The following is a 44246-nucleotide window of genomic DNA, read 5'->3' as shown; positions in this document are numbered from 1 at the left end:
CCACACCACGCCACCGCCACGATCGCGATCGCGAGCGCGCCCGCTCTTGATCTTCGACCCGAAGCAGGAAAACGCCACGGCCCGTCCCGCGCACAGGGGGTGTGCGGAGAGCCGGCCATGGATGGCCGGCGCCCGGCCGCTGGGAGCAGGACGCGGAGACGGCCGGCGCAGCACACCCCCTGTGCGCGGGACGGGCAGCGCGGACTACAACGGAGAAACGCACGGAACGGGCAGCGCGGACCACAACGGAGCTCCCGCGCAACAACGTGCTCCAACTGTCACGTCAGCACCCGGAGCCGCGAGAAGAACCAGCCACCACGCCGGGTCGGCCGTACGTCTTTCCCGCAATCGGGAAAAAAACCCAAAAAAGGGCCGCATCGCTGCGGCCCTGCGTACCTGCGTGCTGGATCCGGGGATCAGCCCTGCAGCGGCACCACGCGGATCTCGACGCGGCGGTTCTGCGCGCGACCCTGCTCGGTCGAGTTGTCGGCGATCGGCATGGTCTTGCCGAAGCCCACGATCTCGAAGCGCTCGCGCTGCAGGCCCTGCCCGATCAGATAGTTGCCCACCGAGTTCGCACGCTGCTCGGAGATGCGCTGGTTGACCGCGTCACCGCCGACGTTGTCGGTATGCCCGGCGACCTCGACGATGGTCTGGTTGTAGTCGGCAAGCGTCGCGGCGACGTTGTTGAGCGCCGGATAGAACTGCGGCTTGAGCTCGGTCTTGTTGAAGTCGAAGGTCACGCCGTCGGGAAGGTTGAGCTTGATCACGTCGCCCTCGCGGTCGACGACGATGCCGGTGCCCGCGGTCTGGCGACGCAGCTCGGCTTCCTGGCGGTCCTGGTAGACGCCGACGGCGCCGCCGGCCAGTCCACCGACGCCGGCCCCGACCAGGGCGCGCTGGCGGCGTTCGGTTGCGTCGGAACCGCTGAGCAGGCCGGCAACCGCACCGATGCCGGCGCCGACGAGGGCACCCGTGCGGGTCCGGTTCGGATCGTTCGGATCGCTGGTCTGGCCCGTGTAGGTCGCGCAGCTGGTGAGCATGACTGCGCTGGTGGCAAGGCTGACAAGCAGGATTCGGGGCGAAGTGCGCATGGGAGGCTCCTGTAAGGGGCGCTCGGCGCCCGGATAAGTGAACGCGGCCAAGCTAACCGCGTTCGCGTCCCTGCAGAGTGATGGCCGGAAGCCTATTCAGTTTGTGTATAGCCGGCGCCGCGATACACGCGCGGAATGCGGTCGTTGAGTCCCACCAGGATTTCGTAGGGAATCATCCCGGCAGCTTCGGCCACGCCCTCCACGCGCAGTTCCGCATCGCCCTGGCGCCCGAGCAGGACCACCTCGTCCTCGTTCCACGCGCTGTGCCGGCCGATGTCGACCATGAACTGGTCCATGCACACCCGGCCGACGATCGGATGGGGCCGGCCGCCTATCAGCACCCGGCCGCGCGACGAAAGCGCCCGCGGGAAGCCATCGCCGTAGCCGATGGGCACCGTCACCACGCGCGTGTCGCCGGGGGGCGCCCAGGTGCCGCCATAGCTGACCGTGTGTCCGGCCTGCACCACCTTGAAGTACACCACCCGCGAGACCAGGGACATCGCCGGCTCCACCGGCACGGTTGGCCGCGCGCCGGCGCCCGGCAGCACGCCGTACAGCAGGATGCCGGGGCGCACCATGTCGAGCCGCGCGGTCGGGAAATGGAGGATGCCGCCGGAGTTGGCGATATGCCGCGGCGGCATCGGCGCGCCGATGCGCGCAAAGTGCGCGCAGGCCGCGTCGAAGCGCTCGAGCTGCAGCGCGGTCATCGGCGAATCGGGTTCATCCGAGCTCGCGAGATGCGAATAGATCCCGGCCAGTTCGATCCACCGCGAGGCCACCGCGGCCTCGATGAAGGGCCCGGCGCTCCCGGCGTGCACCCCGATGCGCTCCATGCCGGTATCGACCTTGAGGTGCACGCTGGCGCGACGCCCAAGCGCCTCGGCCGCGGCCTCGACCTGGCGCAGCTTGTCCAGCGACGACACCGTGATCGCCAGCTCGTTGGCGATGTACTGCGCGACCTGGGGGCCGAAGATCCCGCCCAGCACCAGGATCGGCACGGTGATGCCCGCGCGTCGCAGCGCGATGCCCTCTTCCGGGAACGCCACGCCGAGCTGCTCCACGCCCTGGTCCTGCAGGCGGCGCGCCACCGGAACCAGGCCGTGGCCGTAGGCGTTGGCCTTGACGATGGCCATCACCGGCACCCCGGCGTGGGCGCGGATCGCCTGCAGGTTGCCGGCGATGCGGTCGAGGTCGACCAGGATCCGCGTCGGGCGCTCGGCGGCGTGCAGGCTCACGCGCGGCTACTCGAAGCTTCCCACCGAGTCGTGGGCGAGGTTGTCGAAGCGCGTGTACTCGCCGAAGAACTTCAGCTTCACCGACCCCGTGGGGCCGTTTCGCTGCTTGCCGATGATCACTTCGGCCAGGCCCTTGTCCGGCGAATTTTCCTTGTTGTAGTAGTCGTCGCGGTAGATGAAGACGATCACGTCGGCGTCCTGCTCGATGGCGCCGGACTCGCGCAGGTCGGCCATCACCGGGCGCTTGTCGGTCCGCGTTTCCAGCGATCGGTTGAGCTGCGACAGCGCCAGCACCGGAACGTTGAGCTCCTTGGCCAGCCCCTTGAGCGAGCGCGAGATTTCCGAGATCTCGGTGGCGCGGTTCTCCTTGTTGCCGGGCACGGCCATCAGCTGCAGGTAGTCGATCACGATCAGGCCCAGGCCGTGCTCGCGCTTCAAGCGCCGCGCCTTGGCGCGCAGCACGTCGGGCGAAAGCGCCGGGGTGTCGTCGATGAAGATCCTGGTTTCCTTCAGCAGCCGGATCGCGCTGGAAATGCGGCTCCAGTCCTCGTCCTCGAGCTGGCCGGTGCGCAGGCGGGTGGCGTTGACCCGGCCCACCGACGAGATCAGGCGCAGCGCAAGCTGGCTGGCCGACATTTCCATCGAGAACACCGCGACCGGCTTCTTGGTCTTCATCGCCGCGTACTCGGCGATGTTGAGCGCCAGCGTGGTCTTGCCCATGGCCGGGCGCGCGGCGAGGATCAGCAGGTCGGTCGGCTGCAGGCCGGCGGTCATCTCGTCGAACTCGACGTAGCCGGTTGGCAGGCCGGTGATGCCGCCGCCGTTGGCATAGCGCGTCTGCAGGACGTCGAAGGCCTCGGCCATGGCCGCGTTGACCGCGGTGAAGTCGCTGCGGCCGCGGCTGCCGGCTTCGGCGATGGCGAACACTTCCTGCTCGGCCTTGGCCAGCAGCTCCGCGCTCTCGCGACCTTCGGGCTGGAAACCGTCGTTGACGATCCCGGTGCCGACCTCGATCAGCTGCCGCAGCACGGCCTTGTCGCGCACGATTTCGGCATAGGCGACGATGTTGGCGGCGGACGGCGTGGTGGTGGCGAGCTCGACCAGGTAGGCGCCGCCGGCGACGAGCTCGGAATGGCCCTGGGACTCGAACCACTCGCCCAGCGTGACCGCATCGAAGGGCCGGCTGCGATCGGCGAGCTCCTTGATGGCGCGGAAGATCAGCTGGTGGTCGCGACGGTAGAAGTCGTCCTCGACGAGCTGGTCGCCGACGCGGTCGTAGGCCTCGGGTGACAGCATCAGGCCACCGAGCACCGCCTGCTCGGCCTCGACCGACTGCGGCGGCACGCGCAACTGCTCGATCCGGGCTTCGCCGCGACCCTGGAAGTCCCGGTCCTTCGGCTGGAAGCCGGCTCGTGCGCTCATCGGTATCGGGACTCCCCTGCGGGGGCCGTCGCTGCGGCCCCTTGTTCTGTATCGGACTGACATCGTAGTCGCCTCCGCGCCCGAAGCGTTGCAGACAACCCTGTGGATAACCGGTGGGCATCGCAGCAGGCGAGACCGCGGGCATCCTGAAACGACGACGGGCGCCCTTGGGCGCCCGTCGCGTGACTCCGGCGGTGAGGCCGTATCAGTTGGCTTCGGGCTCGACCACCACCTTGACGGTGGTCTCGACGTCCGCGTGCAGGTGCACGATGACCTCGAACTCGCCGATGGTGCGGAACGCGCCCTCGCCCATCACCACCTCGGACTTGTTGACCGGCGTACCGGCCTTGGTCAGCGCCTCGGCGATATCGCGCGGGCCGACCGAACCGTACAGCTTGCCCTCGGTGGAGGCGTTGGCGTAGATCGTGACGCTGGCGTCCTCGAGCGCGGCCAGGCGCTTGTTGGCGTCGTCCAGCTGGCCCGCGGCCTTGGCCTCGTACTCGGCGCGGCGCGCCTCGAACCCGGCCATGTTGGCGGCGGTGGCCGGCACGGCCTTGCCCTGCGGCATCAGGAAGTTGCGGCCGTAGCCCGGCTTGACGCTGACCTTGTCGCCAAGGTTGCCGAGATTGATGACCTTCTCGAGAAGGATCAGATCCATGGGGTATCTCCGTATTCGTTAGCGGCGCGCAGGCGCGCCGCAACTGGTGCTGTCCGAACGGACGGTGGCCGGGCCGCCCATGGAGGGCGGCCTGGGATCAGATGTTGTGGTTGTCGGTGTACGGGATCAGGGCCAGGAAGCGCGCGCGCTTGACGGCGGTCGCGAGCTGGCGCTGGTACTTCGCCTTGGTGCCGGTGATGCGGCTGGGGACGATCTTGCCGTTCTCGGTCACGTTCTGGCGCAGGGTGTTGAGATCCTTGTAATCGATCTCCTTGACGCCCTCGGCGGTGAACTTGCAGAACTTGCGGCGGCGGAAGAATTTGGACATGTGCGTGATCCTCAGTCGGCTTCGGAGTTGTCGGCAGTCTCGGCGGCGGGCTTTTCCTTCTCGCCCTCGCCCTCGCTCTCGCCCTCGTCGTCACGACGACGGCGTTCGCCGCGCTCCGGACGGTCGGTCTTCTCCGGCTTCTCGTCCTTGTTCTTCATGATCAGGGACTGCTCGGTCTCGGCCTCTTCGCGGCGGACCACGAGGTGGCGCAGGACGGCGTCATTGAAGCGGAAGCCTTCGATCAGCTCGTCGAGCACGGACTGGCCGACCTCGATGTTGAGCATCACGTAATGGGCCTTGACCAGGTTGTCGATCGGATACGCCAGCTGGCGGCGGCCCCAGTCCTCGAGGCGATGGATCTTGCCTTCGGCACCTTCGATCAGGGTCTTGTAGCGCTCGACCATGGCCGGCACCTGTTCGCTCTGGTCCGGATGGACCAGGAACACGATTTCGTAATGACGCATGTGTTGTTCCTTGTGGATATCGGCCGCGCGGCATGCCGCGGGCCCGGATAGCCCCCGGGACGATCCGTATGGACGCCGTGGGGCAAGGGTCTCCCGCAAAACGGGAGCCGAACAGTATCGCACCGCCCGGAGCTCCCGGCAACTCTGCAGGAGCAGCTACAGCCGCGACCCGCCATCCTACCCGGCCAATCCATCCCCAGGTGACCTTGGACGGGCTCCCGCAGGCGCGCGGTACGGCGACTGGTGGGTACTCCGTGGGCTGTCCCGCTGCGCGGGCCTTTATGCCCACTCCGCACCCCCCAGCCGCCTCGCAGCGCTTGGCCGCGAGCCGCTAAAAGAGCAAAAGCGGGGCGCTTTCCCGCTGTCTACCCGCCGCGGAAACGTCCAAAAAGCGACGCGCTCCTGCACTCCCTACCAGTTCACCTCAGCGCTGGCAGCAGAGGGTGGGCGGGTATTCCGCCGGCAATAAGGAGCAGCTCCACCGCGACGCCGGCGGAGTACCCGCCCACCCTCTGCCCCGGCGAATCCGCAACGAGCACTCAGCGATCAGCGATCAAGGAATCCAGGCCCCGCCCCGAAACTCCCTCAGGCCGCCTTGTCAGCGTCCGTCGTAAAGCTCTCGCCACAGCCACACTCGGCCGCCGCCTTCGGATTGCTGAACGTGAACTGCTCGTTCAGACCCTGCTTCAGGAAGTCCATCTCGGTCCCGTCGACCAGCTCCAGGCTGTCGGCATCGACAAAGATGCGCACCCCGTCCTGCTCGAACACCGTGTCCCCGGCCTGCTCATCGCGCGCAAGGTCAACCGCATAGCCCCAGCCCGAACAGCCGGTGCGGCGCACGCCAAAGCGCAGACCCAGGGCATCGGGTGCCGAAGCGAGATAGCCCTTCACGCGTTCAAGGGCGGCAGGAGCAAGAGTGATGGCCATGGCGTCGATTGTACTCCGAAGGACGGATACGCCCGGTGACAGGTCCGGTAAACTGCCCCACAAGTATCGGTCCCCTCCCCAAGGATTCAAGGCATGACGGTGGTCAGCGTCGAACATGCGCTCTCGGGCAAGCTGCCCGCCGGCGGCGAAGTCACGGTCCGCGGCTGGGTGCGCACCCGCCGCGACTCCAAGGCGGGCCTGAGCTTCGTCAACGTCAGCGACGGCTCCTGCTTCGCGCCCGTCCAGGTGGTTGCGCCCAGCACCCTGCCCAACTACGAAGACGAAGTGAAGCGCCTGAGCGCCGGCTGCTCGGTGATCGCGACCGGCACCCTGGTGGCGTCACAGGGCCAGGGCCAGGGCTTCGAAATCCAGGCCACCGCGATCGAAGTCGTCGGCTGGGTGGACGACCCCGAAACCTATCCGATCCAGCCCAAGGCGCATTCGCTGGAGTTCCTGCGCGAAGTCGCCCACCTGCGCCCGCGCACCAACCTGTTCGGCGCCGTCACCCGCATCCGCCACTGCCTGGCGCAGGCCGCGCACCGCTATTTCCACGAGAACGGCTACTTCTGGGTCAACACCCCGATCATCACCACCTCCGACGCCGAAGGCGCCGGACAGATGTTCCGCGTGTCCACGCTGGACATGGCCAACCTGCCGCGCGGCAAGGACGGCGCGGTCGACTTCAGCCGCGACTTCTTCGGCAAGGAGACCTTCCTGACGGTTTCCGGACAGCTCAACGTCGAAGCCTTCGCGCTCGCGATGAGCAAGGTCTACACCTTCGGCCCGACCTTCCGCGCCGAGAACAGCCATACCACGCGCCACCTGGCCGAGTTCTGGATGATCGAACCGGAGATCGCCTTCGCCGACCTCGACGACACCGCGCGCATCTCCGAAGAGTTCCTGAAGTACCTGTTCCGCGCCGTGCTCGACGAGCGCGGCGACGACATGGCCTTCATCGCCGAACGCGTGCAGAAGGACGCGATCACGCGCCTGGAGGGCTTCGTCAACGCGCCGTTCGAACGCATCGAATACAGCGACGCGATCACCCTGCTGCAGAAGTCCGGGCACAGGTTCGACTTCCCCGTCGAATGGGGCCTGGACCTGCAGACCGAGCACGAACGCTGGCTGACCGAACAGCACGTCGGCCGCCCGGTGGTGGTGACCAACTACCCCGAGCACATCAAGGCCTTCTACATGCGCCTCAACGACGACGGGAAAACCGTCGCTGCGCTGGACGTGCTGGCGCCCGGCATCGGCGAGATCATCGGCGGTTCGCAGCGCGAGGAGCGCCTGGACGTGCTCGACGCGCGCATGGACCAGTTCGGACTCGATCGCGAGCTGTACGACTGGTACCGCGACTTCCGCCGCTACGGCACCGTGCCGCATGCCGGCTTCGGCCTCGGCTTCGAGCGCCTGGTGGTCTATGTCTGCGGCCTGTCCAATATCCGCGACGCAATCCCCTACCCGCGCGCGCCCGGCACCGCGGAGTACTGAGGCCGTGCTTCTTTTCTTCGCCCTGTGCTTCGTCGGCGTCGCCATCGCCGGCGCCTGCGCCTACATTATCTTCTGGCCGCTGTCGCTGGTGCACCTGCGCGACCGCCACCCCGCGGTGCGCGAACGCCTGGGCGACGGCGCCTTCCTGAAGCCCGCGACGATGTGGTGGCTGCTCGGCGGCGAGTACCGCGAAACGCGCGACCCGACCTTCACCGGCCTGGCCACGCCCGCGCGCATCGCACTGTCGACGGTGATCTTCGGCCTGAGCGGCGCGGGGATCATGATGCTGTGGTCGGTGGCGCTGTCATGACCGGCCCCATCGATGCGGTACAGCGCGACGAGTGGTGGCTGGCAAGCCTTGGCCGGATCGTGATCTGGGCGCGGCTGCGCGTGCGCGAAGCAGGCACCGCCGAAGTCCTCGACAGCGATGGCAATACCCTGGTCTACGACAGCGAGGACACCGCGCGCGCCATGCTGATGGACGCCGAGTTCATCGCCCTCGATGGCCTCGACGCCGGGGACGCGGCCGAACGCGGCTTCCTGCTCGACGAACTGACGCCGCCGCAGGGCGACGACGACGGCGTGCTTCAGGCCGGCATGGTGCAGACGCTGCGCGGCGGCAACGCCTGACCGGCACACCCCCACGGCTTCAACGGAGAACAGCATGGATCTCGATCTCAAGGGGCGTCATGCCCTGGTCTGCGGCGCTTCGGAAGGCATCGGCCGCGCCACCGCGGTGGAACTCGCCGCGCTTGGCGCCAGCGTCACCGTGCTGTCCCGCCGCGAAGATGCGCTGCGCGAGGTGATCGACGGGCTCGCCACCGGCGACGGCCGCGAACATCGCCTGGTCGTGGCCGACAGCGCCGACACCGATGGCCTGCAAAAGGCCGTGGCCTCAGTGGTCGCCCGGCGTCCCGTGCACATCCTGGTCAACAACACCGGCGGCCCGCCGGGCGGCCCGGTCGCCGACGCGCCGCTGGCGGCCTTCGAGGAGGCCTTCCGCCGCCACCTGCTCGCCAACCAGGTGCTGCTGCAGGCGGTGCTGCCAGGCATGCGCGAGGCGCGCTGGGGCCGCATCGTCAACGTCGTCTCGACCTCGGTGCGCGAACCGATCGCGGGCCTGGGCGTGTCGAACACGATCCGCGGCGCGGTCGCGTCCTGGGCCAAGACCCTGTCGCGCGAGCTGGCGGCCGAGGGCATCACGGTCAACAACGTGCTGCCGGGCTTCACCGAAACCGGGCGCATCCGCCAGATCATCAGCGACCGCGCGGGCAAGGAAGGCCGCAGCGAGGACGACATCCGCCGCGACATGGAGGCCGCGATCCCGGCGCGCCGCTTCGCCACCGCCGATGAGACCGGCGGCGTCATCGCCTTCCTGTGTTCGCCGGCCGCGGCCTACGTCAACGGCGTCAGCCTCGCGGTGGACGGCGGACGCATGGCCTCGATCTGAGGCCGTGCCTGAAGGCCCGGAGATCCGCCGCGCCGCTGACCGCCTTGCCGCGGCGGTGGTCGGCGAGCCGCTGGTCCGCGTGGCGTTCGCGTTTCCGGAGCTGAAGCGTTTCGAGCGCGAACTGGTCGGGCATCGCATCGAATCGATCACCGCGCGCGGCAAGGCCATGCTGACCCGCTTCGACCATGGCTGGACGATGTACAGCCACAACCAGCTGTACGGCGTATGGAAGGTCGCGCTCGCGGGCGAACGCCCGGCCACGAAGCGCTCGCTGCGCGTGGCGCTGGAAACGGCCGGGTGCGCGATCCTGCTGTATTCGGCGTCGGACGTATCGATGTGGCGCAGCGACGAAGTCGAATCGCACCCCTTCCTGCAGGGATTGGGCCCCGACGTGCTCGATCCGGCGCTGGATGCCGATATCGTGGCCGCACGCCTGCAGTCGCCGGCCTTCCGCGGCCGCGCGCTCGGCGGACTGCTGCTCGACCAGGGCTTTCTTGCCGGCATGGGCAACTACCTGCGCTCGGAGGTGCTGTTCGCGACCGGCCTGCGCGCCGGGCGACGCCCGAAAGACCTCGACGCCTCCGCCATCGCGCGCCTGGCGGCCGCCCTGCTCGACATCCCCCGGCTGAGTTACGCCACCCGCGGCATCGCGGCGGCCGAGCGCATGCGCGACGACTACCTGACAGACACCGCCGAAGGCTTCCGCTTCCTGGTCTTCGGCCGCGAAGGTGAGCCCTGCCCCGTCTGCGGCGCCGCCATCGAGCGGGAGATGGTCGGCTCGCGCCGCCTGTACCTCTGCCCGCGCTGCCAGTCCTGACGGTTTCGGCCGGCGCGGGTAAGCTTGCGGGATGCGACGCTATACGCACGTCATCGGCAGCGGCACCCGCGACGCCGCCCCCAGCGGGCGCTGGCGCGAAGTATTCGACCCGGCCACCGCCCGGGCGTATGCCGAAGTCGCAGACGGCGATCCGGCCGATGTCGACGCGGCCGTCGGTGCGGCGTCCGACGCATTTCCCGCCTGGTCCGGGCTGCGCAACAGCGAACGTTCGCAGCATCTGGAACGGCTGGCCGCGGCCCTTGAGGCGCGCCTGGACGATTTCGCCCACGCCGAGGCCCAGGACGGCGGCAAGCCTTACTCGCTCGCGCGCGACGTCGAGATCCCGCGCGCCGTCTCCAACCTGCGCTCCTTCGCCCACGCGGCCACGCAGTTCTCCAGCGAATCGCACCACGGCGAAGCCGGGCTGAACTACACCCTGCGCCAGCCGCTGGGCGTGGTCGGCACGATCTCGCCGTGGAACCTGCCGCTGTACCTGTTCACCTGGAAGATCGCGCCGGCGCTGGCCGCGGGCAATACCGTGGTCGCCAAACCTTCCGAGGTCACGCCCGCGACCGCGACCATGCTCGCGGAACTTGCGCTTGAATCCGGGCTGCCGCCGGGCGTCCTCAACGTGGTCCACGGCGGCGGCCCCGAGGTCGGCGAGGCGATCGTCCGCCATGCCGCGGTCAAGGCGATCTCGTTCACCGGCAGCACCGCGGTCGGCAAGCGCATCGCCGGGATCGCCGGGCCGCTGCTGAAGAAGGTGTCGCTGGAACTCGGCGGCAAGAACCCGACCCTGGTCTTCGCCGACAGCGACTGGCGCGACCATATCGACACCATCGTCCGCTCCGCGTTCCAGAACAGCGGCCAGGTCTGCCTGTGCGGCTCGCGCATACTGGTCGAGCGGACCGTGTACGCCGAGTTCCGCGAGGCTTTCGTGGCGCGCGCGCTGGCGCTACGTCCGGGTGATCCCATGGACAGCGACGCCAACTTCGGGCCGCTGGTCTCGCAGGTGCACTTCGACAAGGTGGTGACCGCGATCGCGCGCGCCCGCGACGAGGGCGGGCAGCTGCTGTGCGGCGGCGTGGCGCTGGATCGCCCGGGCTGGTTCGTGGCACCCACGGTGATCGAGGGCCTCGGCCCCGACTGCGCCAGCAACCGGGAAGAGATCTTCGGACCCGTCGCCACCCTGCAGCCCTTCGACGACGACGACCACGCGCTGGCGCTGGCCAATGCCGGCGACTACGGGCTCGCGGCCTCGGTCTGGACCCGCGACCTGGCGCGCGCGCACCGCTTCGGCGCGCAGCTGCACACCGGCATCGTCTGGATCAACGCCTGGCTGATGCGCGACCTGCGCACGCCCTTCGGCGGCATGGGCCAGTCCGGCCTGGGCCGCGAAGGCGGCCTCGAGGCCATGCGCTTCTTCACCGAGCCGCGCAACGTCTGCATCGCGACCTGAGCGCCGCCCTTCTTTCGCACCACTTCCCCGCACCACGGATTCCCATGCACAGACTGCACGACCTCCTCGAACGCAACCGGATCTGGGCCGAACGCGTCGAGGCCGAAGACCCCGGCTTCTTCACCCGGCTGTCGAAGATCCAGAAGCCGAAGTACCTGTGGATCGGGTGCTCGGATTCGCGCGTGCCGGCCAACCAGATCATCGACATGAGCCCGGGCGAGGTCTTCGTGCACCGCAACGTCGCCAACGTCGTGGTGCACACCGACCTCAACTGCCTGTCGGTGATCCAGTACGCGATCGACGTGCTCGAGGTCGAGCACATCCTGATCGTCGGCCACTACGGCTGCGCCGGCGTCGGCGCCGCGCTCACCGGCCAGCGCGTGGGCCTGGCCGACAACTGGATCCGCCACGTCAAGGACGTCAAGCACAAGCACCGCGCGATCATCGAGGCGATCGACGACGACGGCATCCGCCACGACCGCCTGTGCGAGCTCAACGCGCTCGAGCAGATGATCAACGTCTGCGAATCGACCGTGGTCCGCGAGGCCTGGGCACGCGGGCAGAAGCTTGCCGTGCACGCCTGGGTGTATTCGCTGCGCGACGGCCGCGTGCACGACCTCGGCCTGTCGATCGATTCGGCCGCCGCGCTGCCGGAACAGTACGAACCGGCGCTGGAGCGCATCCGCGACGACCGGGAGGACCGCTGAGATGCCCGGCGACGCGGTCCACACCAATGCCGCGCCCAGGCCCGTCGGCGCCTATCCGCATGCGCGCCGCGTCGGCGACCTGCTGTTCCTTTCGGGCATCGGCCCGCGCGACCCGGCCACCGACGCGATTCCCGGCAACGACTACTCCGCCGACGGTCGCGTGCGCGATCACGACATCAGCGCACAGGCCCACGCCGTGTTCGCCAACGTCCGCGCCGTGCTCGAGGCCAGCGGTGCGCGCTGGGAGGACCTGGTCGACGTGACCGTCTACCTCACCGACATGGCACGCGACTTCAAGGCCTACAACGCGGTCTGGGCCGAACACTTCCCGGACATCGCCACCGCGCCCTGCCGCACCACGCTCGGCATCACCGCGCTGCCGACGCCGATCGCGATCGAGTTGAAGTGCGTGGCGGCCCTGTCGCCGGCGCGCGACTGAAGCTTCCACGGGAGACCGACATGATCCCCGCACCTTTGAATTTCCAGAAATGGATCGACGACAACCGCCACCTGCTCAAGCCGCCGGTGGGCAACAAATGCATCTACGACGGCGACTTCATCGTGATGGTGGTCGGCGGGCCGAATGCGCGCACCGACTACCACTGGGAAGAGGGCCCGGAGTGGTTCCACCAGCTCGAAGGCGAGATGGTGCTGCGTATCCAGGAGGACGGAAAGGTGCGCGACGTGCCGATCCGTGCCGGCGAGACCTTCCTGCTGCCGCCACGCGTGCCGCACTCCCCGCAGCGCGCCGAAGGCTCGATCGGGCTGGTGATCGAGCGCCGGCGCCTGGCGCACGAGGACGACGGCCTGATGTGGTTCTGCGAGGCCTGCAACGAGAAGGTGTACGAGGAATTCTTCCACCTCGAAGACATCGAGCAGGACTTCTTCCGCGTGTTCGAGAATTTCTACCGCTCCGACGAACTGCGCACGTGCAGAGCCTGTGGGCACCTCAATCCGCGCCCGACGCGCTACGAAATGCAGGCCGACTCCCAGGCCGACATCACCTGATCCGCCCAGCCCACCGTGGGAGCGGCCATGGCCGCGATCGCCCGAGGACAGCCGCTTGCTCAAGATCGACATCCACGCCCATTACCTTCCCCGCGACTGGCCCGACCTCGCGCGCAAGTACGGTGACGAGCGCTTCCCCGTCATCCACCACACCGAGGACGGCCGCCACCGCATCTACAAGGACGGGCGCTTCTTCCGCGAGATCTGGTCCAAGACCTGGGACGCGCAGGAGCGCATCGACGACTACGCGCGCTTCGGGGTCCAGGTGCAGGTGATCAGCACGGTGCCGGTGATGTTCAGCTACTGGGCCAGGCCCAACCAGGCGCTGGAGCTGCACCAGGCGCTCAACGACCACATGGCCGAGACCTGCCGCGCGCATCCGCGCCACTACGCGGGCATCGGCACGGTGCCGCTGCAGTCGCCGCGGCTGGCGGTGCAGGAGCTCGAGCGCTGCATCGACGAACTCGGCCTGCAGGGCGTGCAGGTCGGCTCGCATGTCCAGGTCTCGGCCGACACGCACTGGAACCTGGACGCGCCGGAACTGTTTCCGTTCTTCGAGGCCGCCGCCGACCTTGGCGCCGCGATCCTGGTGCACCCCTGGGACATGATGGGCACCGACACCATGCCCAAATACTGGCTGCCGTGGCTGGTGGGCATGCCGGCGGAGCAGTCGCGCGCGGCCTGTTCGCTGGTGTTCGGCGGCGTGCTCGAACGCCTGCCGAAGCTGAAGATCTGCATGGCGCACGGTGGCGGCAGCTTCCCGTACACCATCGGCCGCATCGAGCACGGCTTCAACATGCGCCCGGACCTGGTGGCCACCGACAACCCGCGCAACCCGCGCGAGTACCTGTCGCGCCTGTACTTCGACTCCTGGGTCGCCGACTCGAAGGCCCTGGAATACCTGATCGACACCTGCGGCATCGAGCGCGTGATGCTGGGCACCGACTATCCGTTCCCGCTGGGCGAACAGCACCCCGGCGCCGGCATCGACGCGCTCGAACTGGACCCTGCCGGCCAGGCCCGCCTCTACCACGGCACCGCCCTGGAATGGCTGGGGCTGCCGGCGTCGAGGTTTGCTTGAACTGAAGTTCGCCCTTCCAACCCGCTGCTTTCGCCCCATGCGCGTGCATCCGCGCGGATCCGGGGCAACAAAGGCTTTCAAATGACCGACCAGTACACCGACCAACATGCCGAGGCGCTCGACGCCGCCGATCCGCTGCGCGGGCTGCGCCGGGAGTTCCACGTGCCGCGGCACGGGAATGGCGAGCAGGCCTACTTCGTGGGCAATTCACTGGGCCTGCAGCCGAAGTCGGCGCGGGCGCACGTGGAGGACGTGCTCGACAAATGGGCCGCCGAGGCGGTGGAGGCGCACTTCACCGGCACCACGCAGTGGATGCCCTACCACGCGCTGCTGCGCGAGCCGCTGGCACGGGTAGTCGGCGCGGAGCCTGAAGAAGTGGTGGCGATGAATTCGCTCACCGCCAACCTGCACTTCATGCTGGTCAGCTTCTACCGCCCCACGAAGCAACGGCCCGCGATCCTGATGGAGGCAGGCGCGTTTCCGTCGGACCGCTATGCGCTGGAGTCCCAGCTGCGCTTCCACGGTTTCGATCCGGCCACGGACCTGATCGAGTTGGAGCCGGACCAGCCGGAGGGTCGCTTCTCGATGGAGGCGATCGCGGGCGCCATCGAGCAGCACGGGCCGCGCCTGGCGCTGGTGCTGTGGCCGGGCGTGCAGTACCGCAGCGGGCAGGCCTTCGACGTCGCGGAGATCACGCGCCTGGGGCACGCCGCCGGCGCGGTGGTGGGCTTCGACCACGCGCATGCCGCCGGCAACCTCGCGCTGCGCCTGCATGACGACGGCCCGGATTTCGCGGTCTGGTGCCACTACAAATACATGAACGCGGGGCCAGGTGCGGTGGCCGGCTGCTTCGTGCATGCGCGCCACGCGCGTACCGACCGCCCGCGCTTCGCCGGCTGGTGGGGACACGAGGAGGCGACGCGCTTCCGCATGGAGCCGCAGTTCGAGCCGACGCCGGGGGCCGATGGCTGGCAGCTCAGCAATCCGCCGATCCTTGGCCTGGCACCGTTGCGCGCGTCGCTGGAGCTCTTCGATCGCATCGGCATCGACGCGCTGCGCAAGAAATCGCGCTCGCTGACCGGCTACCTGGAAACGTTGATCGAACAGCGGCTGTCGGGATCGCTGGACATCGTCACGCCGCGGGATCCGGCGCAGCGCGGCGCCCAGCTGTCCCTGCGCGTGCTCGAAGGCCGCGGACTCCGGGGCCGCGACGCCGGTCGCTCGCTGTTCGAGTCGCTCTCCGCCCAGGGCGTGCTGGGTGACTGGCGCGAGCCCGACGTGATCCGGATCTCGCCGGCCCCGATGTACAACAGCCATGCCGACGTGCTGCGCTTCGTGCGCGCCACCGAGGCCTGGCGCGAGGGCCGCGCGTGACCACCGCGACGTCCGCAAGCAGCGCCGGACAGCGACCGCGCGAAGCCACCATCGTCGGCGCCGGGCTCGCAGGCGCGCTGATGGCCACCCTGCTCGCCCAGCGCGGCTGGAAGGTCGATGTCTACGAGAGCCGCGGCGATCCGCGCGTGCACGGCTTCGCCGGCGGGCGTTCGATCAACCTGGCCCTGGCCGAGCGCGGCCTGCACGCGCTGCGCGCCGCCGACGCCGACCGCGACGTACTGGCACAGGCGGTGATGATGCGCGGACGCATGGTGCATCCGCTCGAAGGGACGCCGCAGCTGCAGCGCTATGGCCGCGACGACAGCGAAGTGATCTGGTCGGTCAGCCGCGGCGAGCTCAACATCACCCTGATCAACGCCGCCGAGGCCGCGGGTGCCGGACTGCACTTCGACCGCCGCCTCGAGGCCGTGGATTTCGCTGCGCGACGCGCCTTCTACCGCGGCGACGGCGAGCTCCATCGCGTGGGATTCGACACCCTGATCGGATGCGACGGCGCCGGCTCCACGCTGCGCGCCCAGATGCAGCAGCACCGCGACCTCGGCGAGCGCACCGAATGGCTCGGCCACGGCTACAAGGAGCTGGAAATCCCGCCCGCCGCCGACGGCGACTTCCGCATCGAACCCAACGCGCTGCACATCTGGCCGCGCGGCCGCTACATGTGCATCGCCCTGCCCAACGACGAGCGCACGTTCACCGTCACCCTGTTCATGGCGATGGAGGACGAAGGCCACGGCGATCCGAGCTTCGAGACCGTGGTCGATTCCGCCGGCGCGCGCGCCCTGTTCGCGCGCGACTTCGCCGACACCCTGCCCCTGATCCCGGAGCTCGAGCACGACTTCGAAGCCAACCCGATCGGAAGCCTGGGCACGCTGTACCTGGACCGCTGGCACGTGGGCGGCGACGCGGTGCTGATCGGCGATGCGGCGCATGCGATGGTGCCCTTCCACGGCCAGGGCATGAACTGCGCCTTCGAGGACTGCGTGGCGCTGGCGACGCAGCTTGATGCCTCGCCGGACCTCGCAGCGGCCTACGCCGCCTTCGAAGCCGAGCGCATGCCCGACGCCGCGGCGATCCAGCGCATGGCGCTCGACAACTACATCGAGATGCGCGATCTGGTCGATGACCCGGACTTCCTGCTCCAGCGCGAACTGGAGCTGGCGCTGCAGGCGCGGCACCCGACCCGCTTCATTCCGCACTACGCGATGGTCACCTTCATGCGCATCCCCTACTCGCTGGCGCTGGAGCGCGGCGAAGTCCAGCGGCGGATCCTGGAGGACGCGACCCGCGGGCTTTCCACGCTGGAACAGGTCGACCTCCCGGCCCTGGACCCGGTGGTCGAGCGTGCGCTCCCTCCGCTGGCGGACACCCCGTGACCGCGACCGCAAGCACCATCGGAAGCGCGCGCCCTGCCCGTGGCAGCGGCCACACCTGTGGGAGCGGCTATAGCCGCGATGGCGTTCACTTGTGTGCAATCGCGGCTATAGCCGCTCCCACAGTGTGCGGTGAGGTTCCCAAGGCATGAGCGACAGCTTCCTGTTCTACGACCTCGAAACCTGGGGCACCGACCCGCGGCGGACGCGCATCGCGCAGTTCGCAGCCATCCGCACCGATGCCGAGCTGCGCGAACTGGGCGAGCCGATCGACCTGCTGGTCCGCCCCGCCAACGACCTGCTGCCCTCGCCCGGCGCCTCGATGGTCACCGGCCTGGCGCCGCAGGACACCCTGGCCACGGGGCTTGGCGAGGCCGAAGCCTTCGCCCGCATCGTCGACGAGATGGGCCGCCCGGGCACGTGCACGCTCGGCTACAACTCGCTGCGCTTCGACGACGAGTTCGTGCGCTACGGCCTGTTCCGCAACTTCCACGATCCCTATGAGCGCGAGTGGCGCAACGGCAACTGCCGATGGGACCTGCTTGACGTGATGCGGCTCGCGCACGCGCTGCGGCCCGATGGCATCACCTGGCCCACGCGCGAAGACGGCGCGACCTCCTTCAAGCTCGAACACCTGGCCGAGGCCAACGGCGTGCGCACCGGGGATGCCCACGAAGCGCTGTCGGACGTGCGCGCGCTGATCGGCCTGGCGCGCCTGTTCCGCGATGCGCAGCCGCGGCTGTGGCAGTACGCGCTGGCGCTGCGCAGCAAGCGCCACGTCGCCGGCATGCTCGACCCGATCGCGATGACCCCGCTGCTGCACGTCTCGCAGCGCTACCCGGCCGCGCGGATGTGTGCCGCGGCGGTGCTGCCGATTGCGCTGCACCCGCAGATCGGCAGCCGGATGATCGTCTACGACCTCGACACCGAACCGGACGAACTGCTGGCGCTGTCGCCCGAGGAGATCGCCGCGCGCCTGTACGTGCGCGCCGCGGACCTGCCCGAGGGGGTGGCGCGCGTGCCGCTGAAGGAAATCCATACCAACAAATGCCCGGCGCTGGTGCAGTGGGATCATCTGCGGCCGGCGGATTTCGAACGCCTGGGGATCGATCGCGAGGTCGCCGAGGCGCGTGCCGACCGCATCCGCGCCCACGGCCCGGCGCTCGCCGAGAAGGTGCGCCGCGTGTTCGCCCGTGATCGCGACGGCGACCGTCCGCGTCCCGACGTCGACGCCGCGCTCTACGACGGCTTCATCGGCGATGGCGACAAGGGCCGCCTGGCGATGGTCCGCGCCACCCCGCCGGCGCAGCTCGGCACGCGCGACTTCGGCTTCCAGGACCCGCGGCTTCCGGAGCTGCTGTTCCGCTACCGCGCCCGCAACTGGCCCGACACCCTTGATGCCACCGCACAGGCACGCTGGGACGACTACCGCCGCCAGCGCCTGTGCGACGACTCCGGCCTGTCGGAGTGCGTCTTCGACAACTACTTCGCCGACATCACGCGCCTGCGCCGCGAACATGGCGATGACCGCGAACGCCTGGCCCTGCTCGACAAACTCGAGCACTGGGGCCGTGATCTTGCGGCCGACCTGGGCCCGGCTGCAGATCGATGAGCGGCTACTTCAGCGACAGGACCTTCCGCTTCCTGCGCGCACTGGCGCGCAACAACGCACGCCCCTGGTTCCATGAGCACAAGCAGGATTACGAAACGCACGTGCGCCTGCCCCTGCAGCGGCTCATCACCGACCTGCAGCCTGACCTGGCCGAAGTGAGCCTGCACTTCCGCGCCGATCCACGCACGGTGGGCGGGTCGCTGTATCGCATCCAGCGCGACACGCGCTTCGCCAACGACAAGCGCCCCTACAAAACGTGGCAGGGCGCGCGCCTGTTCCATGCCCGACGCAAGGAGCTGGCCTCGCCCCTGTACTACCTGCACATCGAGCCCGGCGGCTGCTTCGTGGGCGCCGGGATCTGGCGTCCGGATTCGCCCGTGCTGCGCCAGCTCCGCCAGTTCATCGTCGACAACCCCGCCGGCTGGAAAGCCGCTGCGCACGCGCCTGCCTTCCGGCGCCGCTATGCGCTCGATGACGAAGACATGCTGGTGCGTGCACCGCGCGGCTTCCCGGCCGACTTCGAATTCATCGATGACCTGCGGCACCGCAGCTTCGTCGCCTGGCGCGCGCTCGACGACGCCACCGTGACCGCTCCGCGCCTGCGACAGACGCTGGCGAAGGACCTGCACGACCTTGCACCCTTCGTCGACTATCTCTGCGCAGCGCTGGACCTGGAGTTCTGACGATGGCGACCCGACGCGATCTCCGCTGGCTGCCCTGGGCCGCCGCCGCGATCCTGGTGGCATTGCTGGCCTGGGTCGGCAGCGGCCCATGGCGCACCATCGAAGGCATCCGCCAGGCGGTGAAGACCGAGGATGCACAGGCGTTGGCGCGGCACGTCGACTTCCCCGCGCTGCGCGCCAGCCTCAAGCCCCAGGTGCAGGACCGGATCGTGCGCGCAGCCGGTGCCGAGGCGCAGTCGGGTCCGTTCGCCGCCTTCGGCCTGACCGTGGCCACGGGCCTGGCGGGCGGGCTGGTGGACGCGATGGTGACGCCGGCCGGACTGGGTGCGCTGATGGAAGGCCGCAAGGTCTGGAACCGGGTCGGCGGCATTCCTCCCCCGTCGCGCACCGATACCAGCGCGCAGCCGGAGCCGATCCCGGACCCGCGGCTGCGCTTTGAATCGCTCTCGCGCATGTCGGCCACGGTCACGCTGGATGACCGCAGCGAGCTGGTGCTGGTGCTGACGCGCGATGGCACGCGCTGGCGACTTTCGGAGATCCGCCTGCCGGCACCGGATTCCGCGCAACCGGGCCCAGCCGCCGGTTGATCAACCGGCGTTCGAGACACCGTGCGGCACATGCCCCGTGGTCACGTGCATGCGTGCCGAGTCGATGTTGTGCAGCGAGTCGTCGAAGAAAATGTCGGCGCCGAACACGTCCAGGAACGGGCCCTTGGCGCGCCCGCCGAGGAACAGCGCCTCGTCCAGGCGCACGCCCCATTCGCGCAGCGTGCGGATCACGCGTTCGTGCGCCGGCGCGGAGCGCGCGGTGACCAGGGCGGTGCGGATCGGCGAGGCTTCGCCGGGCGGATACGCCGCCTGCAGGTGATGCAGCGCGTCGAGGAAGCCGCGGAACGGGCCACCGGAAAGCGGCTCGCGCGCGCGTTCGACTTCGTGCAGGTGGAAGGCCTCGATGCCGGATTCGCGCGAGACCCGCTCGCCCTCGTCGCCGAAGATCACCGCATCGCCATCGAAGGCGATGCGCAGCTGGTCATGGCGGTGCGCGGGCGCCTTCGCCGGCAGGATGGTCGCCGCGGCCACGCCGTTCTCAAGCGCCGCGCGCACCGAATCCGGGTTGGCCGACAGGAACAGCTGCGCGCCGAAGGGCCGGATGTAGGGCCAGGTCGGCTCGCCCGACGTGAAGGTGGCGCGCGAAATCGCCAGCGCGTGGTGCTGGATCGAGTTGAAGATCCGTAGCCCGGTGTCAGCCGAGTTGCGCGACAGCAGGATCACTTCGACCCTGGGCGCATCGGCCGCCGCACCTTCGTTGAGCGCCAGCAGCTTGCGCACCAGCGGGAAAGCGATGCCGGGATCGAGGATCTCGTCCTCCTTGGCGCGCTGGTGCTCGGCGTAGGCGGCGATGCCGTCGCTCTCGAACAGGGCGTGGCTGTCCTCCAGGTCGAACAGCGCCCGGGAGGAAATGGCAACGGTCAGCGGCGGCAGGACATCGGAAGGCATGCGCCGAGTATGCGCGATGGCGGTCGCAGGGGGCGAGACCGGTCAGGTCTCGAACTGCTCGCTCAGGATGCGCTCTTCAAGGTTGTGCTCGGGATCGAACAGCAGGGTCACCGTGCGCTCGCGCGACTCCTGGATGGTGACCTCGACCACGTCGCGCACCTCGTGCGAATCGGCGGTGGCGCTGACCGGCCGCTTGTACGGGTCAAGCACGCGGAAGCGCACCACCGTATCGGCCTTGAGCAGCGCACCGCGCCAGCGCCGCGGCCGGAAGGGTGCGATCGGCGTCAGCGCGACCACGCTGGACCCGAGCGGCAGGATCGGCCCGTGCGCGGAATAGTTGTAGGCGGTGCTGCCGGCGGGCGTCGACAGCATCACGCCGTCGCAGACCAGCTCGTCCAGGCGCACCTGGCCGTTGAGTTCGATCGAGACGTGCGCGGCCTGCCGCGTCTGTCGCAGCAGGGAGACTTCGTTGTAGGCCAGCGAGCCGACGCTGGCGCCCGATTCGGTGGCGGCGATCATTTCCAGCGGCCGCAGCACCGCCGGCTCCGCGGCCTCGAGCCGCGCCATCAGGTCGGGCAGCACGTCGCCGCGCTGGTAGTGGTTCATCAGGAAGCCGACGCTGCCCAGCTTCAGGCCGTACACCGGCTTGGCCAGCGCCCCGTGCCGATGCAGCGTCTGCAGCATGAAGCCATCGCCGCCGAGCGCGCAGATCATGTCGGCCTCGCCCGGCACGCACTGGCCGTGGCGCGCAGTGAACTGCGCCAGCGCGGCCTGCGCCTCCGGGGCGGTACTGGCAAGGAAGGCGATGCGCGGCGATCCGGTCATGCCCGGAGCATACCCCGCAGGCGTTGCCGATGACGCCTGTCCGCGCGGCCTTCGCGCGGACAGGCCGGTCGATCGCCCGCCTGCCCCGCGGCGCGGGGAAGACGGGATGTCGAGACCCCCGGCAAGGGACCCTGCCTCAGCTGGCGCTGGCCAGCTGCCCCAGCCGGCGCACCGCCACCGACGCCGTCGGGTAGTCGAGCGTCTTCTGCGCGGCCAGTTCGTCGAGCATGCCCAGCGTGAACTTCAGCGCGGCATCGTCGCGGCCGATCCACTGCGCGACCTTGGCGTCGGCATCGCGGCCCGGCATCGACAGCACCTGCGCGACCAGGGCGCGGTGCTGGGCGGCGAGCTCGTCGCGCAGCGCACCGTGGGCCACCGCGTGCCAGCGGCCGTCGACCGCCAGCGAATCGATCTGCTGGACCAGCCACGGCAGGTTGAGCGCGTCGGCCAGGCGGAAGTGCACGCGCGCCACGTCCACCGGCTTGCGCTTGCGCTCGCGCGCCAGCTCGATGATGTCCGGGCTGGCCTCGAGGTAGGGCAGCGCCGCGAGCTGGCCACCGAGCGCGTCCGGAACGCCCTTGGCGCGCCAGTCGGCCAGCGACTGCTCGTAGGCCGGGCGCTGCGCGGCGGTGAGGATGTCCTCGCCGGCGTGGATCGCCTGGAAGCCGTCGTGGTAGCGGTCGACCGCGCTGGTGATGGTCGGCAGCGCGCCCGGCCGCGCCAGCAGCCAGCGGGTGAACGACCGCTGCAGCGCCCAGATCACCTGCAGGGCGTCGATCTGCACCGACTCGTGCACCTTGCCGTCGAGCGCGTCGATCTGCGCCCACAGCGAGCGCGCCTCGAGCGTCTCGCGGGTGACCGTATAGGCCTTGGCAACCTCGGCCGGGCTACGCCCGCTGTCTTCCTGCATGCGCAGCAGGAAGGTCGCGCCCATGCGGTTGATGGTGGAGTTGGTGACCGCGGTGGCGATGATCTCGCGCTTCAGGCGGTGCTGCTCCATGGCCTTGGCGTACTTCGCCTGCAGCGGCTTGGGGAAGTAGCGCTGCAGCTCGCGCGACAGGTACGGATCTTCGGGGATGTCGGAATTGAGCAGCTGCTCGAAAGCGACCAGCTTCGAGTACGACAGCAGCACCGCGAGTTCCGGCCGGGTGAGGCCCTGGTTGCGCGCCTTGCGGTCGGCGATCTCGGCATCGCTGGGCAGGTATTCGATCTGGCGGTCGAGCAGGCCCTGCGACTCCAGGGTACGGATGAAGTGCTGCTTGGAGCCGAGGCGCGGCACACTCATCCGCTCCATCAGGCTGATCGCCTGGTTCTGGCGGTAGTTGTCATTGAGCACCAGGCCGGCAACCTCGTCGGTCATGGCCTTGAGCAGCTTGTTGCGCTCGTCGATCTTCAGCTTGCCGGCCTGCACCTGCGCCGTGAGCAGGATCTTGATGTTGACCTCGTGGTCGGAGGTGTCCACGCCCGCGGAGTTGTCGATGAAGTCGGTATTGAGCAGCACGCCCGCCTGCGCGGCCTCGATGCGCCCGCGCTGGGTCATGCCAAGGTTGCCGCCCTCGCCCACGACGCGGCAGCGCAGCTCGCCGCCGTTGACGCGGATGGCGTTGTTGCCGCGGTCGCCGACGTCGGCGTGGGTCTCGCCCGCGCCCTTGACGTAGGTGCCGATGCCGCCGTTCCACAGCAGGTCGACCGGCGCCTTCAGTACCGCCGACATCAGCTCGTTCGGGGTCATCGCGGTGGTGCCTTCCGCCAGGCCCAGCGCCTCGCGCATTTCCGGCGAGACCGCGATCGACTTGGCGCTGCGCGGGAACACGCCGCCACCCTTGCTGATGAGCGACTTGTCGTAGTCGTCCCAGCTCGAGCGCGGCACCTTGAACAGGCGCTGGCGCTCCTTGTAAGACGTCGCCGAATCCGGGTTCGGGTCGACGAAGATATGGCGGTGGTCCATGGCCGCGACCAGGCGGATGTGCTTCGACAGCAGCATGCCGTTGCCGAACACGTCGCCGGACATGTCGCCGATGCCGACCGCGGTGAAGTCCTGCTTCTGGCAATCGATGCCCATCGCGCGGAAGTGGCGCTTGACCGACTCCCAAGCGCCGCGCGCGGTGATGCCCATGCCCTTGTGGTCGTAGCCCACCGAGCCGCCCGACGCGAAGGCGTCGTCGAGCCAGTAGCCGTAATCGCGGGAAATGCCGTTGGCGATGTCGGAGAAGGTCGCGGTGCCCTTGTCGGCGGCGACCACCATGTACGGATCCGGATCGTCGTGGCGCACCACGTCGGCCGGCGGCAGGATGTCACCGTCGATGGACAGGTTGTCGGTGACGTCCAGCAGGCCGCTGATGAAGCGCCTGTAGCAGGCGATGCCTTCGGCCTGCACGGCGTCGCGGTCGCCGCCCACCGGCGGGCGCTTGACGATGAAGCCGCCCTTGGAGCCGACCGGCACGATCACCGTGTTCTTCACCATCTGCGCCTTGACCAGGCCCAGCACCTCGGTGCGGAAGTCCTCGCGGCGGTCCGACCAGCGCAGGCCGCCGCGCGCCACCGGGCCGAAGCGCAGGTGGGTTCCTTCGACGTGGGGGCCGCAGACGAAGATCTCGCGGTAGGGGCGCGGCTTGGGCAGGTCCGGCACCGCCGCCGAGTCGAACTTGAAGGCGATGTAGTCCTTCGGCGCGCCTTCGGCACCGGCCTGGTAGTAGTTGGTGCGCAGCGTGGCCTCGATCACGCCCACGAAGCCGCGCAGGATGCGGTCCTCGTCGAGGCTGGCGACGCCTTCCAGCATGCCCTTGATCGCGGCGTTGGCGGCGGCCATCGCGGCCGGCCGGCCCTTGTCGGCGGCGGGATCGAAACGGGCCTGGAACAGCTCGACCAGGCCGCGTGCGATCAGCGGATAGCGGACCAGAGTTTCCTCGACGTAACTCTGCGAGAACGGCACGCCGAGCTGCAGCAGGTACTTGCAGTAGCCGCGCAGCATCGACACTTCGCGCCAGCCGAGGCCGGCGGCGGCGACCAGGCGGTTGAAGCCGTCGTTCTCGGCATCGCCGTGCCAGATGCGCGCGAACGCCTCTTCGAACGCGGCCGCGTCCGGCTCGGCGCCACCGGGCACTTCAACCTCGAAGTCCTGGATGTACACGACCCGCTGGCCGCCGTCGCCGGTGGCCGGGCCCAGCAGCCGGTGCGGATGCTCGGCGATCACGCGCAGGCCCATGTTTTCCATCATCGGCAGCACGTCCGACAGCGGCACGTCGTGGTCGGCGCGATACAGCTTGAGCCGCAGCGCGCTCTCGCCCGGCTGCTGGAGCGCGGAGCGCCGCAGGCTCAGGCGCAGGTCGTCGGCGGCGGCCAGGGCATCGAGCTGGGCGACGTCGGCGGCGGCGACCGCCGGGGTCGCGCGTTCGATATAGGGCGCAGGCAGCGCCCGCCCCCAGCCCGAAGCCAGCGCCAGGCCCTTGGCCTCGCCGTGCTCGCCGATCAGCGCTTCGCGCAGGTCGTCCTGCCAGTTGCGCACGATCGCGGTCAGCTGCGCCTGAAGCGCCGCCTCGTCGACCTCGATGGCCTCGCCGGTGCGCGGGCGCACCAGCATGTGCAGCTGCGCCAGCGGCGACTCGCCCAGGGTGACGTTGGCGTCGACGTGATCGGCGCCCAGCGCGTCCTTGAGCATCGCCTCGACGCGCAGGCGCACCTCGGTGTTGTAGCGGTCGCGCGGCACGTAGGCGAGCACGGAGTAATAGCGGCCGTAGTGGTCGCGGCGCAGGAACAGGCGGCTGCGCACGCGCTCCTGCAGGCCGAGGATGCCGCTGGCGACCCGCTGCAGTTCGCCGCTGGACGCCTGGAAGAGCTCGTCGCGCGGCAGGGTCTCGAGGATGTGCTTGAGCGCCTTGCCGCTGTGGCCGGTGTCGGCCAGGCCGGACGCGCCCATGACCTGCTCGTGGCGGTCGCGCACGATCGGGATGTCCCAGGGCCGGCGGTTGTAGGCGCTGGACGTGTACAGGCCGAGGAAGCGCTTTTCGCTGATGGCCTTGCTGCCGCTGCGGTCGAAGCCGAGCACGCCGATGTAGTCCATGTAGCCCGGGCGGTGGATCGTGGAACGCGCGTTGGTCTTGGTCAGGATCAGCGGCTCGACGGTGCGGTCGGTGCGCTGCGCGCCGACCGTGCGCAGCAGCCGCGGCTTGCCGACGTCGCGGCCGCGCAGCAGGCCGAGCCCGCTGCCGTCGATCGCCTGCAGCACGTCGTCGCGGCCCTTGCGGACCACTTCGTACTCGCGGTAGCCGAAGAAGGTGAAATGGTTGTCGGCGGCCCAACGCAGGAAGGCCTGGATCTCGGCGCGCTCGGCGTCGGACACCGGCAGCGGCCCGTCGGACAGGCCTTCGGCCACCAGTTCCATGCGCGTGCGCATCGTGGCCCAGTCGGCGACGATGGTGCGCACGTCCTCGAGCACGCCGCGCACGGCGGCCTCGACGCGGGCGCAGCCTTCCGGCGACTGGCGGTCGATTTCCATGTGCATCAGCGATTCGGTCGTGCCCTCGCCCACGCCCTGCAGCTTGCCGCCGCGGTCGCGCTTGAGCGACACCACCGGATGGCCGAGCACGTGCACGCCGACTCCAAGCTCGGCGAGCGCCATGGTCACCGAGTCGACGAGGAAGGGCATGTCGTCGTTGGCGATCTGCAGCACGGTGTGCTGCGTCTCCCAGCCGTGGGTGGCCAGGGTCGGGTTGAACAGGCGGATGCTGGCCGTGCCCGGCTTGCGCTTGCCGAGGAAAGCGAGGAAATCGGCCGCCAGCGCCGCCCAGCCGTCGGCCTCGTGCACGCCGATCTCGTCTTCGCCCATGCGCTCGTAGAAGGCGGCCGCGAAGGCGCTGGCGTCGTCACCGCCGGCCTTGCCCACGCGCTTGCGCATGGCCGCCAGGACCGGGTCGAGCAGCCTGCCGTCGCGCGGCCGACCGCGGCGCTCGGCGTCGTTGCCGGCGGCCTTGCCGGCGGCCTTGCCGACCCTGGCCACCTTGCCGGACCTGGCGTCTTCGGCGGCGTGGGAGATTGCGGGGGCCTTCTTGCGAACAGTCATGTCGTCATCCGGATGCAATGAGGCCCGCGCACAAGGCACGGGCCGGGAGGTTTTTCAGGGTTCCGCCACCGCGCCGCCGCCGGTGAGGGCAATCGGCTCGGTACGCGGGCAATGGCAGGCTGTCGCCACGGGCTGCAGGTCGCTATGCGTCAGCGCAGCCCGGTCTCGTTCCGGGCAATCACCAGGCGCTGGATCTCGCTGGTGCCTTCGTAGATCTCGGTGATCTTGGCGTCACGGAAGTAACGCTCGATCGGCATTTCCTTTGAATAGCCCATGCCGCCGTGGATCTGCAGCGCCTGGTGGGTGATCCACATCGCGGCCTCCGAGGCGGTGAGCTTGGCGATCGCGGCCTCGTTGCTGAAGCGCTTGCCCTGCCCCTTCACCCAGGCAGCGCGCAGGGTCAGCAGCAGCGACGCGTCGAGCTTGCACTTCATGTCGGCGATCTTGGCCTGGGTCATCTGGAACGCGCCGATCGGCTGGCCGAAGGCCTTGCGCTCCTTCACGTACTCGAGCGTTGCCTCGTAGGCGGCGCGGGCGATGCCGATGGCCTGGCTGGCGATGCCGATGCGGCCGGCGTCGAGCACGCCCATGGCGATCCTGAAGCCCTGGCCCTCGTCGCCCAGCACGTCTTCGGCGCGGGCCACGTAGTCGTTGAATTCGATCTCGCAGGTGGCCGAGGCACGGATGCCGAGCTTGGGCTCGGTCTTGCCGCGGCTGAAGCCGTCGCGGGTGGTATCGATGATGAAGGCGGTAATGCCGCGCGCGCCCTTGTCGGGGTCGGTCATCGCGAACAGCACGATGTACTTCGCCACCGGGCCGGACGTGATCCAGCTTTTCTTGCCGTTGACCACATAGCTGCCGTCGGCCTGCTTCACGGCGCGGCAGCGCATGGCGGTGGCGTCGGAGCCGGACTGCGGCTCGGTGAGCGCGAAGGCGCCGATCTCACGGCCCTCGGCAATCGCACCCACGTAGAGCTGCTTCTGCTCTTCGGTGCCGTGGGTCAGGATGCCGTTGCAGAACAGCGAGTTGTTGACCGACATGATGGTGGAGTGCGCGGCGTCGGCCGCGGCGATCTCGACCATGGCCAGCACGTAGGCCACCGGGTCCATCCCGGCGCCGCCGTATTCGGCCGGCACCTCGATGCCCATGAGTCCGTTCTCGCCCAGCAGGCGGATGTTCTCGAGCGGGAATTCACCGGTCTGGTCGTGGTGTTCGGCACTCGGCGCGATCTTCTCCTGCGCGATCCGACGGGCCACGTCCTGAAGCATCAACTGTTCTTCGGTAAAGCTGAAATCCACGCCTGGCTCCTGAGTCGTGCCGCGCATGCGCGCGGCCGCTGTTGGCAAGGCCGCCATTCTAGCCTGCCTGCCGCGCGGCTTCGAGCCGTCCACCGGCTGGAAGCCGGCGCGATGCGCCCGGGTCGGCGCCCGACCCTGCTTGACCCTGCCCGGATCCCGTTGGACAATGCATCGCTGTATCGCGATGGGAAGATATATATGGACCTGGAAGCCTGGTCGAGCCATCTAAAGGTGCTGGCCGATGCCACTCGCGTGCGCCTGCTGGCGCTGCTCGACGGCGAGGAACTCACGGTCGCCGAACTCTCGGCCATCACCCGCCTGGCCCAGCCGCGCGTCTCCACCCACCTGGCGCGACTCAAGGAAGCCGGCCTCGTCCGCGACCGCCGCGCCGGCGTCTCCGCCTATTACCGCTTCGACGAAGACCGCCTGGACCCCGCGCAGCGGGCGCTATGGCAGACCCTGCGAGAGGGCAGCGACGATCCACTGCTGCGCCAGGACGCCGAGCGCGTGGCCGGCGTGCTGGCGATGCGGGCCGCCGATCAGAACTGGGCGGACTCGGTCGCAGGCGACATGGAGCGCCATTATTCACCAGGCCGCACCTGGGAGGCGATGGCGCGTTCGGCCCTGCCGCTGCTGGAAACCGGCGACGTGCTCGACATCGCCTCCGGCGACGGCGTGCTGGCCGAACTGCTGGCGCCCCATGCGCAGCGCTACGTCTGCATCGACGCCAGTCCGCGCGTGGTCGCCGCGGCGCAGGAACGCCTGAAGCGCTATTCCAATGTCGAAGTCCGCGAGGCCGACATGCACGCCCTGCCCTTCGCCGACGGCAGCTTCGACCTGGTGGTGCTGATGCATGCGCTGACCTACGCGGCAAAGCCCGCGCTGTCGGTGGCCGAGGCGGCCCGCGTGCTGCGTCCGGGCGGTCGCCTCCTGCTCAGCAGCCTGGCCCGCCACGGCCACCGCGCCGCGGTCGAGGCCTTCGGCCACATCAACCTGGGTTTCACCGAGAAGGAGCTGCGCCGCTTCGTCGACAAGGCCGGGCTGGTGCTGCAGTCCTCCGAGACGGTCACCCGCGAAAAGCGCCCGCCGCATTTCGAAGTCGTCTCCCTGATCGCGGGCAAGCCATGAGCCGGCTTCCCTGGCTCCACCCCGCGCGCGTGGCGCTGCTCGAGGCTGCGCTGGCCGAGCGCATCCTGGTCATCGACGGCGCGATGGGCACGATGATCCAGCGCCACCGGCTGGAAGAGGCCGACTATCGCGGCGAGCGCTTCGCCGATGGTTTCGACCGCCTGCACCCCGGCGACGGCATCGGCCATGACCTCAAGGGCAACAACGATCTCCTGACGCTGAGCCGCCCGGACATCATCGCTGCCGTGCACGATGCCTACCTGGCCGCCGGCGCCGACCTGGTCGAGACCAATACCTTCAACTCGACCGCGGTCAGCCAGTCCGACTACCACCTCCCGCACCTGGTGCGCGAGCTGAACCTCGAAGCCGCGCGCCTGGCGCGCGCCTGCTGCGACGCCGCGGAGGCTGCGACCCCCGACAAGCCGCGCTTCGTGATCGGCGTGGTCGGCCCCACCAGCCGCACGGCGTCGATCAGCCCCGATGTCAGCGATCCGGGCTTCCGCAACACCAGCTTCGACGCGCTGCGCGAGGACTACCGCGTGGCCATCGACGGCCTGATCGACGGCGGCGCCGACGTGCTGATGGTCGAGACCATCTTCGACACCCTCAACGCCAAGGCCGCGCTGTTCGCGATCGAGGAAGCCTTCGACGCCCGCGGCGCACGCCTGCCGGTGATGGTCTCCGGCACCATCACCGATGCTTCGGGGCGCACCCTCTCCGGCCAGACCGCCGAGGCCTTCCACATCTCGGTCTCGCATTCGCGTCCGCTGGCGGTGGGCCTGAACTGCGCGCTGGGGGCCAAGGACCTGCGCCCGCACGTCGAGACCCTGGCCCGGGTCGCCGACTGTTTCGTCAGCGCCCATCCCAACGCCGGGCTGCCCAACGCCTTCGCCGAATACGACGAAACGCCGGAAGAGACCGCCGCCACCCTGGAAGAGTTCGCGCGCTCCGGGCTGTTGAACCTCGTCGGCGGCTGCTGCGGCACCACGCCCGACCATATCCGCGCCATCGCTAACGCCGTCCACGGACTTCCGCCGCGCCGGCTGCCCGGGCTGCTGGAGGATGCGGCATGAGGCTTTTTGCCCTGATCCGCGCAAATCCGCGGCACAGAAACAGCGAGGTGTCGCGATGAGCACGCCCAGGTACACGCGGCTCTCGGGCCTGGAGCCGCTCGTGATCACCCCCGAGCTGCTGTTCGTCAACGTCGGCGAACGCACCAACGTCACCGGCAGCGCGAAGTTCAAGAAGCTGATCAAGGAGGACCGCTTCGAGGAAGCGGTCGAAGTCGCGCGGCAGCAGGTGGCCAGCGGCGCGCAGATCCTCGACGTCAACATGGACGAGGGGCTGATCGACTCGGCGAAGGCGATGACGCGCTTCCTCACGCTGATCGCGTCGGAGCCTGACATCGCGCGCATCCCGGTGATGGTCGACTCCTCCAAGTGGGAGGTGATCGAGGCCGGGCTGAAGTGCCTGCAGGGCAAGGGCGTGGTGAACTCGATCTCGCTCAAGGAGGGCGAGGCGCAGTTCGTCGAGCAGGCGCGCAGGGTGCTGCGCTACGGCGCCGCGGCCGTGGTCATGGCCTTCGACGAGGACGGCCAGGCCGACACCGCCGCGCGCAAGGTCGCGATCTGCACCCGCGCCTACCGGATCCTGGTGGACGAGGTCGGGTTCCCGCCCGAGGACATCATCTTCGACCCCAACATCTTCGCCATCGCCACCGGGCTGGAAGAGCACAACAACTACGCCGTGGATTTCATCGAGGCCACGCGCATCATCCGGGCGACGCTGCCGCACTGCCACGTCTCCGGCGGCGTCTCCAACGTTTCGTTCGCCTTCCGCGGCAACGAGACCGTGCGCCAGGCGATCCACTCCGTGTTCCTGTACCACGCGATCGCGGCGGGCATGGACATGGGCATCGTCAACGCCGGCGCGATGACGATCTACGACGACATCGATCCCGAGCTGCGCGAGCACGTCGAGGACGTCGTGCTCAACCGCCGCCCCGACGGCACCGAGCGGCTGCTGGCGCTGGCCGAGCGCTACAAGGGCAGCAAGGGCAAGCAGCAGGAAGAGGACCTCGCCTGGCGCGACAGGGACGTGCGCGCGCGCCTCAGCCACGCCCTGGTGCATGGCCTCGACCAGTACGTGGTCGAGGACACCGAAGAGGCCCGCCTGCTTTCGACGCGCCCGCTGGACGTGATCGAAGGCCCGCTGATGGACGGCATGAACGTGGTCGGCGACCTGTTCGGCGCCGGCAAGATGTTCCTGCCGCAGGTGGTGAAGTCGGCGCGGGTGATGAAGAAGGCCGTGGCCCACCTGCTGCCCTTCATCGAGGCCGAGAAGCTGCGCACCGGCGACACCGGCAAGAACAACGGCAAGATCGTGATGGCGACCGTCAAGGGCGACGTCCACGACATCGGCAAGAACATCGTCGGCGTGGTGCTGGCCTGCAACAACTTCGAAGTGATCGATCTCGGGGTGATGGTGCCGGCGCAGAAGATCATCGATACCGCGATCGCCGAGAACGCGGACATGATCGGGGTGTCCGGCCTGATCACGCCCTCGCTCGAGGAGATGGGCCACGTGGCGCGCGAGATGCAGCGCCAGGGCATGACCATCCCGCTGATGATCGGCGGCGCCACCACCTCGCGCGCGCACACCGCGCTCAAGATCGATCCGCATTACAAGTCGCCGACGATCTGGGTCAAGGACGCCTCACGCGCGGTCGGCGTGGCGCAGTCGCTGGTGTCGGCGGAGCTGCGCGCGCCGTTCGTGGCCGCCAGCGAAGCCGACTATGCCGAGATCCGCCAGCGCCACCGCAACCGCGGCGACGCCAAGCGGCTGGTCCCGCTGGGGAAGGCGCGCGGGCAGCGCTTTGATGGCGGCTGGGACGTCTATGTCCCGCCGCAGCCGAAAAATCCCGGCATCACCGTGTTCGACGACTACCCGATCGCCGACCTGGTCGACACCATCGACTGGACCCCCTTCTTCCAGGCCTGGGAACTGGCCGGCCGCTATCCGGCGATCCTGAGCGACGAGGTCGTTGGCACCGCCGCCAGCGAGCTGTATCGCGACGCCCGCGAAATGCTCGACACCATCATCGGCGAGAAGTGGCTGGCCGCGAAGGCGGTGTTCGGCCTCTTCCCCGCCAACAGCGTCGGCGACGACGTCGAACTGTATCTGCAAGAGGCCCAAGGCGTGGATGGGGGCAAGCTCGCGGAGGAAGGAGTCATCACCGTCCCCTTCCTCCGCCAGCAGGTCGACAAGCCCGTCGAACGCCCCGACTTCTGCCTCGCTGATTTCATCGCGCCGAAGGACACCGGCCTGCGCGACTGGATGGGCATGTTCGCGGTCACCGCCGGCATCGGCATCGAGCCGCACCTGGAGCGCTTCCGCGCCGACCACGACGACTACCGCGGCATCCTGCTCAAGGCCCTGGCCGACCGCCTGGCCGAAGCCCTTGCCGAACACCTGCACCGCCGCGTGCGCACCGGCTACTGGGGCTACGCGCCCGACGAAGCGCTGGACAACAACGCGCTGATCGCGGAGGCCTACCGCGGCATCCGCCCGGCACCGGGCTATCCGGCCTGCCCGGACCACAGCCCGAAGGAACAGCTGTTCCGCGTGCTCGACGCCACCAGCAACGCCGGCATGGAGCTGACCCACGGCTTTGCGATGCTGCCCACCGCCGCGGTGTCGGGCTATTACTTCAGCCACCCTGGCAGCAAGTACTTCGTGGTCGGCCGCGTGGGCAAGGACCAGGCGGCCGACTACGCCAGGCGCCGCGGCGTGCCCCTGGCCGAGGCCGAACGCTGGCTCGCCTCCAACCTCGACTACGATCCGGAATAGCCCGGCCCACGGCAGCACGATGACCCCCGATCCACGCACGACCGCGACCGTACCGGCCCTGCGGCTGTCGAGCTTCTACTTCACCTATTACGCGGCGCTGGGCGCGTTCACGCCGTACTGGGCGATGCACCTGCAGTCGCGCGGCATGTCCATCACCGCCATCAGCGTGATGATGAGCCTGTGGTACGCGACCCGCGTGGTCGCGCCCAGCGCCTGGGCAACGCTTGCGGCCGCCTCGCCACGCCCGATCCGCTGGCTGCGGATCGGCAGCGTGCTGACGGCGCTGAGCTTCGCCTGCTTCCTGCCGCAGCAGCCGGAATGGACGCTGTTCGCGGTGATGGTCGCGTTCTGCTTCTTCTACAACGCGGTGATGCCGCAGTTCGAGGCGATCACGCTCGGCCACCTCGGCGCCGCGGCCCACCGCTACGGCGCGATCCGGGTCTGGGGTTCGATCGGCTTCATCATCGTCACCACCAGCTTCGGCTGGCTGATCGAACACCACGGCGCAGCGGTCCTGCCGTGGGCGATGCTGCCCCTGTTCGTGCTGATGGCCGCGAGCGCGTTCGCGAATTCGGACGCGGGCCACGTCGGGCCGAAGGGCCCCGCGGGCCCGGGCTTCTGGAAGATCGCACGCCAGCCGCGGGTGGCGGCCTTCCTTGTCGCGTGCTTCCTGGAGCAGCTGTCCTTCGGCCCCTACTACACCTTTTTCTCGGTCTACATGGACAACCTGGGCTATGCGACCTCGACCCTGGGCCTGATGTGGACCGTGGGCGTGGTGTTCGAGGTCGCGGTGTTCTTCACCATCTCCGCCGTGTTTCGGCGCTGGGACCCGAGCTGGCTGCTGCTGGGTTCGATGGCCAGCGCCGTGCTGCGCTGGTGGGCGACCGCGCTGTGGCCGGAGAGCATGCCGGTCATGCTGGTCGCCCAGGCCACGCACGCGCTGAGCTTCGCGGCCTTCTTCGCGGCGGCGATGCAGCTGCTCGCGCGCCACTTCCCGGGCGCGCTCAACGGCCACGCCCAGGGCCTGTTCTACGGATTCTCGTCAGGCCTCGGCGGCGTCCTGGGCGCCCTCATCGCCGGCCAGCTCTGGCCCTACGGCGACGGCCGCGTTGCCTTCCTCGCCGCAGGCTGCTTCGCTCTGGTCGGCTGCGTCATCGCCTGGATCTGGGTCGTGCCCGCGCGGGTGCGCGCCCGGTAGAGCAAACGCTTTTGCCAAGGATCCCTACCAGATCAAGTCGTCCGGCACCTGGTACTTCGGATCGGCATACGGGTCGTCGTCGGCGGGCGCGTTCGGGTCGACCCTCAGGGCCACGGCCTTCGCGAATACGGCCTCGGCTTCGGCCAGCGTGTCGAGGGTCACCACGAGGTAGCGGCCGTTGAGTTGCACGACGCCGAGCTCACCGGCGTTGATCGCGCGCAGCTGCGCTTCGGTCACGTGCACGCGCTTGATCTTGCCGCCGTATTCGAAGTGGCGGACGTGCTCGGCGTCGGTGGCATTCAGGCCCTTGCCCTCAAGCAGCGCCGCGAGCTTCGCCTGCGCTTCGCGGCGCTGCCGCGCGGCTTCCTGCTTCTCGCGCTCGGCGCGGATGCGATCATCCTTCTCGCGCTGGGCCCGGATCGCGAAGGCCTTGGCGAGGTCGATATCCCCCGCAGGACCCGCGGCGCGACGGCGCCCGCCATCGCCGGGGCCCCTGCCGCCCTGCGGGCCTTTGGCACGCGGCGGACCCTTGCCGTCACGCGGGCCCCGCTCGTCCTGCGCGCCCTTGCCACTCTGTGGGCCCCGCCGGTTCCGGTGCTGCGCGCCGGGCGCGGCTGCGCCTGACGCCCTCGCACCCGGACCATCCTTCCCGCGGGGGCCCTTGGGCCTGTCCGGAGCCGGCGCCGGCTTGAAGCCAAGGCCCAGCAACTGGTCTTTCAGCGAATCGCTCATCGTTCTTCAGTAATGCGGCGGAGGTGGCTCATCGGCGGGATCGCCGGTCACTCCGGGACGGTTGGCGTGCAGTTCGTCGAGCGCACGGCGCAGCAGCGCGTCGTTGCGGCTCAGCTCGCGCCGGGCGTCGGCCAGCGCATCGCTGAGTTCGGCCAGCGCGTGCTCCTGGAAGGCCAGGCGGGTCTCCAGTTCCACCACGCGTGATTCAAGCCCGCTGGACATGGATCAGGCGGCCCGGACCGAGCGACCGCGGCCGATGCCGTAGTACGCCAGGCCCGCGCCTTCAGCGTCTTCGGGACGGTAGATGTTGCGGCCGTCGAAGACCGCGGCGTCGGCAAGCCGGGTACGCAGCTGCGCGAGGTCGACGCTGCGGAACTCCTTCCACTCCGTCACCACGATGAGCGCGTCCGCGCCTTCGAGCGCCGCCTGCGCCGACTCGCAGAGCTCCAGGTCGTCACGCTCGCCGAAGATCCGTCGCGCCTCGCCGGCGGCCTCGGGATCGTAGGCGCGCACGCGCGCACCGGATTCCCAGAGCTGCGCCAGCAGGCGACGGCTCGATGCATCGCGCATGTCGTCGGTGTCGGGCTTGAACGCCAGGCCCCAGACGGCAAAGGTCTTGCCCGCGATGCCCGCCTCGCCGTAGTGGCGCTGCACCAGCTCGTGCAGGTGGCCCTTCTGGCGCTCGTTGACCGCTTCCACCGCATCCAGCAGCAGCGGCTGGTGGCCGACCTGCTGGGCGGTGCGCGCCAATGCCTGCACGTCCTTGGGGAAGCACGAGCCGCCGTAGCCGGCGCCGGGATAGATGAAGTGCCAGCCGATGCGTGGATCCGAGCCGATGCCCTTGCGCACCATCTCGACGTCGGCGCCGACCTTCTCGGCGATATTGGCGATTTCGTTCATGAAGCTGATCTTGGTCGCGAGCATCGCGTTGGCCGCGTACTTGGTGAGCTCCGCGGAACGCACGTCCATGACCACGAAACGGTCATGGTTGCGGTTGAACGGCGCGTACAGGCGCTTGAGCCGCTCCACCGCGGCGGGGCTGTCGGCGCCTAGCACGATGCGGTCGGGGCGCATGCAGTCCTCGACCGCGGCGCCCTCCTTCAGGAACTCGGGGTTGGAGACGACGTCGAAGGCGATGTCGACGCCACGCGCGGCCAGGGCCGCGGCGATGGTCTCGCGCACGCGGTCGGCGGTGCCCACCGGCACCGTGGACTTGTCGACCACGATCGCCGGGCGCTCGAGGTGTTCGCCGATGGTGCGCGCCACCGTCAGTACGTACTGGAGGTCGGCGCTGCCGTCCTCGTCCGGCGGCGTGCCCACGGCGATGAACACCACCTCGCCGTGGGCGATGGCGCGCGCGGCATCGGTGGTGAAATCCAACCGGCCGGCGGCGTGGTTGGACTTCACCATCGGCTCGAGTCCCGGCTCGTAGATCGGGATGATCCCCTGGCCGAGGCGCTCGATCTTGCCGGCGTCGACGTCGACGCAGATCACGTCGTGGCCGACCTCGGCCAGGCAGGTACCTGTCACCAGGCCAACGTAGCCGGTGCCGAAGATGCTGACGCGCATGCGCTTACTCCGCCGGGGAATCCAGGATTTCGAGCAGCTCGACCTCGAACACCAGCGCGCTGCCCGGGGCGATCGGACCGCCCGGTGTGCCCATGTCGCCATAGCCGAGCTCGCTGGGCAGCCACAGCATGTACTTGCTGCCGGCCGGCATCAGCTGCAGGCCTTCCTGCCAGCCGGGAACCACGCTGGACAGGGTGAACACGGCGGGCTCGCCGCGATCGTAGGAGCTGTCGAACACGGTGCCGTCAACCAGCGTGCCCTTGTAATGCACGCTGACCCGGCTTTCGGGGCCGGGCTTGGGACCGTCGCCCTGCTCCAGCACCTTGTACTGGAGGCCGGACGCGGTGACCTCGACGCCTTCCTGGCCTGCGTTCGCGGCGAGGAATGCCTCGGAGGCCTCGCGGTTGCCCGCCGCCATCTTCGTCTGCATGCGCTGGCCGAAGGCTTCGAATGCCTGCCGCGCCTGCGCTTCGTCCATCAGCGGCTCCTCGCCGTTCATCGCCGTACGCATGGCCTTGACCAAGGCATCGAAATCGACCTCGTCCTTGATCTCGGAAAGCGTGCCACCGACCTGCAGGCCGATGGCGTAGCCCGCCTGGTGCTTCTCGGTCGGCAGGCCCTTGATGTCGAGCCCGGCGGCCGTCCCTTCGGCGGCAGTCCCTTCGGCGGCCGCGGCCTTGTCGGCCTCGGGATCGATCTTCTTGCAGGCGCCAAGGGCGACGAGGAGCGATGCGGCCAGCAGGCTGGTCGCAATGGTGCGGACGGCGGTGTTCATCGGTATACCTCGGAAAAAAGGGGTGGAGAGCCGCGGTCAGTGCAGCTGCAGGAGTTCGACGTCGAAGACCAGGGTGGAATTCGGGGGAATGCCACCCGGGGAGCCATTGCGGCCGTAGGCGAGTTCGGACGGGATCCAGAAGCGGTACTTGGCACCCACCGGCATCAGCTGCAGGCCCTCGGTCCAGCCGGCGATCACCTGGCCGAGGCCGAAGGTCGCCGGATCGTTGCGCTCGTAGGAACTGTCGAAGATGCTGCCGTCGAGCAGCTTGCCCTCGTAGTGCACGCGCACCCGCGAATCAGCGGTCGGGCGCGGACCCGAGCCCTGGCGCAGCACCATGTACTGCAGGCCCGAGCCCGTGGTCACCACGCCCTTGGCGGTCCTGTTGCCGGCGAGGAATTCGGCCCCTGCGGCGCTGTTCGCCTGCGCGGCGGCCTCGCTCTCGGCGCGGGCGCGCTCCTGCATGCGCGTACCGAAGGCCTCGCGGATCGTCGCCAGCTCGCCTTCGGCCAGCAGCGGCGTACCGCCGTCGAACATCGTGCCGACGCCGCGGGCGAACATCGCCAGGTCGAGCTCGTCCTTCACCGGTGCCAGCGAACGCCCGACATCGGCGCCCACGATCAGGCCGACCTTGTCGCGGTCCACCTCCGCCGGCACGCTGCCCGGCGCCATGCCGGGGACCTGCTGGCCGCTGCGGGCGGCAATCCGCTGCATCAGCGCCGGAGCAATCGCCGCGGCCTCGGCCTCGGTGATGAGCGGCTCACCCCCGTCGAGCGCGTGGGTCACGGCGCGCATGAATGCGTCACGGTCGATGTCCGGGCCGACAGCCTCGATCGACTGTCCAACGTCCATACCGATCATGTAGCTGTTCTTTTCGCGTTCCGTCGACGGCACGGCGTTCTCCTGTGCGATTGCGGGGGCCAGCGACAGGGCCGCGGCGAGGGACAGCGCGGCAAGGCCGCGCAGAGTGGATTTCATCGGGGGATGCTCCTGGACTCCGGCCGCGATCGGCGGCATCAAGCTGCCTATTGTCGCGGGCGCGGCCGGCGGCGGCAATCGCCGGCAGCCTGCCATCGGTTGGGTCGGGAAACGCTTGACCGTGCGTGTGGTGGTGTTATAGTTGCATACAACACCAGTCATCCAGAGCAGGACTTCCGCCATGGACCGCAAGCTCAGCCACAGCCTGACCGCACTGTCCGTCACCGGCATATGCCTGGCCGCCGCCCTGCTGGCATCCAGCCCGGTCGATGGCGACGGCCGCACCACGGGTCCTTCCGCGGTCGCCCTCGACGCGCCAGCCGATGACCCGGCGTCCGGCCGCCCCGCGCCTCGCGCCTCCAGGGGCGCACGCCGCGGACTGGCACTTCCCTACTTCTCCTTTGCCCACGGCATGCGCCGTATCGGAGGCTGAGTCATGTCCGGCATCCAATGGAGCGATGGCGCTCCCATCTACCGACAGCTGAAAGAGCGGGTCATCGCGATGATGCTCGATGGCCAGCTCAAACCGGGCGACGCCCTGCCTTCCGTGCGCCAGGTTGCCGCCGAATACCAGCTCAACCCGATCACGGTATCGCGCGCCTACCAGGAACTGGCCGATGAAGCCCTGGTGGAAAAGCGCAGGGGCCTGGGCATGTTCGTCACCGAGGAGGCGTCCAGAAAACTGCTGGGCAACGAACGCGACCGATTCCTGAATGAAGAATGGCCCCAGGTGCTGGAGCGAATCCGGCTCCTCGGCCTCTCGCCCGAAGACCTCCTGCGCGAAGGACACTCCGCATGAACGCACACGAATCCGCAGTCATCGACGCCCGCGGCCTGGTCAAGGCCTACAAGGGCAAGCCTGCCCTCGATGGCACCAGCTTCCGCATCGAACGCGGCCGCATCGTCGGCCTGATCGGCCCCAACGGCGCCGGCAAGACCACGGCGCTGAAGGCCATCCTCGGGCTGATCCCGTTCCGGGGCGAGCTGTCGGTTCTCGGCCGCGACCCGCGCAGCGATCGCAACCTGCTGATGAACGACGTCTGCTTCATCGCCGACGTTGCCGTGCTGCCGCGCTGGATGCGGGTGCGCGAGGCGATCGCCTTCGTCGAGGGCGTGCATCCGCGCTTCGACCGCGCCCGCTGCGAGCGCTTCTTGGCCAACACCAAACTGGACCCGAAGATGCGGGTACGCGAGATGTCCAAGGGCATGATCGTGCAGCTGCACCTGGCGCTGGTGATGGCCATCGACGCCCGCCTGCTGGTGCTTGACGAGCCCACGCTCGGACTCGACGTGCTCTACCGCAAGCAGTTCTACCAGCGCCTGCTGGAGGACTATTTCGATGAGGACAAGACCATCCTCATCACCACCCACCAGGTCGAGGAGGTCGAGCACATCCTTACCGATGCGCTGTTCATCCGCGACGGCCGGATCGTGCTCGACGCGCCGATGGACGAACTGGCCGCGCGCTTCACCGAAGTCCTGGTCAACGCAGACCAGGCCGAGGCCGCGCGCGCCCTGTCGCCGATCGACGAGCGCGCCCTGCCCTTCGGCAAGACCGTGATGCTGTTCGACGGCGCCGATCGCAGCGCCCTGGCCACCTTCGGCGAAACCCGTACCCCGGGGCTCGCCGACCTCTTCGTCGCCACCATGAAGGGAACCTACTGATGAACGCCACGACTGACAGCCTGCCGGTGGCCAAGTCCCCGGCGAACCGTACGCACCGCTTCAGCCTGCTGCTCAGGCGCGAGTACTGGGAGCACCGCGGCGGCTTCTTCTGGGCCCCCGTGATCGCCGCCGCGGTCTCGCTGCTGCTGACCGCGATCCTCTTCACCATCGCCCTGGTCGGCATGCGCAACGCCGACAGCGACGCGAAGTTCCACCTCGACGACGGCAGCACGATGTCGATCAACGGCCTCGACCTTGGCGTCCTGGCCGGACAGCTCAGCGCGGACGACAAGGCCCAGCTTGCCACCGGCATCGACCTGACCATGCTGCTCTCATCGGCCTGGCCGTTCATCGTCATGGTGTTCGTGATGTTCTTCTACTGCCTGGGCGCGCTGTACGACGAACGCAAGGACCGCAGCGTGCTGTTCTGGAAGTCGCTGCCCGTGTCCGATGGCGAGACCGTGCTGTCCAAGGTGGTCTCCGCGACGATCGCGGTGCCGCTGCTGGCGACGCTTGTGGCCATCGCCACCATGCTGGTCTTCCTGCTGCTCCTGAGCGCGGCGGTCATGTACCACGGCGGCAACCCGCTGGAGCTGATCTGGGGCCCGGGCCATGCGCTGACCATCTCGCTGTCCCTGCTGGCTGCGATACCGGTCTATGCGATCTGGGCGCTGCCCACCGTCGGCTGGCTGATGCTGTGCTCGGCCTGGGCGCGCAGCGTGCCCTTCCTGTGGGCGGTACTGCTGCCGGTGCTTTCCGGTGCCTTCGTGAGCATGTTCAGCGTGATGCGGCTGTTCAACCTCGACGCCCAGTGGTTCTGGAGCAACATCGTGGCGCGGATCCTGCTCGGCGTGGTGCCGCTGACGCCCTACGACCTGTCGCGCATGGACGGCGCCCAGATCGAAAGCAGCGGCATCGTCCAGCTGATCGAACCCGCGGCCGTCTACGGCAACCTGCTGCAGCCCGCGACCTGGATCGGCGCCGCCGCCGGCGTGGCCATGCTGCTGCTCGCCACCCGCCTGCGCCGCTGGCGCGACGAAGGCTGAGCCACGTGACGACTCCTGGAGGAATACCGATGACCATCACGATGCGCGCGTCCCACGCCCTTTCAGCCGCGCTGCTCTGCATGCTGGCCGCCGGCTGCAGCCCGGCAACCGATGCACAGCCCGCCACGGACGCAGCCGAGGCCAGCGAAGCCGATGCCGGGAAGACCTTCATCGGTCGCCAGGCCGCCAGGGCGATCGCCAACGCGAGCCAGGCGCTGAAATCGAAGAACCTGGGCCTCGGCGACGACTTCGCAATCACCATCAACGGGCGCGACTATGGCGGCGGGCACGGTAGCGAAGGGCTGCCCAAGGCCGAACTCACGCCCGAGGGCGAACTGCTGATCGAAGGCAAGGCGGTGCCGGCCAACGCGGAACAGCGCGCCCTGCTGCTTGCACATCGCCGCCACCTGGAAGACGTCGCCCTGGCCGGGATGGCCATCGGCGTCCAGGGTGCGGACGTCGCAGGCGCCGCGCTGACCGGGATCGGTGAAGCGGTGTTCGGCGGCGACGAGGGGCGCCAGGCCTATGAGGCACGGATCGAAGCCGAAGCGGACAGGATCAGGGACGAAGCGCTCAAGCTCTGCGCGCTGCTGCCGGCGCTGTACGACAGCCAGCAAGCGCTGGCCGGCGCGCTGCCCGCCTTCGCCCCCTACGCGACGATGACGCCCCGCGACATCGAGGACTGCGCGAGCCACGGCGACGACGACGCCGCCGGGGCAGGCGCGGGCGAAACCATCACCGCCTGACCCGTCCAACACCTGCGCCCCGCGGCGCGCCCGGGCCCTCCGCCCCCCGCCCCCCAGCACACGAGGTTATCGATGCGCATTCCAGCCACCACGCTCTCCCTCGCCCTCCTCTCCCTGGCGGCAGCGTCCGCCCCGGCCCTGGCCGACGACGACCGTGCGTGCAGGCACAGCGCGCCGCAATCGCTCGTGCTCGACATCGGCGATGCGCGCCTGGTCGAGTTCCGCATCGGCGCCAGCAAGCTGCGCCTCGACGGCAAGCCCGGCCAATCCGCCAGCCTGCAGGGACGCGCCTGCGCCTCGAGCGCGGACGACCTTGCGCGGCTGCAGCTGGAACAGTCCCGGGAAGGCGACCGCCTGGTCGTTCGCCTCAACCTCGAGCAACGCGACGGCTGGTCGTTCTTCGGCAACCACTACGCCTATTTCGACCTGTCGGGAACCGTTCCAGACGACATGCCGGTCGAGGTCTCGGTCGGCTCTGGCGATGCCTGGCTGCGCGACCTGTCCGAGCTCGGCCTCATCGTCGGCTCCGGCGACGCGGAAGCGCGGGGAATCCGCGGCGAAGTCCGGGCGACCGTCGGCTCGGGGGATATCACGCTGGAGGACATCGGCAGCCTGGACGGCGGCTCGATCGGCTCCGGCGACCTCGCGGCACGGAACGTCCGCGGCGACGCGCGGGTGGGCAGCATCGGTTCCGGCGACCTGGAGTTGCGCGGCGTCGGTGGCCGGGTCGGGATCGGTTCGATCGGTTCGGGCGATGCCGATCTCGATCGCATCGGCGGCGACGTGGAGGTGGGTTCCGTGGGATCGGGCGACATCGACGCCAGCGGGATCGGCGGCGACCTGCGCGTGCGTTCGCTGGGCAGCGGCTCGGTCGACCACGAAGGCGTTGCGGGCCAGGTCGACATTCCGCGCAAGCGCTGAGCTTCGACCTGGGAGCACCTGCAGCCACCATCGGCCAGCACTTGTGGGAGCGGCTACAGCCGCGATCGGGTCCTGCGGAGGCCGCTACCCGCATCAACCGCCGTCATGGATGCCGCCGCGGGTCAGCGCCAGCGGATCGAGCAGCGCGCGCAGCTTCGCCTCCGGCAGGCCGGTCGCCTCGACCGCCACCTCAAGCACCGGCCGCCCTTCGCGGTACGCCTGCTTGGCGATGGCCGCCGCCTTCTCGTAGCCGATCACCGGGTTGAGCGCGGTCACCAGGATCGGGTTGCGCTCCAGCGCCGCCCCGACGACGTCGCGCCGCACCTCCAGTCCATCGATCACCCGGTCGGCCAGCAGCCGCGACACCGCCGACAGCAGCTGGACCGACTCCAGCAGGTTGTTCGCGATCAGCGGCAGCGCCATGTTGAGCTGGAAATTTCCGGTCTGTCCCGCCACCGTCACTGCCACGTGGTGGCCCATCACCTGCGCGCAGGCCATCACCGTGGCCTCGGGAATGACCGGATTGACCTTGCCCGGCATGATCGAACTGCCCGGCTGCAGGGTCGGCAGCTCGACCTCGCCCAGCCCGGCCAGCGGCCCGGAATTCATCCAGCGCAGGTCGTTCGCGATCTTGATCAGCGCCACCGCCGCCGCATTGAGCTGGCCCGACAGCTCCACCGCGTCGTCCTGCGAAGCGATGCCCTCGAACTTGTCGATGGCGGATTCGAAGCGCGTGCCGGTTGCGTCGGACAGCGCGCGGGCGACGGCTTTACCGAAACGCGGATCGGCATTGATTCCGGTGCCGATCGCCGTGCCGCCGATCGGCAGTCGCCGCAGGCGCTTGAGCGTGTCTCCCAGCCGCGCTTCGGCCGACGCCAGCTGCGAGGACCAGGCGCCGAACTCCTGCGCAAAGGTCAGCGGCATCGCGTCCATCAGGTGCGTGCGCCCGGTCTTCACCACCTTGCGCAGCGAGCGTCCCTTGCGGTCGATGCGCTTGCGCAGGTGCTGCAGCGCCGGCAGCAGGTCTTCCACCACCGCCAGCTGCGCCGACACCCGCAGCGCCGTCGGCACGACGTCGTTCGAACTCTGGCCGAGGTTGACGTGGTCGTTGGGGTGCACCGCGCGCTTGCCCGCGCGCGTCGCCAGCGTTGCGATGACCTCGTTGGCATTCATGTTCGACGAGGTACCTGATCCCGTCTGGTAGACATCGACCGGAAAGTGCGCGTCGTGCTCGCCGGCCGCGACCTCGTTGGAAGCCTTGGTGATCGATGCCGCCAGGCCCTTGGGCAGCAGCCCGAAGCCCGCGTTGGCCTCGGCCGCCGCGGCCTTGAGCAGCCCCAGCGCACGGATGAAACCACGCGGCATCGGCCGCCCGCTGACCGGGAAATTCTCCACCGCGCGCTGCGTCGACGCGCCCCAGAGTGCATCGGCGGGCACTTCCAGCTCGCCCATGCTGTCGTGCTCGATCCGGAAACCCTTGGCAGCCATGACGTCCTCCATTAGTGATGCATTGGAGGATACGCCGGTGATCGTAGGCTCCCTGATGACGGGGACGTGCATGGCAATACCTGGATGGCGACACCGCTGGGATGACGGCATTTGGATGACGGCATTTGGATGGTTAGCGCCGCGGGGGGGGGGGGGGGGGGGGGGGGGGGGGGGGGGGGGGGGGGGGGGGGGGGGGGGGGGGGGGGGGGGGGGGGGGGGGGGGGGGGGGGGGGGGGGGGGGGGGGGGGGGGGGGGGGGGGGGGGGGGGG

Annotated in this window: 42 protein-coding genes; 25 read left to right on the top strand and 17 right to left on the bottom strand. The window is 69.2% G+C overall.

Annotated features, from left to right (window positions below; translation table 11 throughout):
- Nucleotides 1-416: 416 nt before the first annotated feature.
- The 7 genes from WCD84_RS12025 to WCD84_RS11995 all read right to left on the bottom strand — a co-directional run bounded on the left by WCD84_RS12025 (nucleotide 417) and on the right by WCD84_RS11995 (nucleotide 6128).
- Nucleotides 417-1094 carry an OmpA family protein gene (locus WCD84_RS12025; protein ID WP_343254341.1) on the bottom strand — a complete coding sequence of 226 codons (678 nt, stop codon included), beginning with the start codon at nucleotides 1092-1094 and terminating at the stop codon, nucleotides 417-419.
- Nucleotides 1095-1186: 92 nt separating this feature from the next.
- Nucleotides 1187-2329, bottom strand: a complete 1143-nt coding sequence (gene alr, locus WCD84_RS12020) for an alanine racemase (protein ID WP_343281493.1) — start codon at nucleotides 2327-2329, stop codon at nucleotides 1187-1189.
- Nucleotides 2330-2335: 6 nt separating this feature from the next.
- Nucleotides 2336-3751, bottom strand: coding sequence for a replicative DNA helicase (locus tag WCD84_RS12015; protein ID WP_343254343.1), 1416 nt, complete (start codon nucleotides 3749-3751; stop codon nucleotides 2336-2338).
- Between the two features lie 205 nt (nucleotides 3752-3956).
- On the bottom strand, nucleotides 3957-4409 hold the full coding sequence (rplI, locus tag WCD84_RS12010) for a 50S ribosomal protein L9 (protein ID WP_343254344.1): 453 nt from the start codon (nucleotides 4407-4409) through the stop codon (nucleotides 3957-3959).
- Between the two features lie 97 nt (nucleotides 4410-4506).
- Entirely contained in the window at nucleotides 4507-4737 is a 231-nt protein-coding gene (rpsR, locus tag WCD84_RS12005) for a 30S ribosomal protein S18 (RefSeq protein ID WP_343254345.1), read from the bottom strand.
- Between the two features lie 11 nt (nucleotides 4738-4748).
- Nucleotides 4749-5201 carry a 30S ribosomal protein S6 gene (rpsF, locus tag WCD84_RS12000; protein ID WP_343254346.1) on the bottom strand — a complete coding sequence of 151 codons (453 nt, stop codon included), beginning with the start codon at nucleotides 5199-5201 and terminating at the stop codon, nucleotides 4749-4751.
- Nucleotides 5202-5786: 585 nt separating this feature from the next.
- On the bottom strand, nucleotides 5787-6128 hold the full coding sequence (locus WCD84_RS11995; RefSeq protein WP_343275696.1) for a HesB/IscA family protein: 342 nt from the start codon (nucleotides 6126-6128) through the stop codon (nucleotides 5787-5789).
- Between the two features lie 93 nt (nucleotides 6129-6221).
- Here WCD84_RS11995 and asnS point away from each other — a divergent pair, with 93 nt between their 5' ends.
- From asnS to WCD84_RS11920, 15 genes are all read left to right on the top strand, one after another.
- On the top strand, nucleotides 6222-7622 hold the full coding sequence (gene asnS / locus WCD84_RS11990; protein ID WP_343281492.1) for an asparagine--tRNA ligase: 1401 nt from the start codon (nucleotides 6222-6224) through the stop codon (nucleotides 7620-7622).
- Between the two features lie 4 nt (nucleotides 7623-7626).
- Complete coding sequence (locus WCD84_RS11985) at nucleotides 7627-7932, top strand: hypothetical protein (protein ID WP_343254349.1); 306 nt, start codon at nucleotides 7627-7629, stop codon at nucleotides 7930-7932.
- Nucleotides 7929-8252, top strand: coding sequence for a hypothetical protein (locus WCD84_RS11980; protein ID WP_343281491.1), 324 nt, complete (start codon nucleotides 7929-7931; stop codon nucleotides 8250-8252). The genes WCD84_RS11985 and WCD84_RS11980 overlap by 4 nt, the downstream gene beginning before the upstream one ends.
- A gap of 34 nt (nucleotides 8253-8286) precedes the next feature.
- Nucleotides 8287-9072, top strand: coding sequence for an SDR family oxidoreductase (locus tag WCD84_RS11975; protein ID WP_343281490.1), 786 nt, complete (start codon nucleotides 8287-8289; stop codon nucleotides 9070-9072).
- Between the two features lie 4 nt (nucleotides 9073-9076).
- Nucleotides 9077-9889, top strand: coding sequence for an endonuclease VIII (gene nei / locus WCD84_RS11970; protein WP_343281489.1), 813 nt, complete (start codon nucleotides 9077-9079; stop codon nucleotides 9887-9889).
- Nucleotides 9890-9920: 31 nt separating this feature from the next.
- Nucleotides 9921-11348 carry an aldehyde dehydrogenase gene (locus tag WCD84_RS11965; protein ID WP_343281488.1) on the top strand — a complete coding sequence of 476 codons (1428 nt, stop codon included), beginning with the start codon at nucleotides 9921-9923 and terminating at the stop codon, nucleotides 11346-11348.
- A 44-nt stretch (nucleotides 11349-11392) separates the two neighbouring features.
- Entirely contained in the window at nucleotides 11393-12055 is a 663-nt protein-coding gene (gene can / locus WCD84_RS11960; protein WP_343281487.1) for a carbonate dehydratase, read from the top strand.
- Nucleotide 12056: 1 nt separating this feature from the next.
- A complete protein-coding gene (locus WCD84_RS11955) occupies nucleotides 12057-12494 on the top strand; it encodes a RidA family protein (protein ID WP_343281486.1) in 438 nt (145 codons plus the stop codon).
- A gap of 20 nt (nucleotides 12495-12514) precedes the next feature.
- Nucleotides 12515-13063, top strand: coding sequence for a 3-hydroxyanthranilate 3,4-dioxygenase (locus WCD84_RS11950; RefSeq protein WP_343254355.1), 549 nt, complete (start codon nucleotides 12515-12517; stop codon nucleotides 13061-13063).
- A 55-nt stretch (nucleotides 13064-13118) separates the two neighbouring features.
- Nucleotides 13119-14144 carry an amidohydrolase family protein gene (locus WCD84_RS11945; RefSeq protein ID WP_343254356.1) on the top strand — a complete coding sequence of 342 codons (1026 nt, stop codon included), beginning with the start codon at nucleotides 13119-13121 and terminating at the stop codon, nucleotides 14142-14144.
- 81 nt (nucleotides 14145-14225) lie between these two features.
- Entirely contained in the window at nucleotides 14226-15518 is a 1293-nt protein-coding gene (gene kynU / locus WCD84_RS11940) for a kynureninase (protein WP_343281485.1), read from the top strand.
- Entirely contained in the window at nucleotides 15515-16912 is a 1398-nt protein-coding gene (locus WCD84_RS11935) for an FAD-dependent oxidoreductase (protein WP_343281484.1), read from the top strand. Before kynU ends, WCD84_RS11935 begins: the two co-directional genes overlap by 4 nt.
- A gap of 145 nt (nucleotides 16913-17057) precedes the next feature.
- Nucleotides 17058-18521: an exodeoxyribonuclease I gene (gene sbcB, locus WCD84_RS11930; protein ID WP_343281483.1), complete on the top strand. Its 1464-nt coding sequence runs from the start codon at nucleotides 17058-17060 to the stop codon at nucleotides 18519-18521.
- Nucleotides 18518-19204 (top strand): DUF2461 domain-containing protein, encoded by a 687-nt coding sequence (locus tag WCD84_RS11925; RefSeq protein ID WP_343281482.1) that lies wholly within the window; start codon nucleotides 18518-18520, stop codon nucleotides 19202-19204. Before sbcB ends, WCD84_RS11925 begins: the two co-directional genes overlap by 4 nt.
- A 2-nt stretch (nucleotides 19205-19206) precedes the next feature.
- Nucleotides 19207-19791: a DUF2939 domain-containing protein gene (locus WCD84_RS11920; RefSeq protein WP_343254360.1), complete on the top strand. Its 585-nt coding sequence runs from the start codon at nucleotides 19207-19209 to the stop codon at nucleotides 19789-19791.
- Here WCD84_RS11920 and WCD84_RS11915 read toward each other — a convergent pair whose 3' ends face one another.
- The 4 genes from WCD84_RS11915 to WCD84_RS11900 form a co-directional block, all read right to left on the bottom strand.
- The gene (locus WCD84_RS11915; protein ID WP_343254361.1) at nucleotides 19792-20700 is read right to left on the bottom strand and encodes a 5'-nucleotidase; all 909 of its coding nucleotides are present in this window, start codon (nucleotides 20698-20700) and stop codon (nucleotides 19792-19794) included.
- A 42-nt stretch (nucleotides 20701-20742) separates the two neighbouring features.
- Nucleotides 20743-21525 carry an NAD kinase gene (locus WCD84_RS11910; RefSeq protein WP_343254362.1) on the bottom strand — a complete coding sequence of 261 codons (783 nt, stop codon included), beginning with the start codon at nucleotides 21523-21525 and terminating at the stop codon, nucleotides 20743-20745.
- A gap of 136 nt (nucleotides 21526-21661) precedes the next feature.
- Entirely contained in the window at nucleotides 21662-26419 is a 4758-nt protein-coding gene (locus WCD84_RS11905) for an NAD-glutamate dehydrogenase (protein WP_343281494.1), read from the bottom strand.
- 314 nt (nucleotides 26420-26733) lie between these two features.
- Nucleotides 26734-27909, bottom strand: coding sequence for an acyl-CoA dehydrogenase family protein (locus WCD84_RS11900; protein ID WP_449280114.1), 1176 nt, complete (start codon nucleotides 27907-27909; stop codon nucleotides 26734-26736).
- A gap of 171 nt (nucleotides 27910-28080) precedes the next feature.
- On the opposite strand from WCD84_RS11900, the gene WCD84_RS11895 reads away from it, so the two are divergent.
- From WCD84_RS11895 to WCD84_RS11880, 4 genes are read left to right on the top strand one after another with little or no spacing between them, the layout of a single operon-like run.
- Nucleotides 28081-29010: an ArsR/SmtB family transcription factor gene (locus WCD84_RS11895; RefSeq protein WP_343254364.1), complete on the top strand. Its 930-nt coding sequence runs from the start codon at nucleotides 28081-28083 to the stop codon at nucleotides 29008-29010.
- Entirely contained in the window at nucleotides 29007-30083 is a 1077-nt protein-coding gene (locus tag WCD84_RS11890) for a homocysteine S-methyltransferase family protein (protein WP_343254365.1), read from the top strand. The genes WCD84_RS11895 and WCD84_RS11890 overlap by 4 nt, the downstream gene beginning before the upstream one ends.
- Before the next feature lie 55 nt (nucleotides 30084-30138).
- Nucleotides 30139-32859 carry a methionine synthase gene (gene metH / locus WCD84_RS11885; RefSeq protein WP_343281480.1) on the top strand — a complete coding sequence of 907 codons (2721 nt, stop codon included), beginning with the start codon at nucleotides 30139-30141 and terminating at the stop codon, nucleotides 32857-32859.
- A 19-nt stretch (nucleotides 32860-32878) separates the two neighbouring features.
- Nucleotides 32879-34057: an MFS transporter gene (locus WCD84_RS11880; protein WP_343281479.1), complete on the top strand. Its 1179-nt coding sequence runs from the start codon at nucleotides 32879-32881 to the stop codon at nucleotides 34055-34057.
- A 24-nt stretch (nucleotides 34058-34081) separates the two neighbouring features.
- Here WCD84_RS11880 and WCD84_RS11875 read toward each other — a convergent pair whose 3' ends face one another.
- Genes WCD84_RS11875 through WCD84_RS11855 form a run of 5 tightly spaced genes read right to left on the bottom strand, consistent with a single transcriptional unit; the run spans nucleotide 34082 to nucleotide 38111 of the window.
- Nucleotides 34082-34789 (bottom strand): DUF2058 domain-containing protein, encoded by a 708-nt coding sequence (locus WCD84_RS11875; RefSeq protein WP_343281478.1) that lies wholly within the window; start codon nucleotides 34787-34789, stop codon nucleotides 34082-34084.
- 6 nt (nucleotides 34790-34795) lie between these two features.
- Complete coding sequence (locus WCD84_RS11870; RefSeq protein WP_343281477.1) at nucleotides 34796-35011, bottom strand: SlyX family protein; 216 nt, start codon at nucleotides 35009-35011, stop codon at nucleotides 34796-34798.
- 3 nt (nucleotides 35012-35014) lie between these two features.
- On the bottom strand, nucleotides 35015-36358 hold the full coding sequence (locus WCD84_RS11865; protein WP_343281476.1) for a UDP-glucose dehydrogenase family protein: 1344 nt from the start codon (nucleotides 36356-36358) through the stop codon (nucleotides 35015-35017).
- Nucleotides 36359-36362: 4 nt separating this feature from the next.
- On the bottom strand, nucleotides 36363-37133 hold the full coding sequence (locus tag WCD84_RS11860) for an FKBP-type peptidyl-prolyl cis-trans isomerase (protein ID WP_343254371.1): 771 nt from the start codon (nucleotides 37131-37133) through the stop codon (nucleotides 36363-36365).
- Between the two features lie 36 nt (nucleotides 37134-37169).
- Nucleotides 37170-38111 (bottom strand): FKBP-type peptidyl-prolyl cis-trans isomerase, encoded by a 942-nt coding sequence (locus WCD84_RS11855; RefSeq protein ID WP_343281475.1) that lies wholly within the window; start codon nucleotides 38109-38111, stop codon nucleotides 37170-37172.
- A 181-nt stretch (nucleotides 38112-38292) separates the two neighbouring features.
- On the opposite strand from WCD84_RS11855, the gene WCD84_RS11850 reads away from it, so the two are divergent.
- The 6 genes from WCD84_RS11850 (at nucleotide 38293) to WCD84_RS11825 (ending at nucleotide 42489) form a co-directional block, all read left to right on the top strand.
- Nucleotides 38293-38544, top strand: coding sequence for a hypothetical protein (locus WCD84_RS11850; RefSeq protein WP_343278289.1), 252 nt, complete (start codon nucleotides 38293-38295; stop codon nucleotides 38542-38544).
- Nucleotides 38545-38547: 3 nt separating this feature from the next.
- Nucleotides 38548-38910: a GntR family transcriptional regulator gene (locus WCD84_RS11845; protein WP_343254374.1), complete on the top strand. Its 363-nt coding sequence runs from the start codon at nucleotides 38548-38550 to the stop codon at nucleotides 38908-38910.
- Nucleotides 38907-39776, top strand: coding sequence for an ABC transporter ATP-binding protein (locus WCD84_RS11840; RefSeq protein WP_343281474.1), 870 nt, complete (start codon nucleotides 38907-38909; stop codon nucleotides 39774-39776). Before WCD84_RS11845 ends, WCD84_RS11840 begins: the two co-directional genes overlap by 4 nt.
- Nucleotides 39776-40822 (top strand): hypothetical protein, encoded by a 1047-nt coding sequence (locus WCD84_RS11835; RefSeq protein ID WP_343281473.1) that lies wholly within the window; start codon nucleotides 39776-39778, stop codon nucleotides 40820-40822. The genes WCD84_RS11840 and WCD84_RS11835 overlap by 1 nt, the downstream gene beginning before the upstream one ends.
- A 29-nt stretch (nucleotides 40823-40851) precedes the next feature.
- The gene (locus WCD84_RS11830) at nucleotides 40852-41568 is read left to right on the top strand and encodes a hypothetical protein (protein WP_343281472.1); all 717 of its coding nucleotides are present in this window, start codon (nucleotides 40852-40854) and stop codon (nucleotides 41566-41568) included.
- A 72-nt stretch (nucleotides 41569-41640) separates the two neighbouring features.
- Nucleotides 41641-42489: a hypothetical protein gene (locus WCD84_RS11825; RefSeq protein ID WP_343281471.1), complete on the top strand. Its 849-nt coding sequence runs from the start codon at nucleotides 41641-41643 to the stop codon at nucleotides 42487-42489.
- A 93-nt stretch (nucleotides 42490-42582) separates the two neighbouring features.
- Here the strand turns inward: WCD84_RS11825 and WCD84_RS11820 are convergent, their stop codons facing one another.
- Nucleotides 42583-43977, bottom strand: a complete 1395-nt coding sequence (locus WCD84_RS11820) for a class II fumarate hydratase (RefSeq protein ID WP_343281470.1) — start codon at nucleotides 43975-43977, stop codon at nucleotides 42583-42585.
- Between the last annotated feature and the right edge of the window lie 269 nt (nucleotides 43978-44246).

The organism is Luteimonas changyuni, from assembly GCF_039548395.1.
Classification (GTDB): Bacteria; Pseudomonadota; Gammaproteobacteria; order Xanthomonadales; family Xanthomonadaceae; genus Luteimonas.
This window is presented reverse-complemented; position numbering and strand designations above follow the sequence as displayed.

What these genes read in the sequence shown, in the direction of transcription:
- WCD84_RS11865 (WP_343281476.1), bottom strand. Translation starts at nt 36,358, where the DNA reads ATGCGCGTCAGCATCTTCGGCACCGGCTACGTTGGCCTGGTGACAGGT.
- WCD84_RS11850 (WP_343278289.1), top strand. Translation starts at nt 38,293, where the DNA reads ATGGACCGCAAGCTCAGCCACAGCCTGACCGCACTGTCCGTCACCGGC.
- WCD84_RS11980 (WP_343281491.1), top strand. Translation starts at nt 7,929, where the DNA reads ATGACCGGCCCCATCGATGCGGTACAGCGCGACGAGTGGTGGCTGGCA.
- WCD84_RS11875 (WP_343281478.1), bottom strand. Translation starts at nt 34,789, where the DNA reads ATGAGCGATTCGCTGAAAGACCAGTTGCTGGGCCTTGGCTTCAAGCCG.
- WCD84_RS11895 (WP_343254364.1), top strand. Translation starts at nt 28,081, where the DNA reads ATGGACCTGGAAGCCTGGTCGAGCCATCTAAAGGTGCTGGCCGATGCC.
- WCD84_RS11910 (WP_343254362.1), bottom strand. Translation starts at nt 21,525, where the DNA reads ATGACCGGATCGCCGCGCATCGCCTTCCTTGCCAGTACCGCCCCGGAG.
- WCD84_RS11975 (WP_343281490.1), top strand. Translation starts at nt 8,287, where the DNA reads ATGGATCTCGATCTCAAGGGGCGTCATGCCCTGGTCTGCGGCGCTTCG.
- WCD84_RS11855 (WP_343281475.1), bottom strand. Translation starts at nt 38,111, where the DNA reads ATGAAATCCACTCTGCGCGGCCTTGCCGCGCTGTCCCTCGCCGCGGCC.
- WCD84_RS11835 (WP_343281473.1), top strand. Translation starts at nt 39,776, where the DNA reads ATGAACGCCACGACTGACAGCCTGCCGGTGGCCAAGTCCCCGGCGAAC.
- rplI (WP_343254344.1), bottom strand. Translation starts at nt 4,409, where the DNA reads ATGGATCTGATCCTTCTCGAGAAGGTCATCAATCTCGGCAACCTTGGC.
- WCD84_RS11950 (WP_343254355.1), top strand. Translation starts at nt 12,515, where the DNA reads ATGATCCCCGCACCTTTGAATTTCCAGAAATGGATCGACGACAACCGC.
- WCD84_RS11830 (WP_343281472.1), top strand. Translation starts at nt 40,852, where the DNA reads ATGACCATCACGATGCGCGCGTCCCACGCCCTTTCAGCCGCGCTGCTC.
- WCD84_RS11840 (WP_343281474.1), top strand. Translation starts at nt 38,907, where the DNA reads ATGAACGCACACGAATCCGCAGTCATCGACGCCCGCGGCCTGGTCAAG.
- WCD84_RS11915 (WP_343254361.1), bottom strand. Translation starts at nt 20,700, where the DNA reads ATGCCTTCCGATGTCCTGCCGCCGCTGACCGTTGCCATTTCCTCCCGG.
- WCD84_RS11920 (WP_343254360.1), top strand. Translation starts at nt 19,207, where the DNA reads ATGGCGACCCGACGCGATCTCCGCTGGCTGCCCTGGGCCGCCGCCGCG.
- WCD84_RS11890 (WP_343254365.1), top strand. Translation starts at nt 29,007, where the DNA reads ATGAGCCGGCTTCCCTGGCTCCACCCCGCGCGCGTGGCGCTGCTCGAG.
- asnS (WP_343281492.1), top strand. Translation starts at nt 6,222, where the DNA reads ATGACGGTGGTCAGCGTCGAACATGCGCTCTCGGGCAAGCTGCCCGCC.
- WCD84_RS11925 (WP_343281482.1), top strand. Translation starts at nt 18,518, where the DNA reads ATGAGCGGCTACTTCAGCGACAGGACCTTCCGCTTCCTGCGCGCACTG.
- metH (WP_343281480.1), top strand. Translation starts at nt 30,139, where the DNA reads ATGAGCACGCCCAGGTACACGCGGCTCTCGGGCCTGGAGCCGCTCGTG.
- WCD84_RS11900 (WP_449280114.1), bottom strand. Translation starts at nt 27,909, where the DNA reads ATGCGCGGCACGACTCAGGAGCCAGGCGTGGATTTCAGCTTTACCGAA.
- WCD84_RS11820 (WP_343281470.1), bottom strand. Translation starts at nt 43,977, where the DNA reads ATGGCTGCCAAGGGTTTCCGGATCGAGCACGACAGCATGGGCGAGCTG.
- can (WP_343281487.1), top strand. Translation starts at nt 11,393, where the DNA reads ATGCACAGACTGCACGACCTCCTCGAACGCAACCGGATCTGGGCCGAA.
- rpsR (WP_343254345.1), bottom strand. Translation starts at nt 4,737, where the DNA reads ATGTCCAAATTCTTCCGCCGCCGCAAGTTCTGCAAGTTCACCGCCGAG.
- sbcB (WP_343281483.1), top strand. Translation starts at nt 17,058, where the DNA reads ATGAGCGACAGCTTCCTGTTCTACGACCTCGAAACCTGGGGCACCGAC.
- kynU (WP_343281485.1), top strand. Translation starts at nt 14,226, where the DNA reads ATGACCGACCAGTACACCGACCAACATGCCGAGGCGCTCGACGCCGCC.
- WCD84_RS11995 (WP_343275696.1), bottom strand. Translation starts at nt 6,128, where the DNA reads ATGGCCATCACTCTTGCTCCTGCCGCCCTTGAACGCGTGAAGGGCTAT.
- WCD84_RS11860 (WP_343254371.1), bottom strand. Translation starts at nt 37,133, where the DNA reads ATGAACACCGCCGTCCGCACCATTGCGACCAGCCTGCTGGCCGCATCG.
- rpsF (WP_343254346.1), bottom strand. Translation starts at nt 5,201, where the DNA reads ATGCGTCATTACGAAATCGTGTTCCTGGTCCATCCGGACCAGAGCGAA.
- WCD84_RS11955 (WP_343281486.1), top strand. Translation starts at nt 12,057, where the DNA reads ATGCCCGGCGACGCGGTCCACACCAATGCCGCGCCCAGGCCCGTCGGC.
- WCD84_RS12025 (WP_343254341.1), bottom strand. Translation starts at nt 1,094, where the DNA reads ATGCGCACTTCGCCCCGAATCCTGCTTGTCAGCCTTGCCACCAGCGCA.
- WCD84_RS11965 (WP_343281488.1), top strand. Translation starts at nt 9,921, where the DNA reads ATGCGACGCTATACGCACGTCATCGGCAGCGGCACCCGCGACGCCGCC.
- WCD84_RS11825 (WP_343281471.1), top strand. Translation starts at nt 41,641, where the DNA reads ATGCGCATTCCAGCCACCACGCTCTCCCTCGCCCTCCTCTCCCTGGCG.
- WCD84_RS11880 (WP_343281479.1), top strand. Translation starts at nt 32,879, where the DNA reads ATGACCCCCGATCCACGCACGACCGCGACCGTACCGGCCCTGCGGCTG.
- WCD84_RS11905 (WP_343281494.1), bottom strand. Translation starts at nt 26,419, where the DNA reads ATGCGCAAGCGCGTGGGCAAGGCCGGCGGTGACGACGCCAGCGCCTTC.
- WCD84_RS11870 (WP_343281477.1), bottom strand. Translation starts at nt 35,011, where the DNA reads ATGTCCAGCGGGCTTGAATCACGCGTGGTGGAACTGGAGACCCGCCTG.
- WCD84_RS12015 (WP_343254343.1), bottom strand. Translation starts at nt 3,751, where the DNA reads ATGAGCGCACGAGCCGGCTTCCAGCCGAAGGACCGGGACTTCCAGGGT.
- WCD84_RS11845 (WP_343254374.1), top strand. Translation starts at nt 38,548, where the DNA reads ATGTCCGGCATCCAATGGAGCGATGGCGCTCCCATCTACCGACAGCTG.